Genomic DNA, 56,155 nt, shown 5'->3' with positions numbered 1-56,155 from the left:
GATTGAGCCGCAGAAATTCTACCACCAGTAAAAACTGGCCAAATGGCACGAATAGACGAAGAGAAAATATCGCGCTCGGTTATGGTCGAAGTGGTATTAGCTAAGGCACCAAAAATAGGCTGAAAAGCAGGAGGTACGTTAATGTGTGCTCCTGTGCTGTCTAGGATCTGTTTTCCCGACAGCGTGATATCGGTATCTAAACGCGTGTAATTCGCGCCAATAGTAACCTGAGGTAAGTTGAGATTGCTGGTGGCACTCTCTTGGTATTGGTAGTTCTCGACGTTTGAGCGTTGAGCTTTAAGAGAATAGTTGTTTTCTAGCAATAGCTGCCATGCGGTATCAAAAGTGATCGGTGCCGCATGACAGGCAAGGGAAATCGAGCTGCTAAGTAAGCCCAGTATCCAAACCTTTCCTGTTTTTTTCATAATGGCTGCTTTGTCGTAGAGTATTAGCTCTAATATAAAGGATTCGTAACTGCGTGTTAAGTAGGAGGGAAAATTGGGCAGTAGTATGCGCCCAGTTATATTTGTGCTGGGCGCGGGAGATGTTACAAATTTATTTCGTATATGGACAGTGAAACTCCGCTCTCCACTCGAGCTGACGAGAACCTCGCATCGTATTCAATAGATCTTTTCCACTCATTTGAGGGAACGATAACAGGACTTTTAGATCAGAAGTACCGCCTCCGTTTTTTTCATAAGCCCTGACGTGTGTAAATGTTGAATACATATTCTCTGACAGCATCGCCTTATTCAGGCATATTCCAAAGGTATCGCGTTCCATGTTTGGTGTTCCTTCTAACTATAAATGCACCTCTGTTTATAGTTTTCCAGTTTTCAGATGGTGTCTAAGTGTTTGTCATATAGTCAGTATTTGTGTTTTGTTTTATTTGTGTCCAAATCACTGACATCAATGTTGAGCTTTTAATAGACTTCCAGCTTCACTGCTTTCAAACCGAAACTCTCATTGGTTTCGTTGATTAAAAATTATACGTTGTAAAGTCTAAAAACGCCTCAAAAACCGCTAAAATCGATGTGATCGCGATCATGATTTTAAGGGCAATTTATGTATGGAATTGAGTATCAGAGAGGAATGCTAAATTTGGTGAATGGTTGTAATTTTATGTTTCAGCTCGTCGATTAATTAACCGTAAACTCTGCGGTTTGTTTGCCTTCCTCACAGATTTATCACCGCGACAACGTCATGCTGTTAACTGAGTGTTAACGTTACGCTCAAGAGTGAATCACAAGGATGTATCAATGAGTTGGAAAACCATCAGCTTTCGTAAGCGGATGCTCATTATCATGACGCTATCGGGGTTGATAGAGCTGTTATTGCTTGTCGCCGCGGGGTTCACTTATCTCAAAATCAATCAAGAGCAAGAAATGGGAGAAAAAGCACTGGGTGTTGCCCGTTTTTTAGCGGACTCAGCGGTTGTTCGTGAAATGATCGAAACCCAAAACCCCCAGCCATACCAACTTCGCTTTAGAGAATTAACCGAAGCCATAGGTGCTGCATTCATCGTTATTGGCGACCATAAGGGAGTACGCTTAATCCACCCTGTTGATGAGCGGTTGGGCAAGCCAATGAGAGGTGGCGACAATCGTCGAGCGCTAGAACAGGGGTTGTCTTATGTTTCGACGGCACAGGGCTCGTTAGGTTATTCAGTTCGTGGTAAAGCTGCGATTTTTGACGAGCAAGGGAACATTATTGGTGTGGTTTCAGTTGGCTATTTGCTCGACCGACTGCAAGACCGCATCGAACCATTTTTGGCCTTTTTGATTTTAATGGTCATCGTAGTTGTCGTCGCTAATGCCATTGTATCCAATTATGCGTCGAGAAAGTTTCAGCGCGCCATTTTAGGCTTTGAGCCTGAAGAGATAGGGCGGTTGTACGGCGAATTAGAAGTGACGATGAGCACCATCAAAGAGGGCGTGTTAAGCATTGATGCCCAAGGGATACTTCGCTCGATAAATCGTAGTGCCTGCCAGATTCTCGGTATTGATAGAGAATCAGCGCTTAATAAACCTTTGACTGATACGCTGCGTGATAGCGATCTATATACAGTGTTAGAAAGCGGGCAGGAAGATCATGATATTGAAATATTCCTTAATCATAAGCGCCTGATTGCAAATCGCTCTCCAATTTATGTTGATGGAAAAATCGTGGGGGCGGTATCGAGTTTCCGTTTAAGGGATGAAATTAATGATCTAACCGAGCAGCTATCACAAACCAAGGAATATGCAGATTTGTTACGTTCGCAAACCCATGAGCATCGAAATAAGCTCAACACCATTAGTGGGCTAGTACAAATGGGTGAACTTGATGCGGTGCAAAAGTTAATTGGACAAGAAACCGCACACTATCAAGCAATGATTGAGTTTTTAAGAGATACCGTTAAGGACCCGCTAATTGCAGGTATGTTGCTTGGAAAAACTGAACGTGCGCGCGAGTTAGGCTTACAACTGATGGTTGAGGAAGGTAGTCGTCTGGAGCCCCTGCCTGAGTGGCTAAATTCGGAAGATCTTGTCACAATTTTGGGTAATTTGATTGATAACGCTTTCGATGCCACGTTAACTTCAATTCGCGATGAATCAAATGTTGCGTCAGAACGCAGAAACATTGATGTGTCCGTTAGCGATTACGGAAATGAAGTGATACTTGAGGTGATAGATCATGGCTGTGGCCTCCCAAAAACAATGGATCCACAAACATTATTTACAAAAGGCGTTTCAACGAAATCTCGTCAAAATCGAGGTGTTGGTTTGCACCTTGTCAATCAGCTTGCTACTCGATATCACGGCCATGTTGAGATGATACCCAATACAAATTATGGGACAAGAATAACGGTGTATTTACCCAAGGAAGAACAATTATGAGTATGGCGACTCGCGTAATGATCATTGAAGATGATCTGGCTATTGCTGAGCTTCACCACAAATACTTAAGCCAACTGACAGGTTTGGAAGTGGTCGGAATTGCGACCACGAGAATGGAAGCGGAAATGCAACTCGACATTCTTAAGCCAGATTTGCTATTGATGGATGTCTATCTTCCCGATGGCACAGGGCTTGAGATACTAAATACACTGCGTGCAAGTAACCAAACGTGTGATGTCATTTTGATTACAGCCGCAAGGGATGTCGATACATTACAACAGGCGATGAGGGGTGGCGTTGTCGATTACCTGTTAAAACCAGTTATGTTTCCACGCTTAGATGCCGCACTGAAAAAGTATGTGTGCCAACGCCAACAACTAGACATCGTAGAGAGTTTGGATCAGAACCTCGTTGATAAAATGCTGCAGTCTCACGCCAATCAAGACAACTTGCCGAACCGATTACCGAAAGGGATTGATGGTGTAACGCTAGACAAGATCAGAGAGTTGTTCCCAAATGGCAGTGTACTGACCGCTGATGAGGCAGGCGAAAAGATCGGCGCGAGCCGAACAACGGCGAGGCGCTATTTGGAGTATCTTATCACTACTGGTGAACTAGAGGCTGATTTAAACTATGGGTCGGTAGGTAGGCCGGAAAGGTGCTATAAAAAAGTGACAAGGTAGCGTTTATATTGATGCTCTATGCAAAATAAAAAGCGATGGCTTGTTGTAGAAACCATCGCTTTACAAATTACTGCTGTTCCGCTCTAAGAGGTTAGAAGTTGTATTCTAACTTCGCTTCGATAGAGCGCTCAGCGCCAAACCAACAGTTATTTTTGTCGTAACAAGAATAGTATTCTTTATCGAATAGATTGCTTGCAGAAAGCGTGACGCTAGCCCCTTTCATTGATTCAGATACCGTTGAGAAATCGTAACTTGCTGCTAAATCAAACAAGGTGTAGTCCGGTACTTTTTGACTATTCTGTGCATCAATTTGTGCTTCTCCGACATAGCGAACGCCAGCACTGGTACGAAGGCCTGAAAGATTTCCTTCAAAGAAGTAATTTGCCCATAGAGAGGCCGTTTGCTCAGGTACCCAAACCGGCGTTTTACCTTCTTGGTTGTAATAACTGTCCTCGGTAATCTCCATATCGGTATATGTATAGCCTAGAGTGAAATCAGCTTGTGCTGTGGCTTGCCATTTTGCCTCAAGTTCAATACCTTGTGATACCACTTCGCCCGCTTGATAGTTCGGTGCATAAGGATTATTCGGATCGGTCAAGATCGCGTTTTTCTTCGTGATATGGAAGAGTGCTAAGTTACCTGAGATATCACCAGATAATGGTGCGTATTTAAAGCCTAACTCCCATTGATGACCGGTTGATGGCTCAAATGCTTTACCAGAAGAGTCGGCACCCGCAATTGGCTCGAAACTTTCCGAGTAAGTAAGGTATGGCGAGAGACCAAAGTCTAGCTCATACAAACCACCGACTCGGAAAGATATGTTGGTATCGTCTAACTCTTCCTTGCTCTTGGATACTGTTCCTAGATAATCGCTAACGGCGTCTGTATTTGAATCGTATTTATCCCAACGAAGACCTGCAATCATTACAAGTTGGTCATAACGAACTTGATCTTGGAAATAAACGCCAATCTGCTTCGTTTTGATATCCAAGTTTTGTTTGTATTGGAAATTCAGTGCATTACGATCAATGCTGTTGTGGTCAGGATTAAAAATGTCCTGAGTTAGCGAATACCCAAGCGTGTCTTTGTATTTTACATCTGAGTCTAGATACTGATAATCAAGCCCGAACAATAAGTTATGTTCAAAATTTCCTGTTTTAATGTAGCCAGATAGTTGGTTGTCAATCACAAAGGATTTGGACTTTTCATCGGTTAAATAGGCATTTCGACCAACGGTACGGTTATCCGCTTCAAGTGCACCGTTATATGTGTTTTCCTGATAGGCATCGGCGGTCATGTAGCGGGCATTCTGTAGAAATTGCCAATTGTTGTTAAAGTCGTGTTGGACTTTGTAACCCATCATCAGAACTTCGCGTTCGTAAGTGTTCCAGTCCTCATCCCCCAAATAGGTGCTTGGTGACATCGAGCCAAGTGGGTTTTTAATCACTGAGCCAGACGCAGGCACAGTCGTGTAGATACCTGCTGATGGATCATTTTGATAGTAAACATTCACGTTCACTAATGTGCTTTCTGTCGCTTGCCAATTGAAAGATGGGGCGAGTACATAACGTTCATCTTCAGACGTATCGGCTTGACCATCTCGCTGTTTTGCCAGGCCGACGATACGGTAATCCACATTAGAATCACCAATTTGTCCTGTGGTGTCGAACGTTAGTTCTTTTAGGCTGTTAGTCCCAGTACTAATCGAGACAGAGTGCGAGGGTGTTGACTGAGGCGCCTTGGCGATAATGTTGACCATACCTCCTGGTGGAATATTGCCGTAAAGAACAGACGTTGGCCCTTTAAAAACCTCGATTTGCTCAAGAGCAACGGAATCGACCTGCGGTTGAAGGTTCCAACCGTTGTACAGCAAAGGAAGACCATCATAAAAGTTGGTGTAGTTAATAAAACCACGAATATTGAATAGGTCAAGTCGGGAAACGGCACCGCCACGCAATTCTGTATTTACGCCAGGCGCATAACGCAATGCTTCGCTCACCGAGTTTACGCCGCGTAGGTCCATGTCATCTTTAGTGATTACCGTGATCGCTTGCGGTGTTTCCTCCGGTTCTAAAACGGTTTTAGTTGCGGTGTTTCGGTATGTTTCTCCTAGCACCGTAATCGTTTCGTGTTGGGATACGCTCTCAGTCGCATTGGCGTGGCCAGCGAGCAATGCGGATACGACGATAGCAACCGCTGAACGATGAAATCGAATTGGACTTTCCATATTTATAAATTCCACTACTTTTTCTATTTATTGATAATGATTGTTATTTGTATTCTATATTCAAAGAAATAGGAAAAGTTAACAATTTGGTGCAAAACACTAATCTTTGGAACTTATTCTTCTGTTCTTAGGTTTTAAAGATAGCGAGTCGTTTGGCTCGACAGGAATCCAATACTGCATTTGTGCTTGTTCGCTATCAACATCATAACCTTCTGGATAAAGCTCTAACTCATAACCATCGATAGCATGATAATTAGAGTAGGGTAGCCAATGTAAAATAAACCATTCCAGCGTTGAGGCGAGCTCTGATGCTTTGCCTATGTGTGTAATGACGGCGTAGGTTTGCTCAGGAACAGCCAAGAGGTCTAACCCCGAGTTGGAAGAGTTCGTTGATCTTGATGCGTTTGCTGTTGGACCACACTCATAACCTGCCCAGTACTCAAGTTGTTGGTTGTTTGAATACGCTTGCGTCACATCAATCACGCCAAAGTAACTACTTTCCGAATTATTAAGGTTTTCAGATGAATAAAGACGTGACCAAAGTGACGGTACTTTGGATTGGAAATCGGGCGTAGCGGAAAACAATCCGTGAATAGGTTCATGATAACCAGCAAGTTCAAAAGCCGATTTTGTTTCTATTCGAACTTCAATAAAGCGCTGATGTTTTTTCTCTTCCTCTGGTGTCTTACGCAGCGTTAAAGGTTGTCTCAACCCGGAGAGTTGTTGCGTTTTGCGATATTCGCGGGGGCTTTTTGAAAACATATTCCTGAACGCTCGGCTAAATGCGTGTTCAGATGTAAATCCCATTTCTATCGCTATATCTAACGAGCGGTCAGAAGTATGGATTAAGCGCTCAGCCGCAAGGCTAAGTTTAAGCTCTCTGATGTAGTGAGCGACGGATATGCCAGTGTGTTGTTGAAATACGCGTTGCAGTTGCCAGCGAGACCAACAACTTGCTTTCGATATTTCATCTACGCTCAGAGTGCTGTCTAAGTTGGTGTGAATGTAGTCAAGCACCGATTGTATTCGGTTTATGGGATGTGGGTTAATGGCGCTTGATTTCATGGCGTTCTACTTTCACATTAATAGTGATTTCATTATCTTTAATTGAGTATCATTATCAATAGGATGATGAAATAAAAAGTAAGTAACACAGATCACGATAAAACTGTAATGGATTGCAAGTATGAGTGATTTTTACCCATATTAGAGTTTTTGCTTAAATTTTGTAGCGTTCAGATGAAACTTTTTTTATCAATAAAATACAATCGCTTATGACGTTTTGTGCAACTTATTTAAACGTTTGCACTGGCAAGTGTTGATGTAAATCAAATAGTCGTAGACAATATTGCCCCGTGTCGGACTCTCCTCCAGCGAGTACAGTGTGTACTTTTGAGACATAAGTGACTTAAATGACCTCAATACGTCGTGTTTCCAAGAATCGGAAATGCAACTTCTTAAGGTTCTTTGGGCCCATAGACTTTACCTATCAACGTAATAGGTAAGACCAATTTTCTATTTTGAGGTGCCATTGATAGGGTTGGCTCATTCTCTAGCCGTATCCGGGCACACAATAAGTACCTCGTTTTTAAGGGAAAGATGATGGTAATACCAGAAAACAGCAGCATCGTTATTTTTGGTGCTTCAGGTGACCTTACGTACCGTAAGCTCATTCCTGCTTTATACCACCTCTACGCGAACAAGCAGCTTCCAGAGAATTTTGCCATTCTGGGTGTAAGTCGCACTGAATACAGTGATGAGTCTTACCGCGCGAAGCTGAAAAAATCGCTTCAGGAAATGGAAAAGACTGAGCCAGAAACGCTTGATGCATTTATTAACCATCTGCACTACCAAGCAATTAATACTTCTGACACACAAGATTACGGTAAGCTATCTTCTCGCTTAGACCAACTTGCGGACGAATATCAATTCGAGCAACGCAATACGCTTTTTTACTTAGCAACCCCACCAAGTTTATACAGTGTGATCCCTGCAAGTCTTGCAGCACATGGTCTTAACAGTGAAGAGGATGGCTGGAAACGCCTGATCATTGAGAAACCATTCGGCTATGATCTTGAATCGGCGCGTATTCTGGACAAAGAAATTCACGAGCACTTCCAAGAGCATCAAATCTACCGAATTGACCATTACTTAGGTAAAGAAACGGTACAAAACCTACTTGTGCTTCGTTTCTCTAATGCGATGTTTGAGCCGCTTTGGAACCGTAACTTCATTGATTACGTTGAAATCACAGGCGCAGAATTCCTTGGCGTAGAGGAGCGTGGTGGTTACTACGACAACTCTGGCGCTGTGCGCGACATGTTCCAAAACCACTTGCTACAAGTATTAGCAATGGTAGGTATGGAACCACCAGCGCAAATCAATGCAGACTCGATGCGTGATGAAGTGGTAAAAGTGCTTCAATGCTTAAAGCCATTAGACGAAAACGCTCTGCGCAATGACCTAGTATTAGGCCAATACACGGCGTCTGAAGTTCGTGGGCAAAGCCTACGCGGCTACCGTGAAGAGCCGGGAGTTGCAGACGATTCTCGTACAGAGACTTACATCGGTTTGAAAGCGTACATCAACAACTGGCGTTGGAATGGCGTGCCATTTTACGTGCGTACTGGTAAGCGTCTTCCAACACGCGTTACTGAGGTGGTTATCCACTTTAAACAAACACCGCATCCTGTGTTTGGTCAAAACGCACCAGAAAACAAGCTGATCATTCGTATTCAACCAGACGAAGGCATTCAAATGAGCTTTGGCTTGAAAGAGCCAGGCGCAGGCTTCGAAGCGAAGGAAGTGAAAATGAACTTCCATTACGCTGACCTGCAAGAAACGCAAATGCTAACGGCATACGAGCGTCTTCTACTTGATGCTTTGAATGGTGATGCTACGCTATTTGCACGTAGTGATGCGGTGGAAGCGTGCTGGCAATACGTACAGCCAATCTTAGATTTTAAGCAAGATCCACAATCCCTCTTCGGGTACGCATGCGGCACTTGGGGACCTAAAGAGTCAGATGACTTGTTACAGCGTGATGGCCGTGCTTGGCGTTTCCCATGTAAAAACTTAACAGATACGGATTACTGTGAACTATGATCAACCATAAGATCTACCAAACAGCAGAACAGGTAGTTGAAAGCCTAGCTAACGATATGAAAGCGTTTAGCGAAATGGGCAGACCTGTTCACATCTCTCTTTCTGGCGGCAGCACTCCTAAAATGCTGTTTAAACTACTGGCTTCAGAGGCTTACGCAACCTCCATTCAATGGGAAAACCTCCACTTTTGGTGGGGTGACGAACGTTGTGTTGCCCCTGACGATGCAGAAAGCAACTACGGTGAAGCGAACACGTTGTTGTTTAGCCAAGTAAATATTCCTGCAGAAAACATTCACCGCATCCGTGGCGAAGATGAGCCTAAAGCAGAAGCCGAGCGCTTTGCAAAAGAGATGGCAGAGGTGATCCCGAGTGAAAACGGCACACCTGTGTTTGACTGGATCTTATTAGGCGTTGGTGCAGATGGTCATACAGCTTCTCTGTTCCCTGGCCAAACGAATTATGATGATGCGAACCTATCTCTTGTGGCGTCGCATCCTGAATCGGGCCAACTTCGTGTGTCGAAAACCGCACGCGTATTAGAAGCAGCGAAACGCATTAGTTACTTAGTGCTTGGTGCAGGAAAAGCGGACATTGTTGAAGAAATTAACAGTTCACCAGCACACGCACTGCCATACCCAGCGGCTAAGATTCAAGCGAAATCGGGCCTAACGGAATGGTATTTAGATTTAGATGCGGCAGCAAAAATTGCTTAAGACGCTGCTCGTCGATGAAATAAAATTGGAGAGAAACAATGAAAGGTGATATCGGTGTAATTGGCCTAGCAGTAATGGGTCAAAACCTTATCCTAAACATGAACGATCACGGCTTTAAAGTGGTTGCTCACAACCGTACTGCTGCTAAAGTAGACGAGTTCCTGGAAGGTCCAGCAAAAGGCACGAACATCATCGGTGCATACTCTCTAGAAGAACTAGTAGAGAAGCTAGAAACGCCGCGTAAAGTAATGTTGATGGTTCGCGCTGGTGACGTTGTAGACAAGTTCATCGAAGCGCTAGTACCTCTGCTAGACAAAGGCGACATCATTATTGACGGTGGTAACACTAACTACCCAGATACAAACCGTCGTGTTGCTGCACTACGTGAAAAAGGTATCCACTTCATCGGTACTGGTGTATCTGGTGGTGAAGAAGGTGCGCGCTTCGGTCCATCTATCATGCCTGGCGGTGCTGCTGAAGCATGGGAAGCGGTTAAGCCTATCTTCCAAGGTATCGCTGCGAAAACTGACGCTGGTGAGCCATGTTGTGACTGGGTTGGTAACGACGGTGCTGGTCACTTCGTTAAGATGGTACACAACGGTATCGAATACGGTGACATGCAGCTTATCACAGAAGCTTACCAGTTCATGAAAGACGGTCTTGGTATGTCTGCAGACGAGATGCAAGCAGTATTCGCTGATTGGAACAAGACTGAACTAGACAGCTACCTTGTTGAAATCACGGCTGACATCCTTGGCTACAAAGATGAAGACGGTGAGCCTCTCGTTGAGAAGATCCTAGACACAGCAGGCCAAAAAGGTACTGGTAAATGGACTGGTATTAACGCACTAGACCTAGGTATTCCACTAACACTTATCTCTGAGTCTGTATTCTCTCGTTGTCTATCTGCACTGAAAGACCAACGTGTTGAAGCTGAATCTCTATTCGGTAAGACAATCACTCCTGTTGAAGGCGACAAGCAAGAGTGGGTTGATGCACTACGTCAAGCGCTACTAGCTTCTAAGATCATCTCTTACGCTCAAGGCTTCATGCTAATGCGCGAAGCATCGAACGAGAACGGTTGGGACCTAAACTACGGTAACGTAGCCCTAATGTGGCGTGGTGGTTGTATCATCCGCTCTGCGTTCCTAGGCAACATCCGTGATGCGTACGAAGCGAACCCAGACATCGCATTCCTAGGTTCTGATGAGTACTTCAAAAACATCCTACAAGGCAGCCTAGCAGCATGGCGTAAAGTAGCAGCGAAGTCTCTAGAGTCTGGTATCCCAATGCCATGTACGATTTCTGCGCTATCTTTCCTAGACGGTTACACAACAGCTCGTCTACCAGCGAACCTGCTTCAAGCTCAACGTGACTACTTCGGTGCTCACACTTATGAGCGTATTGACCGTCCACGTGGTGAATTCTTCCACACTAACTGGACTGGTACAGGCGGCGACACAGCGTCTACAACTTACGACGTGTAATCGTTTTAAGTAAACCGACTAAATATAAAGATATAAAGGGATGCCCAAGTGGCATCCTTTTTTGTGTCTGTAAGATATTGGTAGATTTAAAAGTTACATTAAACGTTGATTCGTCACGCACTTCTCAGAAATGGGAGAGCAGGTTTTTTTCTTCCGATTAGAATATGCCGAGTTAAAAAGTCTAAGGAATAGTGGAGATGACCACCGATAAGTTTCAGTGTTTGAGTAAAAGAAATAAAGTTAAAAGAAATGGTTGCTTAAAGAAAATTGAAGAAAATGAAGTAGATATATATGTATTAGATAGCAGAGGCCTCGTTGATCTTTGGATATTTGAAAAAAGATTCAAAGGATTAAGTGAAGAACAAGTTAAGGATCTTGCAGCATCTATGAAAGTTGCTGAGTTTGTTAGCTCGAGGGGAAGTTTATTACATGATATTGCCGCATTCTATATACTCGCAGAAGACCTTCATAAAGGAGGGACGATAATCGGGAAATATGAGATAACTAGGAATGGTTCTAAAAGTTACATCACCTTTAAAGGCAACCACAGACTCAGAAGTATAGTAAAAGGCACACGTTACCTTTTGAACAATGCCAACATTTTGGCTTTAGGAATAGGACAAGCTGGTCTGAAAGTGAGTGCTAAAGGTGGAGTGTTTCTCACAATTATTTATTCAGTCCCCTATCGAACTCTAGAGCTTGCATTTAAAAAAGATTATTTGTTCAGTAATTGGGTTGTCAATGTGAGTTCTGACGTTATAAAAGCTTCAATTTCAGCGACAATTGGATACTTAGCAGGAGCTTATTTTATAGGTGCTACAGGAGTCGTATTATTACCTATTGGAGTTGGTATTGTTGCTGCTTTATTAGTTGGAGAGGTGCTAAATTCTTTGGAAGGAAAGCTCGAATTGAAAGAAAAAGTTATTGCGGCTATCGATGAGCACTTTGAGAAGAGGGCTATACAAGCAATTGACGAAATCAATGAAGACATTGTGAGACGCAAATCTATAAGTCAACTTAAGCGTGCTACCACCAAGGCTATTTTCTTATGATAGAACAGAAGCACCCGGCGCATTCAGCTTTCGTTTTGGTAATATGTATTACCTTGAGTGCGTACTCAAGTTATCGGTTGTATGAGTATTTAACATTAGAGTCTCTCCAACATCAAATAAATAGTAACTTTTTAGTCATATATTTAAGTACGTCTCATGTGATTAGTGTTAGTGGCCTGATTCTAGCTCCGACTTTAAGTGTATTTATAGCTTCTCGTGTTATTTTTAAATCTTCAAGTGTATCGATCAAATGGATGGGTTTTGCAACTGTACTTGCTTTGCTAGTTGCTATTCCTGGAAGACTTTGGGAGTTCGGACGACTGCAAAATATTGCCGAAACCAACGGTTACTTGACATGTCCACCTTTCACAATTGCATCAAGCGGAATGTTTGTAGAAGCTATGGTAAAAGAAGAAAAATACTGTATAGAACCAGAAATTAATCGTATTGGTATGTATGGCTATTTTCACGAACTCGAACGGATTGATAACTATATCAAGTCACACAGAAATGACATTCAATAGAAAAGAGCGCCTAGGCGCTCTTTTCAGTGGTCGTTTTCTTGTTTTGATAAAACCTGTCTTTTAGGTAGAGAATTGCACTGACCACAAGAGCCACTAAAGAAACAGTGAATAGGGCGTACATGCTGAGAATCCATGCGAATGTGGCCGTCAAGAATGCAATGAAGGAAAACATTCTGCTGAAAGACATCACATGGCCAAGTTTGTTACTTTTCATAAACGCCTCCCGAAGCTAAGTGGGGATAGACAATTGTGGTCATATGCCACACTTTTAATTGTCTGCTCTTTTGGGACGTTTCACACAAAAAAGTGGCTAAAGATTTCTCAAAAAAGGTGAAATATTGAACTGGTAGACAAATCGTTAAACTGAGTTGCACAGATATGACTTCGGTTGTCTATCACTTCAAAGTTTTTAACTACACAGATTAAGGGCATGTAGCGCTATTATTATCGTATTCGAACTCTACGATACACAATTGCAAGTGAACCTACACTCGTAAGCTCATCCCTGTCGTCAGTTACAGTAAAAGCTTTTTTCTCTGTTTAACAATACCTTAGTAACGACGGGCAATTAAACCCGTTTTTCGATCGAAACTCAGATTGCACAAAAGGTGAAAAAGAGTGCTAGGTAAGCCTTTAAACTACGCCTATAATTAGCGCCCACATGGAGGATGTTTATTATATGAACATCCTTTATTTTTTGAAACTAGCAACAAGGATCCAGTAAAACATGTTTTTCTGGTTTTGTTTACGTCGACCAAGAAGGTAATTAACACAGCAAATTGAGGTTCTAAGATGACTCTTAACAAGTACTTTGTTTTCATTCCAGCAGAATTGGAACAGGAAATGCACAAGGACAATCAAGTGATCTCTGAGAAGGAAACTCAACGTCAGGCATTAGTAAAACAGGCACAACAACAAGGCGGCCTGTAAGCTAGGTTTCAAAGAGAAAGAGCACCGCAACGGTGCTCTTTTTGTATCTGAGGTCGTAGAATTAACTTAATATGCCAAGGCTTTTCAACTTTCTGTAAATGGTATTTCGGCTCACACCAAGCATACGAGACGTTTTGCTAATGTTCCCCTGGTTGGCTTGATATGTTTTGAGCAACTTATCTTCGACGGTTGCACGCAGTTCTGAAGTTGGTTCAGCGGATGCTGCTCCTTCTTGAGCTTGGCTGAGTTTCTTACTTAGGTGGGCTGGGACGTGTGTGAGTTCCAATATTTCTTCAACTTGCGCCATTAAGGCGGATACTTTGATTAAACTATCGAGTTCACGCAAATTTCCTGGCCATGAGTAAGACAGCATCAGAGAAAGTAGGTGAGGGCAAAGCTGTTGTTCAGATTCGGCGTGACGCCGATGAATGTTCTCAATCAGTTGTCGTTTATCTTCACGCTCCTCAAAGCGAGGTAGCTCAATGATCAAGCCATTAAGGCGATAATACAAATCTTGGCGGAACAATCCTTCGCTGACCAAATGTTCCAGATCTTTATGCGTGGCTGCAATGATTTGCGTATCGACTTGAATGCTTTGGTTGGAACCCACGGGAAGCACGGTTTTATCTTGCAATACATGGAGCAAGCGGCTTTGAGCTTCCAAGGGTAAATCTGCGATTTCATCCAGAAACAAAATCCCTTTGTGCGCTTGGCGAATTTTTCCCTGATAGCCTTTGCTGTTTGCGCCAGTAAAGGCACCGGCTACGTAGCCAAACAATTCAGATTCAAGCAGATCTTTTGGTAGCGCTCCGCAGTTGACGGAAACTAACGGTCCCGTTTTTCTCTGGCTGTTTTTATGGAGTGCTTTTACAAACTCGTTTTTGCCAACACCAGTCTCTCCGATAATCAACAAACTGATGTCTTTATCGATGACGCGATTGGCTTGCTGCCAACAGTGCTCAACAGCGGAGTCGCCATAATGAAGATCATTGGACGCCGCTACAGCACGAGACTTGACCTTGCTATCTTTATCGGTAAGCGGTTTTGTTTTGAAAACGAAAGGGTGCTCATTTCCCCGAGTGGATAGAATGTCGTCTAAGGATTGCCCAATGATATTTTTTTGCGCAAAAAGTTGAGAGGCTACTTGATTGTGAGCCAAAACTTGTCCGTCTTCATTTGCAATGATAATTCCTTGCCAACCACTATTCAGTAAACCTTTTTCGCACGCTAAATCCACACGAATATGCCCTTGTGGAATCAAGTTAAGTAGTTGATTCTCCACTTGCTGGACCATGTTTTGTACTAGTACTTGCGTTGAGAAGTCATGTCTCTTTTGCTCGCTCGTAATATCTAATACGCCAATGAGGTTACCAAGATGATCGAAAATAGGATTAGCCGAACAGCTAATAAAACGATGGTGTTGGATAAAGTGCTGATCACCAATAACAGAAACGGGCTTTGCTTCAACCAAGGCTGTACCAATCGCGTTGGTGCCTTTGACCTTTTCTTGCCAGCATGCTCCAGAGCTTAGCGAGATTTCCGTCAACTTCTCACGAAATCTAGGCTGTCCCCAACTGCCGATGATGACACCATCTGAATCCGTCAAAATTAAGCGACTGTCGCTATGAGCAAATAGCTGATTAAACAAAGGGAGCGCAAATTGAGTGACTGCCTCTAGCAAAAAGTTGAGTTGGTGACGCCTATCTTGGAGCGTTGCTGGCGTTACTCGAATATCTTCAGGGCGTCGACGCTGTTTTAAACCCGCTTGTTCACTTCTGACCCATGAAGTTGAAAGCCAATTGTTATCGCTAATGTGTTGAAGTTCCATGACTGTACCATTTTGTCACAGTGAGGGTGTGCCATTTTGGAACACTTGAACATTGGTGTTCACACCATACATCCGCTCAAACGTCGCTCACTTGGTTTGTTATCGCTTGGTAATCATAGTTTTACATTTAATTAACAACAAGTGTGGTGTAGTTGGCGTGTGACTTGCGTAATGCTCTTTGTGAACAGTGCGATACGACACTGCAATAACACATTGAACGAGAAACAAAAGGAAGAGTTATGATCTATGCACAGCCAGGTAGTGAAAATGCCATTGTTAACTTTAAATCGCATTACGATAACTTTATCGGTGGGGAATGGGTAAAACCAACGGGTGGTGAGTACTTTGACAATATCTCACCAATCAACGGACAAGCGTATTGTAAAGTTGCTCGCTCTGGCGAGGAAGATATTAATTTAGCACTGGATGCCGCGCACAACATCAGAGCAAAATGGGCCAAAACCAGCGTGACAGAACGTTCGAACATCTTGCTGAAAATTGCTGACCGTATTGAGCAGCATCTAGAAGAGCTTGCTGTTGCAGAAACTTGGGAAAACGGCAAACCAGTTCGCGAAACCTTGGCGGCAGATTTACCTTTAGTAGTGGATCACTTCCGTTACTTCGCTGGCTGTATTCGCGCACAAGAAGGCAGTGCGGCAGAACTGGATGAGCACACCGCAAGCTACCACTTCCCAGAACCGATTGGTGTGGTTGGTCAAATTATTCCGTGGAACTTCCCAATGTTGATGGCGGCTTGGAAACTAGCACCGGCACTAGCGGCGGGCTGCTGTGTGGTATTGAAGCCAGCAGAGCAAACCCCAACATCCATTCTGGTTCTGATGGAAAAAATCGGTGACCTTCTTCCTCCTGGTGTCATCAACGTTGTAAACGGATATGGTTCTGAAGCGGGTCAAGCATTAGCAACCAGCAACCGCATTGCGAAACTCGCTTTTACCGGGTCTACGCAAGTTGGCAACCACATTCTGAAATGTGCAGCAGACAACTTGATCCCATCGACAGTTGAGTTAGGTGGTAAATCTCCAAACATCTACTTCTCAGATATCTTCGATTACGAAGATGAGTATCTTGATAAGTGTATCGAAGGTACGTTACTTGGTTTCTTCAACCAAGGTGAAGTTTGTACTTGTCCATCTCGCGTACTGGTTCATGAAGCGATTTATGACAAGTTTGTAGAGAAACTGACGGAACGTGCACAGCTGATTAAACAAGGTAATCCGCTCGATACCGATACTCAAGTTGGTGCTCAGGCTTCTCAAGAACAGTTTGATAAGATTTTAAGTTACCTGGAAATCGGCCGTGAAGAAGGCGCAAAAGTGGTCTTTGGTGGTGGAGTGTCAGAACAGCCAGAGTCTATCAACCAGGGGTACTACATTCAGCCAACCATGTTGGAAGGCCACAACAAGATGCGAATCTTCCAAGAAGAAATCTTTGGCCCAGTGATCGCTATCACCAAATTCAAAGATGAGGCTGAAGCGTTGGAAATCGCAAACGACACTGAATATGGCTTAGGCGCAGGTGTTTGGACACGTGATGCGAACGTTGCATATCGTATGGGCCGTAATATTGAAGCTGGCCGGATCTGGATTAACTGTTACCACGCTTACCCTGCACACGCAGCGTTCGGTGGTTACAAAAAATCGGGTATCGGGCGCGAAACGCACAAGATGATGCTGGATCACTACCAGAATACTAAGAACTTGCTGATTAGCTACAGCATCGACCCGTTAGGCTTCTTCTAGTGAAACTAAGTAATTAATAAAGAAAAAGCAGTATGAATCAAAACCCCGAATCTTCGGGGTTTTTTATTAGCGTGAGCTTGTCGGCTGAAGGTTAACTTAGATGTTTAACCTACTTATATTGTGATATCAGGAACGTTGAATTATCGCCACTTTTCGTTCCATAAGCTTTTCTACGGCGGCGTTTTGCTTGTCAATATTGAGTTGCGGATCAAAGTCCAAAACGCGATTGCAAGATTCGAGACTGGCAAATTGATTTAAACATTCACCAAGCTCTCTTTTAGAGCTTGTTCGCGTCATACTGCTTTCTGATGAGGAGAGTAGGGTGACTTTACGGCCATGAAACGTTCCTTGCGGCACTGCATCACTTTGCTGCGCTTGTTGAACGTCATGAACCGATGAATTGGTGTATGTGGATTGGATGTCATTGGACATAAAGACACCTAAACTCTCAAGTCTAAAGTTTGTGGCATCGGTGGTGCCTCATCAATGGTTACATGAGAAGACAATAACGCTTCCCACGACTCGCTGTGCGTCAGCAATTCTGCTAAAGCTGTTTCAAAATATTCGTAATCCAGTCGCCTAATGTTAATGAGTCGGTTTAAACATAGGACATGTCGGTGGTTATCCAAACTAAAAAATAACTGGTGCTCAGGCCAGTGATAATTAAAGGCCAAGAAAGAGCGATAGAGATCGGAATTTACAATTTGAAGGCCAACAATCTCAGCTTCGAGCTGCAGAGTTGTCGATTCAGGATGAAAGATGATATGCACCCTTAGATTATCATCAAAGGCTAAGCTTACTTCATTTTCCGTTAGATGCAGTGCAGGCAAGCCTATTTGATGAGCAAACTTTAGCAAAATCTCATCGATAGTTTGGCGTGCTGACATAGGAATAGTCCCTTTTGAAATTTTATCAAGGAAAATATTAGATGTATCTCTTCATGTTTATCAATATTAGTCGGTTGTTATTATATTTTGGCTTTTAAATGTGTTGAGAGAAATAGAAAGGCAAAATTAAATGTGTTCAGATGCATATCTCGATGGCAGTGAGATATATGAATATCATTTTTCTCTAATAAACTTCAATTAAGGAAGGAATGAAAGTGAGCAGAAACTGCTTTTGAAATTACAGTCCATGTTAACTACGTGTTGTTGAAAAATGCGATTTATTGTCCGCTTGTAGTATAAATATAAGTTGATCTTTTATATTTTTACATAAAGAATTGTGTGAATTTCAAATGAGCTAGATTATATAAAATACGTTTATGGGGTCATAATGAACAATTCTATATGGGCTGGTTTTATTGGGTTATTCATACTGAGTGGGTGCAGTCAGACTGTGTCCGTCAATGGGGTGGATGGCTTTGATACACAGAGTCAGGCATCAGTCTATGGTTGGGTTTCTGTCGACGGCTACTTTCCACCTTCGATTACTTCTCTTGAAGTGGAAATATGTAAAGTTATTGATAATCAATGTCTTAAGTCGGTATCTCAGAGCTACCAAGGTGTTCAGTTGCCTGTGCAGTATTCGTTTTTAATTGCACCAATTCAAGCTGGTGAAGGAAAAATGAAGATTATTGGAAAGCTTTATTCAAACGGTGAGCTCGTTGCGGAAAAAGAAAAGAACTATTTATTTTTAGAGGGAAATAAACAAGAAAACTTGATTCTTGTTCCAAAAATAAACAGATAAAATTTTAAGTACTACATTTTTATTAGAATTTTCTAATTTATAAAAATAAAGATCATATCTTTCCTTTTGTGAAAGATTTGTTGTCTTTTATAAACATTAATTACATGACTTTGAAGTCATCGGGTCAGTTGTTTTTTAGACTCATACTTGTTGCAAAAACAGTATTTTTTATGATTATATCTCGCTCCTTGAACACGTTGGCTTGGCGTTTTAGGCTATAAAACATACATTTTTATGATTTTGGAAATTTAATTTTGTTCTCGAAACGATGCCGAAATCTATTTAATTGTATTCTAATGTATAACAAAACAACCAAACTTAAATAACGAAATGATATTTAAGTTTTGGCTAATGATAAACGCTATCTGATAAAAATAATAAAGACGGACAGCAGAAATTTACTAAGTCAAACTTTTACCTTTAGGTAAAGGTAATGCATGGGTTATTCGCTAATTATTCGGGGGGTATGGTAAGTGATAGAACTTCTATGCTCTTTTCTTTGCTTCTTTAATTCATACAGCAGTACTTAGAAATAACAACAATCAAAGTAGTGCTTTGAAAGTTTCTCAACATTTGCACTGAGAAACTCAAAATAATGAAGGGTAGAAAATGGATGTGTCAGGCCAACTAAACTCAGAAAGGGTCGACTCGAGTTCACGAAAAATTCGTAGTTTTTCCTGCTATGAAAAATCTGACGAAGTATTTCACTCAGACCAGTCTCACATTGTTGTCGTTCACAATGGTCAGCTTCGAGTGCAAACAGGTGATTGCACAATCGATGTTGCTGCAGAAAATGGGGTATTTCTATCTCAAGGGGATTACTTGTTAGAGTACTCTCCGCTAGATGGGGCATACAAAGCGTCGATTATTGCTTACGACAATGAACTCGTTAGTCAGTTGCTGCAAAAACACAGTGATCTCTTGATGATGCTGCCTAAGGTAGACAAAGTTTGTTCTGGTTTGTTTACTTTTGGTTTGAACATACTCGTTGAACAAGTGCTTTCTAGCATGCAGACGCTTGAGCAACAAGCGTACCCTGATGCCATTATGTGCCTAAAATACGAAGAACTACTCATTCTCTTGCTACACAGCAAAGGAGGAGAATCACTGTATGCGTTGCTGTCACAACAAACAAACCGTACGTCGGAACGGTTACGTCGATTTATGGAACAGCATTACTTAAAAGAATGGAAGTTGACAGACTACGCGCAGGAGTTTGGTGCCAGCTTAACCACTTTTAAAGAGCTTTTTAATGAGCACTATGGCATTTCTCCAAGAGCCTGGATCAGTGAGCGTCGACTACTGCATGCTCATAAACTGCTGTTGACGAGCAAGATGAGCATCGTAGATGTGGCGATGGAGGCAGGGTTTTCCAGCCAGTCTTACTTTACGCAGAGTTACCGTCGTCGTTTTGGAACGACCCCAAGCCGCGTACGTTCGGGAGACGATCAAGTGGCTATCGCGAAATGAAATGACTTGGGACTAAAATTTTCTGACTAATTTTGAAAGTCACTCACCAGTGTAAATTCTATTATGTATCGTGTAACAACGAACGATTAAAAATTATTACATCTCTTTCTTTCTGGATTGTTCGAAAGGGGTGCGGAGACGAACATAAATGAAAAAGCAGCATTGGCGACGCCGTTCGCTTTTTCCAGACAGCATAGTGACACAGCGGAAAGTGACTGTTTTACAAAGAGGAGCTCGTTATGAAAGCGCCTCGAAACCTACGCAGGATCTCAATGTTGTGCACGTCAATCACCGACAATTGTTGAGTGAAGGCGTCATAAATTATGAGCAGTTATCTTTACTTCAACGCTTGTTGGATAGAAATGTCGTCGATAGCCTATGCGCTAGCCAGTTAGTTAAAACGTATCAAAAACTTGGTGCTTCGATAGACCGGTTTGCCATGCGTTTATTTTTGGAAATTGGATCGCAGCTCAGTGATAGCAGCACAATCACAACGTTCGAACAAAGGCTGGACTACATCAACTCTCGTCTGGGCTTTCGCTTTAATTTGGCTGTCCCAAAAACGTTGATGCTTTGTTTCCATTTATCACTCAACGAGTGGATTAACCGACAAGTCGATCAAAGTGCTCTTCATGCTTCGATTAAAGTTGAACAACTTATCAATCAACTCGATATTCAGAAGGAATATTGGTCGAAGCTATCAGGGGAAGACACCAGTGCCGTCTTTGTTCAACAGCAACTCGATCTTATTAAGAGCCAGCAGCATCAACTTAAAAAGCAACTTGGGACGTTAAGCGAACAACAGTTGCAAGTGATTGAATGTCATCGTTTGTTAATTGAGAAGTGGCAACCGTCTTTAGACGAGTTGAAAGGGTTCGCGGAGTACACCTCTACAACCGAACAATTTATTTCTGAGTGGAAAAATTGGTGTTCGGAAGTGCGACTTGAAGCCCCTGAGCTGAACGAAGTTTGGGATGCATGCGATGTGGTTTACAACGACCAAAATGCGGTTGCGAAAGTATGGCAATGGTTCAAGAACATGCAAACTGTTGGTGATATCGATCACTACTATTTTGATACTCAAAGTGGTCAGTGCGGCCAGGCTTGCAATCACCTCAGCCAGATCTAAATAGGGCGTTAAATGTTAGATAAGATGATGAAATCTTTAGCGGAAGCGCTAAAGGTAGGGGATTTTATTGCCTCAGAAAATGGTTCTTACAACATCGAGGTTGACCAGTTATCACTGACCATCAAGCAACATGCGTCATGGATTTTATGGGAAGCGACGTTACCCTTCCAGTTTAAAGAGCATCTAGATTATCAACAAGAACAAGCGTTACAACGTTGCATGCAGCTCTCATTAAAAACCATTCGTGAGGATGGCGGCGTACTGACAACCAATGATGATCAGCAATTGATTTTGCAAAGTAAAGTACGGGTTGAGGACTGTTCGGTGGAACGGTTCTCTGCTTTGCTTTCTAAGCACGTCAATCTCTGTGAGCGTTACATTGCATTATTGGAACAAGAACGTGTGAACCACACAATCAACCATACAGTGTGGTTACCATGATGCTAAAAATCTTTCCCAACATTAGACGTGCTGCAACAAAGGCATTGTTATGCGCAGTGAGTGTTGTTCCTTTGGGATATGCGCAAGCAACAGACTTACACTGGCCCGAACAACCGTTCCGCTACTATGCAGATAACGACTCATTAAAAGAGTTGTTGAATAACTTCGGTGCAAATTATCGTGTCTCGGTTTCTGTTAGTGACAAAGTCAACGATCGAGTGAATGGGCGTTTTACCCCTGAAGATCCGGCGGAATTCCTCGATTACTTATCGCAAGTGTACAACTTGATGTGGTATTTCGATGGTGCCGTCTTACATGTCTATAAGGCGACAGAAACTCGCTCACGTTTACTTCAATTGGAATTACTTACGGCTAGAGAGCTACGCAGTACGTTAATTTCCACCGGCGTTTGGGATTCTCGTTATGGTTGGAGAGCTGCTGAGAGCAAAGGGTTAGTCTATCTTGCGGGTCCTCCACGTTATGTCGACTTAGTGGTACAAACGGCGGAGGCATTGGAAACGCGCTTGCTGCAGAAATCGAATTCAACCGACGAATTATTCGTTGAGATAATTCCTTTGAAGTACGCTTCTGCAACGGATAGAGAAATTGCATATCGCGATCAGACAATTACGGTCCCTGGCATCGCATCGGTGTTAAAACGGGTCGTGTCTGGTGTTCAAACTCAAGTGACAAGTGCGTCTAGCAAAGAAGTTACCAGTTCAGATAAGCCTGTAAAAAGTAATAAAACCGCCTCAGTTCATGGTGGCGCAACAGTTGAAGCAGAGCCGGGCCTTAATGCGATTATCGTTCGTGATACTCAAGCACGATTACCGCTCTATCGTAAACTGGTCGCGCAATTAGACCAGCCGCAATCAAGAATTGAAGTCGCGCTATCGATTGTCGATATCAGTGCCAACGATTTAAGTCAGTTAGGCGTGGATTGGCGAGCGGGAGTGTCTGTCGGAAACAACCGCATTGTCGATATCAAAACAACAGGTGATGTGAATTCGGGGGATGTGACGCTCGGCAGTGGACAGAACTTTAAGTCCTTGCTTGATTCAACCAACCTAAATTACTTGCTGGCTCAAATTCGTTTATTGGAATCCAAAGGCAGTGCTCAAGTGGTTTCAAGACCAACATTGTTAACTCAGGAAAATGTCGAAGCGGTACTGAACAACAGCAGCACGTTTTACGTCAAGCTGGTTGGTAAAGAAATCGCAGCGCTGGAAGAGGTCACGTATGGCACGTTACTGAGAATTGTCCCACGTATCGTTGGTGATAGATTTGCTGCACGACCTGAAATTAACCTGAGCCTTCATCTCGAAGACGGTGCAAAGATCGCTGATGGTGGCGTCGATGACCTTCCTTCCGTTCGTAAAACTGAAATCAGCACCTTAGCGACGGTTAAACAAGGGCAAAGCTTACTTATCGGTGGTGTGTACCGAGATGAAGTGAGCCATCAGTTACGTAAAGTGCCATTGCTAGGAGACATCCCATATTTAGGCGCGCTGTTTAGAAGTAATACCAATACTAAGCGCCGCACAGTACGAATGTTTATTTTAGAACCTCGAATTGTTGTGGATGGTATTGGCGATAGTGTGTTGATTGGCAACGAATATGACTTGCGACCAAGTATCGGCAAGCTTAACAACATCTCCAACAATAGCGCTGAATTTAAATCGGTAGTGGAAGTATATAGCTGCACATCGAGGGTTCAAGCCGAGCGCTATCAACAAGACTTATTGTCACAGCAAAAGTCGTCTCAATTAACGCAGTGCCGATTACCAACAGGGCAAAAGGGTTGGCGGGTGAAAGTATTGGAATGTGATGACTCACAAAGTGAGTGTGTGCGCCCTTCAGAGGAGTCTTAACCGCGATGCAGCAATGGAAAATTCGTATTTTATCAGGCGTGCATACCGGAGTAGAAGTCACCTTACCTGAAGGTGCTCTCGTGCTTGGCAGTGACGACTTTATTGCTGATCTTGTACTGTCTGATGCTGGGGTCGAAGCGAACCATTTCACCCTCGTTTGCCAGCAAGACTCGGTCATTTTACGAGGCTGCGAAGAGGCAAATATTAACAGTGAAGACATCGCTGTTGCAGGTGATGGTATCGAGTTGTCACGCCATGCTGTTGTCTCGGTCGGCGTTGTGAAGTTCGCTCTGGGATACGCGGAAGATGCGTTAATTGTGAGTAACGTCAGCGACGAATCTAGCCAACAGAATACACCTGTGGTTGCTGTGCAACGCTCTAGCTGGAAAAAAACAACGCTCATCGCTTTGCTTTGTAGTTTTGTCCCGAGTGTCATTTTTGCCGGTATGTGGTACAGCCAAGCTAACGGAAACAACAATGAAATTGTTACAGAAGCAGAACCCATTGTTTTGGTACGTAACATCTTAGGCGAGCTCAAACTTAGCGACGTTCGCGTGGAATGGAATGCCGCCGCACGCCAAGCAGTCTTAGAGGGCTATGTTGAAGACCGAACACAGAAACTCGATCTGCTTGGTCGAATTGATGTATTGGGCATCAATTACAAAAGTGACTTAAGAACGATGGAAGAAATCCGTCGCGGGGTTCGATTTATTTTGCGCAACCTCGGCTATCACCAAGTGAAAGTCGAAAATGGCGATGAGACCGGCACACTGCTGCTGACGGGCTATATCGATGATGCCAGCCGCTGGAACCAAGTTGAACAAATTTTGGAGCGAGACGTGCCGGGTCTTATTGCGTGGAAGGTTGAACTGCAGCGAGCTGGTGCCTACATGGATACGCTAAAAGCGTTATTGACGGATGCGGAGCTACTGAAAAAAGTCCAGTTGGTCACCAGCGGTGATCGCATTGAAGTTCGTGGTGAGCTTGATGATATCGAAACGACTCGATTTTACGGTGTGACCCGAGACTTCCGGGAACAATATGGTGAGAAACCGTACTTAGTTTTGAAATCCATACCTAAGGTGAGTAAAGGCACCAACATCGATTTCCCGTTTCGTAGCGTTAACTTTGGCCAGGTTCCATATGTGATTCTAACCGATAACGTTCGCTATATGGTCGGTGCAAGAACGCCTCAGGGCTACCGAATATCCAGTGTTACACCTGCTGGTATTGAGTTGGTTAAAGGCGGGCGGGTGATAACAATAGAACTTGGATATGAAGGCGAGACGAACAATGACAAATCTTGAACAAATTTTAAATAACGACACAAACGGTGCGGAAGTGCACAAGATTAAGAGCAAGCTCTTAGAAGCACAAGCGGTGGTGAAACGTCAGTTGGATTTAGGGTGCTCACCACAGCAGTACCAATTGCTACTCAAACAGTATGAAGCTTACACCGCCGCCCATGCGGTCGTTGAATCATACGAAGCTAACTAAAAAATACGAGGAAGTCTTATGTCATTTTACGATGCTAGTAACAGTGTAAACCTTGATGATGTTAAAGCTAAGTTAGAACAACAAGCGAAAGATGCCAACACAGAAGTGACGGCAGCCATCAAGAATCTAGAAACCAATGCCGATGATCCATCAAAGCTTGCCGAGCTTCAGCACGCGATCAACAAATGGTCTGTTGTTTACAATATCAATGCGACCACTACTCGTGCGATTAAAGATGTGATGCAGTCGATTCTCCAGAAGGTGTAAAGCATGGAACGAGAAACGCGCCAACTGCTGGCTGAAATCGCGCTGATGGCAACAGGTATGCATCGTCATCAAGAAGCCAACACGATTGCAGATGGCCTTGAAGCAAGCTCAGGTTCTGAAGAGACCGTTGCGATGATTCGTGCAATGAGCCTCATGAATAAAGGCTTGTATGAAGAGGCTCATCAATTACTCGAACCACTTTGTAACGCCTATCCAGATCTGATCAGCTTAGCGGCTCTTGCTTCTGCCAAAGCCGGTTTACTGAGCAAAGCGGAAAGCTGGGTAGAACTTGCGTCACAAGGAAGCGAAGAAAGCCAAGCATTTGCTGCGAGCTTTTCTCAGGACATTAGGAATCTTGGATGATCATTGATTCAAGTAACCTAAGTCTTCAACACCAATCTTTGCGTCAGTCGGAGTCGCGCCATTATGAGCGGAGCGATGAAGACAAGATGAAAGCACTCATGGAGCGAAGTGACAAGCAAGAGCAAGTTTCACATGTTTCTCCAAAAGAGACGCTAGAGAAAACAGAAGCGAAACTGGCGGAGATTAAAGCGTGGTACGAATCATTAAAAGACGCAGAGGTTGTCAGTAAACAAAGTGTCTTATCATCGTTAAATGAAGCGTTTTCCGACCCTCAAGTTAAACGAGAGGCAATGTGGTACGCCTTTCATGAGGCGAAGAGTGCAAAAGGCAACGAGCAGCCACAATCTGATTTGTTAAAGGTGTTGAAGCAGGAGTTACTAGGGAATTTTTCGGGACAGCTTATTGCCGAACCACCTGCTGATAAAACAGCACTAAAAGCAATGCTAGCGCAGCATTTTCCACTGGGTGCCCAGAAAGAACAAGCCTTATGGCATTGCTGGGCAGAGTTGAAGTCGTTACCTGATATGGCATCAACACTGGACATGGTTCGTGATGAACTTAGCTTCATGATCCAAAAAAATGCGATGGTGAAAAACATCATGACTCACAGTCACAAGTTAGATTTATCTTAGGAGTACATATGATAAACACGCAGTACACCGAGGTGATGCAAACCAACATTGATAAGTTACAGGATGCGCAAGTCGAAGACGGTTTAAGCGAACGTTTTGAGCAAGCCATGTCGGTTCCCGAGGCAAGTAATGGCCTGGAGGGAGGTTTGCTAGAAAACATCAGCGAGTTGAAAAACACTATCGATAACGCGAAAAGTAACCTGCAAGACAACATGAAGATGGTGGGTGATGATCCGGCGCAATTACTGCAAATGCAGTGGGCGCTGACACGCATTACTTTTCAAGAAGAGCTGATCGCGAAAACCGTGGGTAAAACCACACAAAACGTAGAAACCTTATTGAAGGCACAATAGTGATGATGAATAAAATGAGAGCAGTTTTCATCATGCTCACGTTGTTTCTGGTAGGTTGTCAGACCGAGTTATACACCAACGTTACTCAGAAAGAGGGTAATGAGATGTTGTCGATCTTACTATCCGAAGGTGTCGTTGCAACAAAAGAGCCTGACAAAGACAACACCGTCAAGTTAATGGTAGACAGTTCCCAAATCGCCTTCGCGGTAGACGCGCTAAAGCGAAAAGGTTATCCAAGAGAGCAGTTTTCCACACTGAAAGAAGTGTTTCCCAAAGACGATTTGATCTCGTCACCATTAGCAGAACGAGCACGTTTGGTATACGCGAAATCTCAAGAGCTCTCCTCAACCTTATCTCAGATTGATGGCGTGCTAGTGGCACGTGTTCATGTTGTTTTGGAAGATCAAGATCTGCGTCCAGGAGAGCGTCCAACTCCAGCTTCTGCCTCCGTATTTATTAAACACGCGGCAGATATTGCGCTTGATTCATATGTTCCGCAGATCAAATTATTAGTGAACAACAGTATTGAGGGGTTGAACTACGATCGAATCAGCGTAGTGATGGTACCCTCATCAGAGGTTCGAGTTGCTACTCAAAACAATCAATTTAAAAGCATTTTGTCGGTTCAGGTCACCAAAGAGACGGCGAATAATCTTATCGCCATTTTGGTGTTCTTGGTAGCGGCACTCATCGGCTCGAATATCGCTACTTTTACATGGTGTCGTAGGAACACGAAGCGTGGTTAAACCAGAAACACCACTCGCGCAGGTACAACACCAGTTTAACTATGCGCCTTGCCAGTACATCCATAGAAGTTGGATAGAGCAAAAGCAGCCTTGGTTACTAAATATCGAAGGCTGGAGAGATAACCCCATGTTCAACCAATGGTGTATCAATGAGTGGGCGTTACCTCCCGTTCCTGAGATGGCTTTTAACAGACCTTGTCATAGTTTGGCATTGCTCCCGACAGACGCGTTGAATCAACTCGTATTGATGGTGGGTGGAGCTTTGCATTGCGTTGCGATGCGAAGCGTTGTCTTAAAACATCCTAAACAGGTTCTGAACAACGTATTTGGTTTGGAAGGCGCTCGGTTCTTAATTCAAAACGGGCCGATGCTGTTATCCAGCTGGCCGCAAGGCTGGCAGCGTTCGTTACCAGAACTATTGGATGAAAGGTCTGTTGAAGCAAGCATGAGGGCGCTGGGATATTTTTGGATGAGGTTTATTTTGATTAACTCACCAGAAGATGTTGTTCTTCGTTGGCAATTCAAATTAGAAAAGCAACTTAGCGAAAACGCGGAAACAGCTAACTGGTTGGAAGCGGATCAACGAGATCTGGCGTATCGACTCACAAAAAAAATCGCAAAACAGGTTATTCCTCAATGGTTTCATTTGTTGAAATAAAAACAGACAATTTGCAGCTGGCACCTGGCTTAAAGGTGCTGAAAGCGAAAGATTATGCCAGTTATCTGGATTCGCAACACTTAGTTGAAGCCGCGAACTCCAAAGCTGAAAGCATCATTGCTAATGCCCAACAAGCCTACGAAACCGAAAAACAACGTGGTTATCAAGATGGCCTTGCACAAGCCAAGATTGAAAATGCGCAAACGATGGTTGAAACCTTAGCACGTTGTAATGACTACTATCAGCAAGTCGAAGAAAAAATGACAGGTGTGGTGTTAGAAGCAGTACGTAAGATCATCGATACCTTCGATGATGTCGATACCACGGTGAGTGTAGTTCGAGAAGCGTTGCAACTGGTGAGTAACCAAAAGCAGGTCATTTTACATGTCCACCCAGAGCAGGTTGTTGAGGTGAGAGAAAAGGTGGCTGGTGTATTAAGTGATTTCCCTGAAGTCGGTTATGTTGACGTGGTAGCAGATGCGCGCTTGAAAAATGGAGGCTGCATTTTGGAAACAGAAGTTGGGATCATCGACGCCAGTATTGATGGACAGCTGCATGCATTAAAGCAAGCCATGGTGAAGCAGCTCAGCGAGCGTAAAATTACGATTCATGAATAAACCTCAAAAACTCAGCACTTGCTGAGTTTTTTCATTTTAATGCCTTTAAACAAAAAAAATCCGACCATTTCTAAAATATTCACTGCCATAAATCCTTAAGAATACACCTAAGAAAGCTGCTTAGTTGATAAGTGTTGCAACTAAGCAGCGCCTCTAAAACAACAAAAATAGGATTATTTAGTCGAATGGCTAATGGATTTATAACTTCTTTACTGACAGATTTTGCCAGCCGCTGCCAATTGGAGCCGTTGGTTTTTGATGAGGATGATTGTTGCCATCTACTCGTTGAGCAAAACACAGCAATCACAATTCGTGCACAAGAAGATCGTGTGACGCTTATCGGGCTGATTTCAGGTGATAAACCGAGTGCTGATATTTTGCATCAACATATGAAAGATGCCTTAACGCAAGGCTCTCCAGCGGTATGCTGGGAGGAAGAGACCGGATATATCGGTTTCATACACCTGCCTCAGCAACTGCTAACTGTATCTTTTTTCGATGAGTCATTTGCGAATTTCATCGAGTGGTTAAAAAGTGCGAATACACAAGAAGTAACCAATAAAACAACCGAAGTACCGGAAACGAATACCACTCATTTTTCCACATTAAGGGTTTAAAACATGATCAGTTTTGGAAGTGTTAGCGCGTTGCAGGCCGCCATGCCGCAAGCTCGTAACGAGATACTTAACGAAGGTAAGCTGAGTATTGGTGGCAAAGAATACCAAATCAACGCAGCGACCCAAGAATTTACTCGCGCCAATCCTACGAATGGTGCAGTAGCGCGATTTTTTGAAGCGACAGGAAAACTGTTTCGCGAAGGTAGCCCACAATCGGTAGCGAAAGCCCTTACAAAAGCCGTATTTGATAATGAGCAAGGACAAGCTCAGCGTTTACAAGCTGCTTCTTCTGTTGAGCATGGACAAATGTTCTTCAAGGATGGAAGCATAAAAACCGCATCAGATGTCTTAAATGCCTTTGCGAAGTTAGACAGTAAATCAGTTCAGTCGAACTCTGCTGAGCTAAACCAGTTAGCAGAGCGAGCGATGACAGAGGCAATGTTAGAAACCGATTCTGGTAAAAACCTCACATCACTGATTGGCGAAAGTGCAGCGAAGTCGCTTGCTGGACGTGTAGTAAAAGACTACGGCGGTGGTGTATCTGCAGCGCAGAAAAACCCGGCAGGTAGCATTAATCAAATGCAAGCGGTGTTTGATATGGAGGTGATGCATCTTAAATCGGCGCAACGTCATATCGAAGGTCTAGCAAGCACCGATCTAAGCCAAGGTGTATACGCTGAAGGACTGGCGGAGGATGCGTTTAACAAAAGTGGCGTAACCAATAATGTTGAAAGAGCTGCGGCGTGGATCATTAATGCTTCTAACTCTAAAGGAAACGATGCCGAAAATATTACGTCTTTACTGAAAGAATACGCGTCTAATGGTAAAGACTTATTGAATATGGAAAACCTAAAAGAGCTACACGCTCGATTGGTGCCTAATGTTGAGCGTGATTACCGAGGGCCAAATATTTCGGGTGGCACTTTGCCGTCAAGTATTGGCGGTGAGGGCATGTTAAAGCAGCACATTGAAGGCTTTTTGAAAGAGAACCCTGTAGAAGATAAAGACTTAGGTAAACATTTGTTCGCCGGAGTTATCGGGTACCATGGCTTTACCGATGGAAATGGTCGCATGGGGCGCATGCTATACGCGATAGCAGAACTTCGTAACGACTCGTTCAATCCTTTAGTTATGGATGCAGAAAATAGCCTTCACGGTATTAAGTGATTTTCTACTTCTATTTAATTTTTGGAGCGGCGATTGCCGCTCTTTTATTTTCCAGCTTAACCTTAATTTTTCTTCTCAATAAAACGGCTAATAGCAATAAAAATGAGACGTTGAAATAAAGTGTCGGTTTCTATCTCGCCATAAAATCTCTTTTATCCTTATTCGCTTATTTAAATGAGCCGTTATACCCAAGTGGCTTCGCTGAAATAAATATATCGATGTCACTTAGTTATAATAAATTAGACAGGACACAACATGGATACAGGAAAGATTAATATGCTTCTCTCTGAGCTAGGAGAAGTGCTGAACCTTGAGCGCGTGACAGCGTATGACGATCAAATGTGGTCACTGCATTTTGCTGAAAACAACAGTGTCGATGTTCTGCTCGTAGAGGAAAAAGGCGAGTTATTGATTTCCAAAAACCTGCTTATAGAACAAGATGATATTACGCTAGATAAACTTCAAGTTTTACTTGAATACAACTTTTTGTATCGAGAAACAGGTGGTGTGCAGTTTTGTGTGAATCCAACACGCAAAGACGTTGTTCTTCAAGTTGCTATCGCGACTGGAAGTGAACTCACCAACATTGCTAACTTAATCATTCAGTTGAACGAATTAGTTGATACTTGGGGACAGTTATTTCAAAACAACACGGTTGTAGATTTTAGCCAAACAGACGTACACGCATTTATTCAAGTTTAAGGCATCACACATGGTCAATATTAATACATCGCAAATGCACTCGTTGAGTCAGTTAACGTCACATTTGGCGACACAAAATCAAGCTGACGACAAAGAGGTTCGAGCACACAACGGTAAAGATATTTTTGTTAAAGAGGGCGCACCAAAAAATAAAAGTATCAGCGCGCGTATTAGCCACCAGAATAAAGCGAAAGATATTGTAGTGAACCTGCTTACTAAGCAGGGTATTCCTAAAGATGTTGCGAAGCTCATGCTGAAAAATGTGTTGAACGGTGAAAACAAGTTAACGCTTGGGAGCCTGAAAAATCTTGAGAGATTGTCGTCTGGTCCTAGCTCAAATTGGCCCACTGCACAAACGGCAGCCTCATCTTCCAAAACCAATAAAGCTTCATCGAGTGCCGCGCTTATCAACGAACATAAAGCCAACCTTCAAAAGCTTGGTGATTTTGCCTGTACGGACTTAAATACGTTCGGTGTTAAGGGGTCACAGTTTTATGAAACAAAAGGAAAGCCACGACTAAAAGAGCTTCACGCGGATCAAGCGCGAATCATGCAAGATCACAGAGCGACGATGTCCGCAAACGGAGTTCAAGCTGCAGCACAAAGAGGAACCGCACCGCAATTAAGCACTCTACAGAACATTGCTAAGGCAGTACAAACCGCGAAAGCCGGCTGCTGTACTACATTTGCCTTTGCTGCCGCCGCTGAGATGATTCAAGGCATGTCAGGAACACCTGAAAGTGAACCCAAAGTAGAAGTGGTTGCGTTTAAAAAGGGTCATTCAGGTACACACCTTTATGTATTGGTTGGTCGACAAGAGGGGAGCGACATAAAAGATCCATCAACGTGGAGTAAGGATGTGAAAATTGTTGACCCGTGGGCGACATCTGCATTCGGTGCACCAATGTTTGGAGATGCACAACGACCACCTGTTTCGAATATGTTCCCGCCAACAGAAGTCATTTTTGATAGCCATAAACTGGGTTAGTCAATCTGCAAAAGAAGTGAGCAAATACACCATGCTAAGCATCTAACCTTTATTGAAAGAGCAGCTCTGAGCTGCTCTTTTTTATTACTCTGGCAACTCGATTTTAGAGCGAGATTTCTGCGGAAAACCTCACAATGAAGGCGAAAAAGTGACAAAAATAAAGCCATTACCGACATCGCTCAATCTGCAATCGTTGTTCAATAGAGTTATTGAAACAAAAGGAAAAAGTTATGAACACGATTCAACAACTGCTCTTGGAGTTTTGCCAACTCAATGAGTTGCCCGAACTGAATTTTGAAGAAAATGAACGTTGTCAGCTACTGGTCGATGATCGCTACATGTTGTATTTCATCGCGACAGATACGGATGATTTGATGTTGTCTGTAACGTTCGGAGGGTTAGAAAAATCCGGTGAACAACGACTAAAAGGTTTAGAGCTTCTTGCTCATGCTAACTATCAAGGAATTGGTAGTGGCAACCTCGCACTTGCTTTAGCTCCAAATGGTCGACAGCTTGTCTTAGCAGGACGTAAACCCGTTGAGCATCTAAATACGACGAACCTTACCGCTTGGTTTCACGAAGTTATTGAACAGGCCGAGCTGTGGCAAGCGCGTTTCGCAATGTTGGATCAAGCGATTCCAACCACCTCTAATCATGAACAAGCTCATGTTCAATCACTTCGTGTGTAGGAGAGAAAAATGGTTAATACAACACAAAAAATCAGCCAAAGCCCAGTACCTGATCTAGAACAGTTTCGTGCAGTTGCTGCGCAAAAAGATGACCGAGTGATCAGCAAAAGAGGTGAAGTAAAAGAGCCTTCCACATTCCACAAAGGTCACAAGTTTGCTTCTATTCACGAAGGCGTATTGAGAAGCAAATACACTAAGTTTTTCCAAGAAAACATCAAAACTCACCTTGATTTAAAGCAGGCGCTACTTAAGCAAGAAAAACCTGAGGTTGCGCTGTTGGCTTACTCCCTAGTGAGTCCTTCAGGCTATCGCGGTGAGCCACTTACTGAGCGTAAAATCTTAGAAGTTGTCAGCCTATTGGATGAAATAAAAGTGAGCAGCGATACGTACCAGCAGCTTAAAAATACGTTTGATGCGATCAGCAAAGATCCGCGTATGCAGGTGAGTTTAGAAGCCCAGTATCCAGGAAAAATGGATGGCTTCGCTGCTGAACTGCTGCAGATGGGCAAAGAAAAGCTAAAAGGTTCTGGTGTGAACGCCGTTATTAACTTGGCATTACCTGGCGTTGGCTTATTGATTTCTACAGGTAGAGAGTTGCACAAAGCGGCCGTAAATGGTGATGCTGAGGCTTACCATCATCAGTTAGAACAAATTTCACAGCTGCCAGGGCGAGATCAACGTCTTTCTATGCCGATGCAGCAAACCTTGGCTCAAGGTCATGCGATACTGTCGGCTGAAGGTGGCATTGGAGCTACGTTAGGTATGGCGACGGGGAGCCTGGGCACGTTCGGTGTTAGCTCTGTAGCAACGGTGGGCGTCACACCGATAGCAAAAGAGGCAATCGGTTCTGCGGCAACGACTGCTATCATGAGCGGCGGTGGTTTTGTGGCGAACCAAGCTGGAGCATACGGACTAAATACAGAAGTCAAAGAACAACTCATGCAAGGTGAGATGTCTGGTGTTTTACCAAGGCTTGAAGTTTCTAATGCCAAAGGAGACTTTACCTTCAGTATGCAAGATCCGGCTTCTGTCCGCGCATTAATGGCGTACCTTGGTCCTAAGGAGAATACTGCAATGACTTCTCCTCAAGCGCCTAAAGAGGCACAAGAGATGGAAACCGCTCGATTAACACTGAAAAAGATGTTGGGTTCAGAGCCAAGTGAGCACTTGGTTCCTGACGTAGACTCTATCTTGAAGCTAAGCCCAGAGGATGCACCAAGTAAAACCGAGTCTATTGCTAACGGGGCGTTTAAAAAACTGTTAGGAGAAGATTGGGATTGGCTCATGCCAGCTGTTCGAGCGATTGATAAAGGGGAAGCAAGTAAAATAAACGAAAAGCTCACCTACAAGCTCCCCCTAGATGCAGCAAACGGACGAGTTTATCTTGATAAATGCCCAAACCTGAGTGACGTCCAATTAGATGCGCTAGAAAAACTAGGCTCACCAAGTCAATTGCGATTGATGTACTTGGCAGAAGGCTGGGTGTAATTTCAAATGGTAAAGTAGGGAGTAGGTGCTGCTCCTTACTTTATCTACCGTCAGCGTTCCTTTTTGGGGCTGGCTAATATCGGTTTAATTTAACTTTTCGACTGAAGAAACAAACACACAAGTGTCAACGTTATACCAACCCAACCAATGAAAGAAATTTCTTCCCCAACAATCGCAACTGCTAGTGCTGCTGCGATAACAGGTTCAAATAGCGTGAGTATGCTAGCTCCACTGGCTGTAACAAACCGTAGCCCAAACCCAAAAGCGACGTAACCTAACCCCATTGGAATCAAGGCCATGTAGAGCATGACCGCCGTATTAGTTGACGATGCAAATAGATTATCACCCGTGATGAAAAGTGTTGGTAGAAGCAAAACTCCACCAATACCAAAAACACTTCCCATGGCCGTTTGCGATTCAATGCCGTGGTCAATCATAGCCTTTACTCCCCATGAGTAAATGGCGTACGTCAAACCTGCCAATAGGCCAAGTAATACACCCCAATGCTTCATATCCTGATCAAATAAGCTATTTGCGGATGACTCAGAAGCCAGCAACAAGGTAATGCCAATGACCCCGATTGCGAAACTCATCATCCAGCGCTTGGTTATGGTCTGATTTCGGCTAAAGAGACACTCTAACAAAGCAGAAAAGAAAGGAGCAGTGGAGATAGAAATAACCGTACCAATAGCCACACCAGCGAATCGCATTGATGAATAAAAAGCCAGTGGGTAGGTGGCTAAGGCGATAATACTAATCAGTAACGTTTTCTTCTTATGTACGACTTTTCGAAAATCTCTCTTCAGTGACTTCGCAGATAGACATGCTTGCATAAACCCACCAATACCCATAGAAAATGCGCCAATGGCGAGAGCACTGACATCCGGTGCCAAGCTGGCAGCGGTGCCCGTCGTTCCCCACAGGGTTGAAGCAAAAAGTATGGATAAAGTTCCTAATTGATAGTCGGTGAAATGTTTTTTTAACACTGTAATTTCTACCTAGTGAATGGCTGTTTTAGGGTAGAAAGAATAAAAGAAAGCGATAGAGATTTTTGTGCTGAAAAGACGGAATACTTGTTCCAGAAGACTATTTTAGTGACTATCGGGAAAACTCTCTAGGAGACATACCAAAATGCATTGAAAACCGTCGACTAAACGCGGAAAGGTCACTATAACCAACTCGTTCAGCTATCAACTGAACTGGAAGGTCTGTATGAGTCAGTAGTGCTTTGGCTTTTTCCATACGTTGTAGTGTAATGTACTTATGGACGCTCACTTTTAGCTGCTCTTTAAAAAGCTTTTTAAACTGCGTCGGACTCAAGCAAGCGGCATTCGCTAATGAGGCAATGGTGAGTGGCTGATCAAGCTGCTCCGCGATCACAACCTGTACATCTCGAATACGCAAATCCACGGAGCGAGACCGCTTTTGCTGCTCCAGCAACAGATAGAAGGTTGCAACCATTGAGTTTTCAATTTCATCATTAACCTGATACTCAAGTTGCTTTTCGACAAACTGGATAAAGCTCAGTAGAGGCGGGCTAATCGAAAACACAGCCACACTATTATCCATCAAATGAGTGGGCAAAGTGGTCATATCCGCAACAATAAAGCGTGATGACTCTTCGGCATTAAACCCGTGAGCACAACTTTTGGGGATGACTATGCAGTCGCCAACCGCCACCTTTCCGACATAGCTATCCATATCAATATGTATGTTGCCCTGGAGAGGAAGCACCAGTTGATGATAATCACTATGAGTATGTCGGCTCATACGTTTCGTGTAGGAGCGAATGCTTAAGCTAGATTTCATAAAAACAACATACAGTTAAAGGATACCGCATTATAGCGTTGAAAGTATCGAGGTTGAAAGCTGGGCAGTTGTAAGCCCAGATCTTGAATGGGATGTGGTTTGTTAGTCCGCCTCGGACTCTAACGAAGCCAACCAACGAAGCACTTCCGCAGTTGCCTCAATAAGATCGCTTGGGATGTACTGGTCGACGTTACCGTCGGCGTATAGTGCACGAGCAAGAGGGACTTTTTGCATCACAGGCACGCCTTCCTCTTTAGCGATTGCGACCATACGTTTGGCTACCGCATCGGTTTCCATCAAAGTGATGACGGGCAGGGGCGTTTCGCCTTTCTTGTAATAAAGGCCAACCGCGATATGTGTTGGGTTTGTAACTAATACATTAGAACGTTTAACGTTTTCACGTTGATTAGAGGCTTGTAGCTCTTGGTGTAACTGACGACGTTTGCTTTTTATTTCTGGACTGCCTTCCATCTCTTTGTATTCGCGCTTCACTTCGTCCTTGCTCATTTTGAGCTTTTTCGTGTGATCAAACTTCTGGTACGCAAAATCTGCGGCAGCGATGACGATGAAGCCTACCGAAGAGATAATCATTAATTGTTTAATCATGACGCCAGTAATGGTCGGGACACATTCTAGCCCACAAGTTGGAATTTGCATTAAAGTGTTGATGTTACCGCGTAATGTCACCCAGATAATGCAGGAAAGAAGAGAGACTTTAAGGATCGACTTGATAAACTCAATCACACTCTTGAGGGAAAAAATGCGTTTGGCACCTTCGACGGGATTGATCTTTTTGATGTCGGGTTTAACGGATTCACCACTAAATAGGAACCCGAACTGCCCCATATTGGAAAAGATGGCGACGAGTGCAGCAACCAGAATAATCGGAGCGAGTAGATAGGCAATTTCTTTTGCGATGGCGATAGCGACATCGACTAGCGCATCTTGGAAACCCTGATAAGCAAGCTTACTTGGTAGGAGAATAAGCGCTGAGATGTGCGACATGTAATAATCGGCGAACGCAAACAGTACAATTATGAGCGCCAAAATTAATGCAGACGATACGATTTCTTGGCTTTTGGCAACCTGACCTTTCTGTCGAGCATCGCGTAACTTTTTTGCGGTGGGTTGCTCAGTTTTTTCTGCACTCATAAAGAATCCTAAGCGTTATTGCCAAATGGTATTGAGTTGTTCTGCGAATCGGGTAATGCCGTAAAACTGTACTTCAAAGTGATCCATCATTATTCCGAGATACACGATCAGTAAAACACTCGCGATGGCACTTTTTATTGGCATGGCAAGGAAAAAAACATTCAATTGCGGTGCAAAACGACTGATAAGCGCCAGACCAAACTCAGCAAGAAACATTGCCAACACTAGTGGAGCGGACATCAACACACCAAGCCACATAAGCTGTTCAAATTGCGCGTAGAAGAAGCTAACCCATGCGTCGCTAACGGTTGGGAAAAAGTCCACGATCGGCCAAGATGTATAGCTTTTGAATAACGCATAGATAAAAGTGACAAAGCCCCCGCCAGAGAAGAACAGGGTAATCAACGTTTGGGTCAGCAACACGGCTGTTGGTGTGGATTGTGAGCCTAGCGTTGGGTTAAACATACTTGCCATGGCAGCACCACGTTGGTTGTCGACCAGAAAACCGGCCGCTTCTATCGCCCAAAAGGGGATAGCAGCAACAAACCCTATCAATAGCCCAATTAATACCTCCTTACCCAAAATCACTATCAGCCAAATGCCGTCGGTTTCTGCGGGCAAGCTTTGCTGATTAATCATCGGAAATATAAACAGCGCGAGTGAGCAAAGCACACCATTTCTCACCATGGTGCCGCCTAGCATTTGCTTGCTCAAAATAGGCAAAAAGATGAAGCATGCCATTAACCGAGGTAACGTCAGACTGTACAAAAATAAAACCTGGTGTAAGTCGTGATAACTCATCGTATTTGAGGAATTTTATCCATAGCAAGCGAGGCGAAGGCGTGGAGCTCTGCCCCTAGCCATTGCGTTGTGACGAACAGCGTAATAATGACCGCGATAAGCTTGACCACAAAGCCTAACGTTTGTTCTTGGACCTGAGTTAACGCCTGAATAAGCGACACCAATGTACCAACCAATGCTGCGACTAAAATCGGCGGTAATGACAAGTACAACACTAGGGTTAATGCTTGAGTCGTGAAATGAATGATTTCAGCAGAATGCATACTTTCTCCGTGATTAACCGTAACTCAACACTAAGCCGTGGGTGAGCTTTGTCCAGCCGTCAAGCAAGACAAAAAGCAACAATTTGAAGGGGAGGGAAATCGTCATTGGCGATACCATCATCATCCCCATCGCGAGTAGGATATTCGACACAATTAGGTCAATAGCGATGAACGGTAAGTACAACAGAAAGCCAATTTCAAAAGCGCGAGTAAGCTCGCTGACGGTAAATGCGGGCAGTAAGAGCAATAAGCTGTCCGACTCTAAACGGTCTACGTACTTCTGTGGCCACAATGTGCGTGCAGCATCAGTGAAGAATATGGCTTCGGTTTCCCGAATATGCTTTTTCAAAAATTCTCGATAAGGCTGTAAACCGCTTTCAATGAGGCCTTCTACACTTGCAGAATCTTCAAGGGAGATATCATGCTGCTTTACGTAGTCGTAGGTTTCAAACCCGACGGGAGCCATGATGAAAATTGACAGAATGATAGCCAATCCGTAAAGCGCCATATTCGGCGGAATTTGCTGTACACCGAGAGCGTTACGCAGCAGTGAGAATACAACGGCGAGTTTCACAAATGACGTCGCCATCATGGCGATAAATGGGATCAGTGCCAGCAGTGCTAAGCTGACAATGAGATTGAGCTCGTCGGGTAACTGGATCATGCTGGCTCCTGCGTGCCACCGAACAGCTCCAGTACGCGCACACCTAAATGTTCGTTAACATTAACCAGTTCACACTCACCAATGATTTTGCCGTTGGCACGCAATGTTACCGGCTTAGATACAGGCTGGTTTAGCTCGAATACGTACCCTGGCTGAAGCTGGTTAAGCTGCTCTAGCGTGATGGTTTGATGGCCGATATCAAACGTGAGTTCCACAGGCAGTTGCTGGTGGTCGGTTAACATTTCTGAAGTGTTTACGTCATTCATATTGGTTTCTTTTTCCATAATGTGAAGAGTTTGGTCATCCAGTTGGCAGCGCCAGAGATTCTGGTTAGATACTTGAAAAATGGCTTGTTGCTTGGCGATGTAACCATCGTCAAAAAAGATGACATCTCCCAGCTCGAGCGAATTAAATTCGCTTAACGTCAAATGGGTCCTTCCAAGACTTAACCACACAGGTAAAGCGAGGTGTCGAGCTTGTAGAGCAGCGCTGTTTGGTAGCGCATCCAACAACACGTCTGATCCTTCGCTAACCCACAAACAAAGAGAGCCGTTAGGCTTATTGAGGGTTAACATTAAAGTATGCTCTTGGGCCTGGCTCGCCTCTAACGGCTGTAGTTGACTAAGAATGGGTAACTGACCAAATAGCGCTTTGATTGCCTCACTATGCGGTTCTATCTGTGAGCTCAAAAGTGCTAACTGGAGGGAGTTAGGCAGGGACTCAAACGCAGTAGCATTTAAGGTCGATTTCAGCCAATGTTGGAGCTGCGCACGAGAAAAGTCTACTTGTAGGGTTTGCCCTCCAATCAACGTGGTTAAACGGAACCCTTCAAATGAAGGGATTTGAGCAACAGTAATCGATACGCTCTGACCATCAGTCCCTTGGAAGTGGCACTGTTTTGCACAAAGTTGATTGCTGAGCGCGATACTTTCTGCATCCACTTTGGGGATTATTAACGGCGTCATAGGTCATTCTCCGCTTGCCATTCTTCATACACGCTGCGTTGTTGGCGTGAGTGTTGTTGTTCATGTTGTTGTTGATCGAGCTGTTGAGTTTGTTCGCTGATCGCTAAGCGAAGTGGCTGCTCACCGCCGAATCGGTTTAGCCGTTCAGCAAGATCTTGTCTAGCTTGCTGGCTAATAATGGAAAGGGCATGCTCTTGTCGAATCGTCACGCTATACCCTTGAGCGTCCAACTTGATGTGGATTTCACCACCTTTTAATTGCCCTTCACTTAGAAACAGCCGAACCTCTTTGTTGTCCGATGCGGTTGGCAGAGCAACATAGATTTTGTCCACCAATTGCTGGAGTAATTGGTTTACGTCTCGCGTTGGGCTTGGTTGAGACTGCGAAGCAACACTTTTTAGGATGACATCGCCTTGTGTTACCGCACTTGCAAAGGGCTGAGAGGGCACTTTTTCTTCATCCGTTTTAACGGCGAATAGTGCGCTTTTCGTCTCGATTTTTTCAAGAGGCTTGGTTTCAGGCAGGCCACCAGTTTGGTCTGGTCGTTTGCCTGTATTCTGTAGCGACGGAGTTGCACGCTTATTGTGCGTTTTTTCAGTTTGCTTTTTCGTTAAGCCAACAATGTTAATCCCATATTGAGCGAGCTCTGTCTCTGTCGCACTTTGGGGAAGCAAGCCAGATTCAAGCGTAGAGAGACAATCCGGCGAGGTATGTTTATCCATCGGCGTCGGTTTATCATCTTTCAAATGAGCTTGAGCTTGAAAGTGAGGATCAACACGCTCGGTAGAAGGGGAGCTTAGAACTGTGTCGCCATCGCTTTTTCCATCATTTTTAAGCAATTTATTGTTTTCGCTAATTATTTCTTCGCTATTTGCTGCGTCGTCTTGCGGTTTCTCTATATCTCTCTTAGTGACGACGTCACTTTTACCTTTTAAAGTGGAGGTGTTTTTGTCAGCGTTGGCTTCTTGGTTCGATAGGTTAAGTTTCTTATCTAGACCTTGAGATGTCTTATGCCTTAGCGGTATGTCTTCTTCGCCAGTATGATTTTTTTGGGGATTCGCAACGATAGACTCCTTTCCCTTGCTAGGCTTCTTCGTCATTGCATGCTCGAATTGTGATTGAAGCTCGGCCTCCTTCTCGAGAGGCACTTGTTCCGGCGTTGATTTGTGCAGCGTATTCGATGTTTCAGTTGTTGGGGTAATGCGCATAGTGAACCTTTAGATAATGTCGACAGTGCGAAACTCTTCCTGTTCGAGTTCTTCTTGGTATTGCCTTTCTCGCGATTTTTCCGCGACTTCTTGTTGCTGCAACTGAACGAATTTTTCTTTGGTTTTATGGGCTTGTCGCGCCTCTTTTTGCTTTTCTTTAAGTGCCGAGCGTTCGATTTCAAGCGCTTTTTTTGACTCGGCCACACGTTGTTTAAGTTCGGCTTCTCTCTCTCTTAACAACGCGATTTCTTGTCTTAATGTTTCCAGCTCTTTAAGAACGAGCGTTTGTTGTTTTGCTTTAGCAAAACGTCGCTCTTCTTCTTCCTGGCGCCAAACGTGATAGTCCGCGACAGAACGTTCGGCCTTTTGAACCTGTGCTGCGGCGTTTGACACTCGGTATTCTTGACGCTTGACGGCTTTATCCGCACGGTCAGCGCGAATTTTTTTGATTTCTAATAAGCGTTCTATCATTGTTTCGCCATCCCTTTAAGTTGAGCGATAGCGCCATCAAGATCGCTTGGTTCATGAGTGCCTTGGCGTAAAAAGGCGCGTATATCATCACTTTGTGCAATGGCCATATCCGCTCGGCTATCTGCGCCATGTTGGTATTCGCCAATTTTGATTAGCAGTTCAACTTCTTCATACTTAGCTAACATTTCGCGAATATGAGCAGCAGACACCTGATGATCGGATTCAACGATTTGATTCATCACTCGGCTTGCTGACCGAAGTACATCAATGGCGGGGTAATGGTTCATTGCCGCAAGTTTGCGCGAGAGAATGATGTGCCCGTCTAAAATTGAGCGAGTTTCATCCGCGACAGGCTCCGTCATGTCGTCACCTTCCACCAACACGGTGTACAGTGCTGTAATTGATCCTTTGTCTGATTGTCCAGCTCGTTCCATCAGCTTTGGCAAAGCGGCAAAAACAGAAGGTGGATAGCCACGTCGTGTTGGTGGCTCGCCTGCGGCTAGTCCAATCTCCCTCTGTGCGCGGGCGAAACGCGTCACCGAATCCATCAGCAGTAGCACGCGTTTACCTTGGTCACGAAAATATTCTGCGATAGAAGTGGCAACAAAGGCGGCTTTGGCGCGCTCCATTGCTGGGCGATCAGAGGTAGCGACCACTAAAACCGATTTGGCCATACCTTCTTCGCCTAGGTCATGCTCAATAAACTCGCGCACTTCGCGTCCACGTTCACCAATCAAAGCGAGAACGGTCACGTCAACTTCTGCGGAGCGAATCAGTTTTGCCAGTAGGGTACTTTTACCCCCGCCAGCCGCTGCAAAAATACCCATGCGCTGACCTTCACCACAGGTCAGTAGCCCATCAATGGATCGAACGCCAAGAGAGATTGGCTTTTCAATCAGTTTACGTTGCATTGGTGGTGGCGCATCGCGATAAACAGGATACCAAGCACTTGGTTCCTGACTTTGCGTACCATCGAAAGGACGCCCAAGCCCGTCAAGCGTTGTACCTAACAGGTGGTCGCCAACACCCACTTCGTGCATTTTGCCCATTGGGCTTACTTCTGTATTTGAGGAAATCCCAAACATATTTCCTAACGGGGTGAGCAGAGCGTGATGCTGCTGGAAGCCAACCACTTCCGCTAACAAAGACAGAGTTTGATCGGGATTACGCAACTCACACAGTTCACCTACACGAACGCCAGGGACGACAGCTTTGATAATGGTGCCGGTGACTTGTGTAACGCGCCCGCGAATTTGGATCAAACGCGTGTGTTTAATCGCAGATTGTTGGATATCAGTGATGTATGAGAAATCGTTCAAGGTAAAAATATGCGCAATGATTGATGCTGAGAGGATAGAAAGTATAAGAATCAATTTATAGTGAATATCAGTCGGGAGTTTTTAGAAAACTGAAAGCGCACTAAAAAAACACGTCTGATTTTGACAGCTTCAAAAAAGCGCACTTCCTATAATTCGCCTGTATTGTGCGGAAGGAGTGCAAGTGAATGAGTATTATCAACAATCATATCGCAACAAATCCAAAGTTTGATGCGTCTATCCAAAACGGGTTGGAATCGTCTCGCCCCGACGTTTCACAAAAAGGCAATTATCGCGGTGAAACCGTCCGTGTTCACAATGCCACACAATCACTTTTTGATGCGATGGAAGAACTCACTTCACTCGGTTCCGAAAAAGCAGAGAAAGATCTGACCAAGCGCAAAGTGAAAGACAGTGGTGTTCGAGTTAATGAAGCACATGAACTCGTTTCGGACTATTTAAGAAAAGTCCCTGATCTTGAAAAGAATCAAAAGATCAAAGATTTGGCTACAAAAATGGCGGGAGGAAATATCTCGACCATCGCGCAATTACAAGCCTACTTGAATGGGTTTTCCGAGGAGAAAAGCCATCAATACCTCGCCCTAAAAGCCGTTAAAAAGTTTTTGAGTGCGAGTCCAGAAAGTAAACACCTACTAGCGCTGATTGACCAAGCACTTCTAAGAATCGAGCAAAACCCAGATACATGGTCTCAAATTGATACGGAAATCCGTGTCTCAAATTTTGCTGATGAATACAGCCAAGAGCAAGAGTTTAGCTCTTTGCATCAGCTGCGCGGCTTCTACCGCGATACCGTTCATAGTTATCAAGGGCTCGGCGCGGCTTATCAAGATGTAGTGGCGCGCTTTGGTGAGCAGGAGGTATCGACTGCTGTTGACTTTATGCTGCAAGGCATGAGTGCAGATCTTAGTGTTCAAGGTAGCAGTATCGATTCGGTTAAGTTGCAGTGGTTGATGTCCGATATGCAAAAACTCAAAACTCTAAATACGTTGCAAGATCGTGTGAGTCAGCTGTTCCAAATGTTTAAACCGGAAAGGACGAATTATGGCTTATCAAGTTTCTAATTTGATGGCTGATGTGATTGCGTTGGTAGAGCAGCGATGGGTAAGCAGTGATGAGATATGGAAAGTCGCCAACGCAATGGAATTGACGGCGGTAGAACAAAAAATCGATTTTTTTCGAGAGTTCCATAAGTTAGTTCGCGCAATCCCAATTGACGTATTCGCCGATGAAGAACAACGACAGAATTTAATCCAAGCGGTACAAAAGGCGCTAGACGAAGCCATTGATATAGAAGAAGAGGAAGCGTGGGAAGATGAGTTGGATTGATGCATCCGTCGATGAATTTTGCCGAGGAATGGGGCTCGATGCCGTCGATTTCTCATCAGCTGGACGGGTGCAGCTGGATTTTGAGCAAAGTGGTACGCTGCATATTGAGCGACAGGGTGAGCAGTTATTCTTGATGTTGTCTCGAGCGTTATCTTGGCATCAAACCAGTGACATGATTCAAAGTGCACTGTGTTTGTGTCATGCCGATCAAGGCTGGCCTTTCGAAATTAAAACCGGCTTGTTAGATGAGCAAACTCTGGTTTTTTCAGCAAGGCTAAAAGGAGAAGAAGTAACACTTCCGACCTTAGAGCAAGCGTTTACGCTTTTGGCTCGTCTGCATAACGATGTGGCAGGCTCATGACTCGAGTTAGCACTTTAAACGTAGGCATAGAAGCCTTCACGCATGTTACTCATAGTGAGGTTAAGGCCGATTTCCCTGAACGGTTTCAATTACTTCCGGATGGACAGGCGGTCGCTACGCATTTAGAGAAGCTCTATGACCTCAGGCCTTCAGACCAATACCTAATCGCGTTAACCAAGCCAAAATTGTTGCACTCAGAGTTGTTGCGTCCAGAAAAGTACCGCCAACAGTTCGATGAAACGTTGGCTCAGCTGCAAGTTCTTGCACAGGACTCAGGCTCCGTTTCTTTTATCAAAGCATCCGAAACGCTACAAAGTACACAACTTGATCAGCGTTACCTCACTATGGCGCTCAATCTCCTTATTCAGGTCTAACCAACATGTTGAGATCCAAAGACATTGAACTCTTACTTGTTCACGCTGCGCTACAAGTTCAATACCAAAAGCCAGAGCATGCCATTTCTATTCTCGATGCGGTTCTAGAAATAGAACCGCATCACAAAGAGGCGATGCAAACACTTGCTGTGGCGTGTTTACAAAGTGGTCGATATACCCGGACGATTGAGGTGTGTGAGCACTTATTAAAATCCGACCTTCATCCTGACTCGGCAGGACTCTGGTTTTGTTTAAGCCAAGCGCGTTGGAAACAAAATGACGTCGATGGGGCACGCCAAGCGCACCGACGCTATCTGCAATCTTTAAATAGTGAATCACATGAATAAGTTGATCGATATTCTAAACAAAGTAGGGCAACGCAAAGACATCATGCTTGCGGTGATGTTACTCGCGATCGTCTTTATGATGATATTGCCACTTCCTACCGCACTGGTGGATGTGCTGATTGGCACCAACATGAGCATTGCGGTGGTGCTGCTTATGTTAGCGATTTACATCACCACGCCACTTGAGTTCTCTGCATTTCCTGCGGTGCTATTGATCACGACATTGTTTCGTCTGTCTTTATCTATCACGACAACCCGCTTGATCTTGCTACAAGGCGATGCTGGTCAAATCGTTTATACATTCGGTAACTTCGTTGTGGGCGGTAACTTAGTGGTCGGTATTGTTGTGTTCCTGATCATTACCATTGTTCAGTTTATGGTGATCACCAAAGGCTCAGAAAGGGTAGCAGAAGTTAGTGCGCGCTTCTCACTCGATGCGATGCCTGGTAAGCAGATGAGTATTGACGGTGACATGCGTGCTGGAGTAATTGACGTACACGAAGCTAGGCACCGACGATCACTGATTGAAAAAGAAAGCCAAATGTATGGCTCGATGGATGGCGCGATGAAGTTCGTTAAAGGCGACTCCATTGCGGGTCTGGTCATCATTGTGGTCAACATCTTAGGTGGCGTCACGATCGGGGTAACGCAAAAAGGCATGAGTGCTTCTGAAGCACTTGAGTTATTTGCGATTTTGACCGTTGGCGATGGTTTGGTGTCGCAGATCCCGGCACTCTTTATCGCGATTACCGCCGGTATTATCGTGACGCGTGTTTCTCATGAAGACTCTTCTGATCTTGGGTCGGACATTGGTGGGCAGGTGATTGCTCAGCCACGTGCGCTTCTTATTGGTGGTGTGCTTTTGGTGCTGTTCGCACTCATCCCTGGGTTTCCAAAAATCACTTTTCTTGTCTTGGCCGCCGTGGTTGGTGGTGGTGGTTTCTTCCTTTTCTATCAACAGAAAAAACAAGCTGAATCAGATAGCACCGACTTATCAAGCTTTGTTTCGCAAGGGGCCGGTTCGCCAGCAGCGAAGCCAAGCAAACCCACTCCATCTAGAAACAGTAAAGGCAAATTAGGTGAGCAAGAAGAGTTTGCCATGACGGTCCCACTCTTGATCGATCTTGACGCGAGCCTTCAGGAAAGCTTGGAAGCGGTCGCATTAAATGAAGAGCTAGCAAGGGTTAGACGCGCACTATATCTCGACCTAGGCGTGCCTTTCCCAGGCATCCACCTGCGCTTTAACGAGGGGATGCAAAATGGCGAGTACTTAATTCAGTTACAAGAAGTCCCGGTTGCACGAGGACGAATTGTTAAAGATCAACTCTTGGTGACAGAAGGGAATGAACAGATCGATTTATTAGGCGTGCCTTATGAGCAAGATGAAGATTTTCTACCTGGTATTTCTAGCATTTGGGTGGCACAGAGTTATGAGCAAAAACTCGTAGCCAGTCATGTAGGTTTTCTCACACCCGACAGAATTTTAACGTACCACTTGTCTCATGTTCTCAAGGAGTACGCACAAGACTTTATTGGTATTCAGGAGACGCGTTATCTGTTGGAGCAGATGGAAGGCAGTTATTCGGAGCTAGTCAAAGAAGCCCAGCGTATTGTTCCGTTGCAAAAAATGACGGAAATCTTGCAACGCTTGGTTTCTGAAGACATTTCTATCCGAAACCTTCGCGTGATCTTGGAAGCGATGGTTGAGTGGGGCCAAAAAGAGAAAGATGTTGTACAGCTGACGGAGTACATTCGTTCCAGCTTAAAACGTTACATTTGCTACAAATACGCGAGCGGACAAAACATGTTGCCCGCTTACTTATTGGATCAAAATCTCGAAGACACAATACGCAGCGGTATTCGTCAAACCTCAGCAGGGAGTTACTTGGCGTTAGATCCGTCAGTAACGCAACAATTTGTCAGTGATGTGAAACAGACCATTGGTGACTTAAGCCGCATGCCGAATAAACCTGTGCTAGTTGTGTCTATGGATGTACGCCGATATGTGCGAAAGCTTATTGAATCGGAATACTACGATCTGCCCGTTTTGTCATTTCAAGAACTAACCCAGCAAATCAATATTCAGCCACTTGGAAGGGTGGGGATGTAATGAAAACAAAACTAATACTCTCGCTGGCGCAAGCGGGGATCGAAGTGACGCCATACTTTTGGCAACAAAGTGAAATTCAACTTGGTTATCGAATTGAAGTTGAAGGCTTAGAGCTCGTTTTTCGGGTGGAGGACGGTGAAATCATCATCGTTCTTCTGAAACGCGTTCGTCCCAAATTGGGGTTGAGTAACCCCTTTGCCGGCTTATTTCTTTTGGCTGAACATGCCATTCAACTTTATCCCTCCGATTGGGTCATTCGCGGCAACGTCGATGTGTTACGTGGTAGCAACATGAGCAGCCAGCGATTGGCACAATTCTATCTAAAAGCATGCGGTGCAAGCCATGATGAGCTAGACGACTGGTACTGTTTACGCCTAGCAGATTATAGACCTTTGAAAAAGTTGAAAAAGTAAAAACTCACGACTGTTACTGACAGCACCGATGAGATGACCCGCTTTAAGATAGGAATCAAGATGAAGCAACCGTTTACCGATGCGATTGAGAACGCTGAGCTTGCCATTAGAAAAGCTGAAGACAGAACCGATATTTTTAACGAGCTATTGGAAGGCTTAGGTGTTGGTCCTGTTGCGGGTGATGTTTTACTTGGCGGCATAAAAGCACCAGTAGATACCATGAAACGTGCAGAGCAAGAGCTAATAGACGAAGTCCAGCGCCGCCGGCAACAACAAACTCAGCTACAAGGTACGTCAGGTAAACGCAGAAAGCGTCCCACAGTGATGCGCGGCATGATGATTTAGAGGTTTGGAAATGACGAATATGAAAACGACTGGCTCTACGATAGGAGCAACAGACACAGCTGCGAGTAGTGCACCATTACCCACTTTCCAACAAAACTTGATAGAGGCATTTACCCCTGTACTGGGTGAAGCAGAGACTCAGCAACTTGCCTCTCTAATCTCTTCATTGCCAACTATCTCGGGACAAACGGAATCACAAAGCATCGCGCTTTATGTTGATACACTTGAAAACCTAAAAGCGAAAAATAACGCGTTTGCTGATATATCATTGACCGACACCGCATCTGTTTGGATAAAGTCGCTACAAAGTGCTAACTCAGATGGCGAATTAACCGCAGCCGAGTTTAATGCTCAAACAAACCAAACGCTATCAAATCAGTTTCAGGCCTGGTTTAGTAAGTTACTGACGGAAAACGTAGATAGCTCGTTGTCTACTGAGTTTGTTAGTCAATTTAATCTGGGCACTCAGAGTAACCAAGCGGAGCAGATCGCCAACCTCTCCGAGACAGGTCTGGCTAATGCCACCAAAGAAATTTCTCTTTTTGTTGCAGAGCTTGCTAATCAAATGGGCTCCCGTGAAGTGAGAGATGCTTCTATTTCTTTTCTTCGCAATGCCTTTAGTAGCTTAGGTTCCGTTAATCTCGCGCAACTGAAGAGCTCGGACTTTCTGTTGACTAAAGAGAGTTTCGCCCTTCAAGTCTCAGCTCAATTAAAAAGTAGTTTTCAAGGCATCGGTATTACTTTAAGCACCGATGACGCAAGTGCGCTAGCTAGCAGAATTACCTGGACTCCTGGTATTTCTAAGCAGCAGCTTAAAGAAGCGTTAGATGAAATGGCCGCTCAAGTGAAAGGCCAATATAGCGCAGCTTATGGTGAGGCGAGTGGAACGAACAATCTAAAAGCAGCACTTAATACTGTCATTGGTGGAACTGAGCCTTTGACCCTTTCTAGTCTGTTCGCCAACTTCGCGGTGAGTTTAACAAATATAGAAATCGACGACTTTTACCAGGACAGCGCGATAGCCGATGTCCAAAAGACACAAATAACGGCAGCTCAAGTTAATTTGATCAAAGAAAACACCGAACGAGATATCCGATTACAGTTTGAAAAAATAGTAAAAGGTGAATCTACCGGGGCTTCATTTACTGAGCGATACGAGGCATTGCGCAAAAACTTAGGGGCATTGAAAGAGCGTCTACTCAATATCACCGACAAAGAGAAAGCGGATCGCGAGGTGAGAGCAGAGCACTCTCTAACGGCTCGTGATTTGTTGGCCGTTGTTGAGTCCAGCATTGGAGACCGTTTTGATGAGCAAGTGCTGCTTGCACTAAATGAGCGTCGTGTTAACCGTTTAGAGAAACGTAATGACCAGAAAGAGGCATTAGAGGATCTCACAATACAGCTTAAAGTTTTTGGTGTTGTGCAATCAAAAATTCACTCTACGCAAAGTGTTGATGGGGTTTATAAGCCGGGATATCCAGAAAGTAACTTCAAAGCGAGTGACTTTAACTACAGCAATCAAACGGATTTTGAAGCTTCACCTGAGTACAAGTATTTGACGGATAATAAGATAACAAACCATCGAGACTTCCTTCAAACACAAGGTATTACTATCGGTGATGGTGCTTCGTACCAAGACGAAGAGAAGTCGAAAAAGCTGTCTAATTTTTCTAGTTCTGTCAGTGCTAAATCCAAGTTGCTTAACGATGAAGTGCAAATCAAAACCACTGAGCTGAACGACACCAGTTCTCAATACAACTCGACCGTTGAAGCGATGAACAAGTTTGTTCAGAAGTACCACAGTATTTTACAAGAAATCCTACGAGCCATTTAAGGATAACCAACCATGACTAAAACAAACGCGACCGATCCATCTCAAATGCAAGCAGAAGAACTGCTGTCTTTTTTGGAAGAGGGAGGCACGCTAAAAATGTTGCACGATGTGTCTCAGGACACCATCGAACACATTTATGCCGTAGGTTACAACTTTTTCCAATCGGGAAAGATTGAGCAAGCAGCGAAAGTATTTCAATTACTCAGCATGCTTGATCATTATCAGGCGCGATTTTTCATTGGCCTTGGCGCGGCTCGTCAGGAGTTGGGTGAGTATCTGCAGGCAATAGACGCCTACAGCTACGCAGCGCTAGTGGACGTAAATGATCCACGCCCACCTTTTCACTCTGCTGAATGTCACCTTAAACTGGAACAACTGACAGAAGCAGAGAGTGGGTTTTACAGCGCGAAGGAGATGTCTGCCGGAAAATCACAATATGCAGATTTGCATGAGCGTGCAGGCATCATGTTAGAAGCGGTGAGAAATAAAAAGGAGTAATTAGACTATGAGTTCTATTGCACTTGACCGCATCCAGACACAGGTTTATAGCCCTGAATCTGGCCAAGCCACGTTAGATAACGTGCAGAAAACGGCGTCTACAGCGACGCCTTCTGTGACGGTAGAAAACGTGAAGAGTAAAGATGCAGATGTACTGAACACCGGAAAAGTAAAAGTTCAGTTAGATGCACCTAACGCAGCTGTTAGTGACAAAGTGAATGATTTGACGCTAAAAGCCATGGCACAGCTGCAAAAGATCGTCGATACCATTGCAAAATCTCTCCATGCAGTTGCAGACCAAACAGGTTCGATTGCCGTCAAAATCATCGCAGGATCTGCTGATGATTTTGAAGTAGAGCTTGCTGCTATCACGGATAAACTGAAAAGTGCTCAAAACGAGCTGAAAATTCAGGAAGTGAAGGTCGCAAAAGCTAAGCACGAAAAAGAGATGGTGGAAAACCAAGACAAAATCAAAGAATCGGAAGCCGCTGCAAAAGAAGCCCAAAAATCAGGCTTAGCAGCGAAGATCTTTGGTTGGATCAGTGCGGTGGTTTCTATTGTTGTTGGTGCCGTAATGGTGGCAACGGGTGTTGGTGCAGCAGCCGGTGCACTTATGATCGCTGGTGGCGTCATGGGAGCAGTGAGCATGGCGTTGCAAGAGCCAGCCGTTCAAGATGCGCTAAAAGAAGCGGGCGTAAATGTCGATGTGCTAAACAAAGTCGTAATGGCATTAGAAATCGCCGTCGCGGTTATCGGAGCTGTTGTGACGTTTGGTGGTGCAGCTGCTGGCGGTATCGCGAAACTTGCAGCAAAAGGTGCTGGTAAGGTAGCTCAAAAGGTCACGGAAATCGCTACGAAAGCCGCTGCAAACATGGCGAAAGTGGCGGATATGGGCACAAAAGCTGCGACAACAACAGCGAAAGCGATTCGTTATGGCGCAGAAACCGTCGATCTTGCCGTCAACGTGGGTAAAGGCGCAACGGACAGTGTCCATGCTGCTAACAATGCTCACGTAACAGAGATTCAGGCTGATATCACAGACCTTCGAGCCAAAATGACGTTAAGCCAGGCTGTCATTGATAAGCTCAAAGAAGAGATTGGTAAGTTGATGGAAGACTTCCAAGAGCTGATGAGCCTCATCATGCAAATGATTCAAGCGAAAAGTGAAACTATGCAAACGGTGTTAAGCCGTCCTGCAACGGTATAAGGAGTTTATTATGCTAGATAAAGTAGGCGGAACGGGTCGTGGTGAACTATACGGTTTAGGCGATACCATTAAAACCAACAAAGCAGAAAAAGCGCCGGAAACAAAGCTTGAAGCGGGTGCCGTTAAAAGCCAAAGTGAGTCAGGTGTTTCTGGTGCAGCACGCTACCAGTTAGAGACACCTAAAGCTCCCACAGTGAGTAACCAAGCTCAAGTTGTTGCAAACTTAATGAGTGCTCTTGCGCCGACGGTGAGCTCATTAATGAGCACAACGATGAAAGCGCTTAACGGTGAGGAGGTGATCAAGTCACCATCAGATGCGGTATCACAATCGTTGACGCTATTAACATTGTTGTATCAAGTATCAAAGCTGAGCCGTGAGCAGCAAGTGCTACAACGTGAAATTGCTGTTGAAGCAAACGTCGCGAGTTTAGAAAGCCAAGCGGCAGAACTAAACAACTCGGCAAGCGCAATGATCGCGATGGCAGTCGTTTCGGGTGTATTAGCGGGTGCTACCGCAATTATTGGTGCCCTTGGTTCTTTCAAAGCAGGGAAAGAAATCAAGAATGAAATGGCGAGCAATAATGTACTGAAAACGCAAAAAGCTGGCTTCGATCAAGCAGAAGAGTTATTAAATAACAATAGCTTGTCTAAAACGCAGCAAGATCAGGTTAAGCGTGCGCACTCACTAGCGAAAGACAATATCGCAGACACGACAGCGCAGCTGACAAGTGGTGGCCGTAAGTTCGATAAGTTGATGAGCTCAAACCAAGCGAAGAACGCGATTCTTCAAGCTTTGGGCCAGATGGCAAACTCAGCATCGAATGTAGAGCAAACCAAAGCGCAAGCGCGCAGCAAAGATGATGAAGTACAAGCGACTCGCGCACAAGCAGCCAAACAGAAAGCCGATGAAAACATTGGTTTCCAAGAAGGTTTATTGAAAGAGCTACGTGACTTGTTCCGATCTATCTCAGATAGCCAGAACCAAGCGTGGCGAGCATCAGTCCCAACGGTGTAACCATCCGTTTCACTAACTACAAAGCGTTGTTTATACAACGCTTTTTTTATGGGATTCAAGTCTAAATGCTATTTATCAGTAGGTTAAGTTGATAAAAAAGTATATATCTATAAATCAACCTCCAAGGATGAGAACTTAAACGTTATCAAATTGTTAACGATTGCTATACTTAAACGGTCATCAACACAAGTAAAAGGGATGTTCAATGTTTAAGTTTAAGCAAATCGCACTTGCGGCTTCTTTGGCTGCACTCACAACAGGCTTTTCTGCGTCTGCGGAGGAAACGTTTGTCACGATTGGTACCGGTGGAGTAACAGGGGTTTATTATCCGACTGGTGGCGCTATTTGTCGCTTGGTTAACAAATCGCGAGAAGATCACGGTATCCGTTGTTCGGTAGAAAGTACTGGGGGATCGATTTATAACATCAACACTATTCGTGCTGGTGAATTGGACCTCGGTATCGCGCAATCAGACTGGCAGTATCATGCTTACAAAGGAACCAGTAAGTTTGAAGAAAGCGGGCCTTTTAAAGAGCTACGCGCCGTATTCTCCGTTCATCCAGAACCGTTTACTGTCGTTGCACGTAAAGACGCGAACATCAAAACTTTTGATGATTTGAAAGGTAAGCGCGTTAACATTGGTAATCCTGGTTCTGGTCAGCGAGGTACTATGGAAGTGCTAATGAACCAGTATGGTTGGAGTAACGACGACTTTAAGCTTGTCTCTGAGTTAAAAGCAGCAGAGCAATCAAAAGCACTTTGTGATAACAAAATTGATGCGATGATTTATACCGTTGGTCACCCAAGTGGAGCGATTAAAGAAGCCACTACGTCGTGTGATAGTAATATCGTAACGGTAGCTGGACCTAATGTAGAAAAACTGGTTGCAGACAACAGCTTCTATCGTGTCGCAAATGTCCCGGGTGGTATGTATCGTGGCACAGATAGTGATGTTCAAACCTTTGGTGTGGGCGCGACGTTTGTTTCTTCTACTGCGGTACCAGAAGATGTGGTTTATAACGTGGTTAAAGCGGTATTTGAAAACTTCGATGATTTCCGCCGTCTCCACCCAGCGTTTGCAAACTTGAAGAAAGAGGAAATGGTAAAAGACGGTTTATCTGCGCCTCTTCACCCAGGAGCGCTCAAATACTACAAAGAAGTAGGGCTGATTAAGTAAGCGTTACTTTCTCTTATTATTGATGTAAAACGCCATCTTTCTCGATCAATGCCACTCGTTTAACCGCGAGTGGCATATTTCTATTTCTCGTCATCCTGTACAGCGACGAAGGAGCGTGATACAGGATCTTCTATCCGAGCACTTTGTGATCAAAATTGTTTCATTAGCCGCTTAGTGTAGTGTTATTAGATTCCTAACCTCGCTGGAGTGACACAAAAAATCGTTAAGCTATCTGCATTAATCTTTCGCGCTAGCGTTTTTTGTAGGAGTGTTATCCACTTGTACAAGTTTTGCTTAAACATAAACATCAATGAAAAAGTAGATAGTGATGAGAATAGAAGAAAGAGCAACAAACCCTTTAACATGATTGGGATTCAGTTGACGAGAGACACGAGCTGCAAGATACCCACCTACCAACGTACCGACCAAAACAACACTACCTGTCTGCCAGTCAATGGAACCATTGGCAACAAAAATCACGATAGCAATGAGTGAAACACACGTAGATACGAGCAATTTCAAACCGTTCATTAAATTAATGTCTTGGTGACCAGCTACTACCAGATAACTCAGAACAATAACCCCTAAACCTGCGTTGAAAAAACCACCGTAAGCAGAGACACCAACAAGTAGTAAACCCAACGCAATTGCTCCGAGTATGCCAGCATGTTTGTGCTCTTTCGCGACAGTTTTTATTAGCATTGTTAAACGAGAACCGGTGAGAAAAAGCACGGTGGCAAATAAGAGTAACCAAGGGATGGCTTCCATAAATAGCGATTCTGGCGTGTTGAGCAACAGATATGCTCCGACAGCGCCGCCGACTAAACTGAATGAGACTGTGAACAGCAGTTCATGCTTGTTCTTCATGATCTCTTCTCTGAACCCGACGGCTCCGCTAATGTAACCCGCACATGAAGCATACGTGTTTGTTGCGTTAGCCATAATAGGAGGAACACCAACTGCCAATAGAGCCGGAAAAGTAATAAAGCTTCCGCCTCCTGCTATGGAGTTAATGATCCCACCAATTACGCCAGCAACGAATAAAAGTGCGAGTTCTAAAAGCATAAACAATCCTTGTTATGTTCTTTTTCATTGTTAGAGCTTCAGATGATCCAACCTACATGCTCTAATGTTCTGATATGAGGTTTACTTTACCCGCTCCAAAACAAAATTGTTCAGTTCTGTAACGTTTTTGATGACATGAACGGCTTTAGTTTGAGAGTACCCCTCGAGGCGAGACATAAAGTCATCATTCCAGAATGCAGGGCATTGCTGAAGAACTTTGTAGCTTTGTAACGTTCCTTTCAGTACCGAACTACCATCAGGCCAACCTTCAGGTTTAATGAAAAGTCCTTTAAGGAGACGTTTCGTCACAAACCAATAGCTTACTGAGTATGGTAGATCAATATAAATGAGAGTATCGGCTGCATCTAAACGAGCGTTAAAAGAGCTGATCGGTCCAAGGCCATCTATAATCCAACGATCTGAGCTTAGTATATTGCTATGGGCTTCATCAAAAACGTTACGCTCAACGGGATCACCGTTTGGTTTATAGACTATTGAATCTAATTGATGAAGAGGAAGACCGGTAGCCGACGCGATTACTTTACTTACCGTCGATTTTCCACTGCCGGGTTTACCAAAAACTGCTATTTTTTGCATTGTGACCGCCTCCAAGAGAGCTTTTCCCATACGGTAGAGACAGAAAACCCACCGTTATGGGTGGGTTCGATAAATACTGAGCGCATCAAAAAATCCCACCATTCCTATGGAATGATGATAATTCGTTGGTTAAGTTGCGCTAAGTGTGTGTTCATACAATCACCTTCATATAACGACAGTGATTTGTCAATACCATCTGCACAATAAGCGAACGATTTGGAGGGCGGAAGATAAAGCCATCACG

General features: G+C 44.2%; 62 protein-coding genes (1 of these 62 running past the window's edge). 42 read left to right on the top strand and 20 right to left on the bottom strand.

Annotated features, from left to right (window positions below):
• Together R7Z41_RS03400 and R7Z41_RS03395 are read right to left on the bottom strand one after the other, a co-directional pair.
• Positions 1–425 carry the beginning of a TolC family protein gene (locus R7Z41_RS03400; RefSeq protein WP_065274586.1) on the bottom strand. The gene continues 991 nt to the left of window position 1, outside the view, so 425 of the gene's 1,416 nt are visible here — the first part of the coding sequence; it begins with the start codon at positions 423–425; the stop codon falls past the left edge of the window.
• Positions 426–555: 130 nt separating this feature from the next.
• The gene (locus tag R7Z41_RS03395) at positions 556–783 is read right to left on the bottom strand and encodes a hypothetical protein (protein WP_005377125.1); all 228 of its coding nucleotides are present in this window, start codon (positions 781–783) and stop codon (positions 556–558) included.
• A gap of 476 nt (positions 784–1,259) precedes the next feature.
• On the opposite strand from R7Z41_RS03395, the gene R7Z41_RS03390 reads away from it, so the two are divergent.
• On the top strand, positions 1,260–2,879 hold the full coding sequence (locus R7Z41_RS03390) for a sensor histidine kinase (protein WP_065274585.1): 1,620 nt from the start codon (positions 1,260–1,262) through the stop codon (positions 2,877–2,879).
• On the top strand, positions 2,876–3,562 hold the full coding sequence (locus tag R7Z41_RS03385) for a response regulator (RefSeq protein WP_206970894.1): 687 nt from the start codon (positions 2,876–2,878) through the stop codon (positions 3,560–3,562). Before R7Z41_RS03390 ends, R7Z41_RS03385 begins: the two co-directional genes overlap by 4 nt.
• Before the next feature lie 91 nt (positions 3,563–3,653).
• Here the strand turns inward: R7Z41_RS03385 and R7Z41_RS03380 are convergent, their stop codons facing one another.
• Together R7Z41_RS03380 and R7Z41_RS03375 are read right to left on the bottom strand one after the other, a co-directional pair.
• A complete protein-coding gene (locus tag R7Z41_RS03380; RefSeq protein ID WP_206970893.1) occupies positions 3,654–5,789 on the bottom strand; it encodes a TonB-dependent siderophore receptor in 2,136 nt (711 codons plus the stop codon).
• Between the two features lie 99 nt (positions 5,790–5,888).
• Positions 5,889–6,854: a helix-turn-helix domain-containing protein gene (locus tag R7Z41_RS03375; RefSeq protein ID WP_065274583.1), complete on the bottom strand. Its 966-nt coding sequence runs from the start codon at positions 6,852–6,854 to the stop codon at positions 5,889–5,891.
• 537 nt (positions 6,855–7,391) lie between these two features.
• Here R7Z41_RS03375 and zwf point away from each other — a divergent pair.
• The 5 genes from zwf (at position 7,392) to R7Z41_RS03350 (ending at position 12,670) form a co-directional block, all read left to right on the top strand.
• Positions 7,392–8,894 carry a glucose-6-phosphate dehydrogenase gene (zwf, locus tag R7Z41_RS03370; RefSeq protein ID WP_017634563.1) on the top strand — a complete coding sequence of 501 codons (1,503 nt, stop codon included), beginning with the start codon at positions 7,392–7,394 and terminating at the stop codon, positions 8,892–8,894.
• On the top strand, positions 8,891–9,607 hold the full coding sequence (pgl, locus tag R7Z41_RS03365) for a 6-phosphogluconolactonase (RefSeq protein WP_017634562.1): 717 nt from the start codon (positions 8,891–8,893) through the stop codon (positions 9,605–9,607). Before zwf ends, pgl begins: the two co-directional genes overlap by 4 nt.
• 38 nt (positions 9,608–9,645) lie before the next feature.
• The gene (gnd, locus tag R7Z41_RS03360) at positions 9,646–11,094 is read left to right on the top strand and encodes a decarboxylating NADP(+)-dependent phosphogluconate dehydrogenase (RefSeq protein ID WP_005377160.1); all 1,449 of its coding nucleotides are present in this window, start codon (positions 9,646–9,648) and stop codon (positions 11,092–11,094) included.
• A 197-nt stretch (positions 11,095–11,291) separates the two neighbouring features.
• A complete protein-coding gene (locus tag R7Z41_RS03355; RefSeq protein ID WP_053350327.1) occupies positions 11,292–12,146 on the top strand; it encodes a hypothetical protein in 855 nt (284 codons plus the stop codon).
• Positions 12,143–12,670: a hypothetical protein gene (locus tag R7Z41_RS03350; RefSeq protein ID WP_053350328.1), complete on the top strand. Its 528-nt coding sequence runs from the start codon at positions 12,143–12,145 to the stop codon at positions 12,668–12,670. Before R7Z41_RS03355 ends, R7Z41_RS03350 begins: the two co-directional genes overlap by 4 nt.
• 10 nt (positions 12,671–12,680) lie before the next feature.
• Here the strand turns inward: R7Z41_RS03350 and R7Z41_RS03345 are convergent, their stop codons facing one another.
• Positions 12,681–12,884 (bottom strand): hypothetical protein, encoded by a 204-nt coding sequence (locus R7Z41_RS03345; protein ID WP_005377162.1) that lies wholly within the window; start codon positions 12,882–12,884, stop codon positions 12,681–12,683.
• Between the two features lie 578 nt (positions 12,885–13,462).
• Here R7Z41_RS03345 and R7Z41_RS03340 point away from each other — a divergent pair.
• Entirely contained in the window at positions 13,463–13,600 is a 138-nt protein-coding gene (locus R7Z41_RS03340) for a hypothetical protein (protein ID WP_005377165.1), read from the top strand.
• A gap of 61 nt (positions 13,601–13,661) precedes the next feature.
• Here the strand turns inward: R7Z41_RS03340 and R7Z41_RS03335 are convergent, their stop codons facing one another.
• Complete coding sequence (locus tag R7Z41_RS03335; protein ID WP_206970892.1) at positions 13,662–15,428, bottom strand: sigma-54-dependent Fis family transcriptional regulator; 1,767 nt, start codon at positions 15,426–15,428, stop codon at positions 13,662–13,664.
• 239 nt (positions 15,429–15,667) lie between these two features.
• Between R7Z41_RS03335 and R7Z41_RS03330 the strand changes: the two genes are divergently transcribed.
• Positions 15,668–17,188, top strand: coding sequence for an aldehyde dehydrogenase family protein (locus R7Z41_RS03330; RefSeq protein WP_005377169.1), 1,521 nt, complete (start codon positions 15,668–15,670; stop codon positions 17,186–17,188).
• A 126-nt stretch (positions 17,189–17,314) separates the two neighbouring features.
• Here R7Z41_RS03330 and exsE2 read toward each other — a convergent pair whose 3' ends face one another.
• Both exsE2 and exsC read right to left on the bottom strand, forming a co-directional pair.
• Entirely contained in the window at positions 17,315–17,620 is a 306-nt protein-coding gene (gene exsE2 / locus R7Z41_RS03325) for a T3SS regulon translocated regulator ExsE2 (protein WP_005377171.1), read from the bottom strand.
• Positions 17,621–17,628: 8 nt separating this feature from the next.
• Positions 17,629–18,075, bottom strand: a complete 447-nt coding sequence (gene exsC, locus R7Z41_RS03320; protein ID WP_005377174.1) for a type III secretion system regulatory chaperone ExsC — start codon at positions 18,073–18,075, stop codon at positions 17,629–17,631.
• A 388-nt stretch (positions 18,076–18,463) separates the two neighbouring features.
• Between exsC and R7Z41_RS03315 the strand changes: the two genes are divergently transcribed.
• From R7Z41_RS03315 to R7Z41_RS03220, 20 genes are all read left to right on the top strand, one after another.
• On the top strand, positions 18,464–18,877 hold the full coding sequence (locus R7Z41_RS03315) for a YscW family type III secretion system pilotin (RefSeq protein WP_053350332.1): 414 nt from the start codon (positions 18,464–18,466) through the stop codon (positions 18,875–18,877).
• Between the two features lie 609 nt (positions 18,878–19,486).
• Entirely contained in the window at positions 19,487–20,347 is an 861-nt protein-coding gene (locus R7Z41_RS03310) for an AraC family transcriptional regulator (RefSeq protein ID WP_005377191.1), read from the top strand.
• Positions 20,348–20,495: 148 nt separating this feature from the next.
• Entirely contained in the window at positions 20,496–21,476 is a 981-nt protein-coding gene (locus R7Z41_RS03305) for a T3SS regulon anti-activator ExsD domain-containing protein (protein ID WP_005377193.1), read from the top strand.
• A 12-nt stretch (positions 21,477–21,488) separates the two neighbouring features.
• On the top strand, positions 21,489–21,917 hold the full coding sequence (locus R7Z41_RS03300) for a YscB family type III secretion system chaperone (RefSeq protein WP_005377195.1): 429 nt from the start codon (positions 21,489–21,491) through the stop codon (positions 21,915–21,917).
• The gene (gene sctC, locus R7Z41_RS03295) at positions 21,914–23,788 is read left to right on the top strand and encodes a type III secretion system outer membrane ring subunit SctC (RefSeq protein ID WP_411913009.1); all 1,875 of its coding nucleotides are present in this window, start codon (positions 21,914–21,916) and stop codon (positions 23,786–23,788) included. Before R7Z41_RS03300 ends, sctC begins: the two co-directional genes overlap by 4 nt.
• Positions 23,789–23,793: 5 nt before the next feature.
• Positions 23,794–25,095 (top strand): type III secretion system inner membrane ring subunit SctD, encoded by a 1,302-nt coding sequence (gene sctD, locus R7Z41_RS03290; protein WP_005377197.1) that lies wholly within the window; start codon positions 23,794–23,796, stop codon positions 25,093–25,095.
• Complete coding sequence (locus R7Z41_RS03285; protein ID WP_005377198.1) at positions 25,082–25,285, top strand: EscE/YscE/SsaE family type III secretion system needle protein co-chaperone; 204 nt, start codon at positions 25,082–25,084, stop codon at positions 25,283–25,285. Before sctD ends, R7Z41_RS03285 begins: the two co-directional genes overlap by 14 nt.
• 18 nt (positions 25,286–25,303) lie before the next feature.
• On the top strand, positions 25,304–25,552 hold the full coding sequence (gene sctF / locus R7Z41_RS03280; RefSeq protein WP_005377199.1) for a type III secretion system needle filament subunit SctF: 249 nt from the start codon (positions 25,304–25,306) through the stop codon (positions 25,550–25,552).
• 3 nt (positions 25,553–25,555) lie between these two features.
• Entirely contained in the window at positions 25,556–25,915 is a 360-nt protein-coding gene (locus R7Z41_RS03275; RefSeq protein WP_005377200.1) for a YscG family type III secretion system chaperone, read from the top strand.
• Positions 25,912–26,547, top strand: coding sequence for a YopR family T3SS polymerization control protein (locus R7Z41_RS03270; RefSeq protein WP_025768115.1), 636 nt, complete (start codon positions 25,912–25,914; stop codon positions 26,545–26,547). The genes R7Z41_RS03275 and R7Z41_RS03270 overlap by 4 nt, the downstream gene beginning before the upstream one ends.
• 8 nt (positions 26,548–26,555) lie before the next feature.
• Positions 26,556–26,900 (top strand): type III secretion system inner rod subunit SctI, encoded by a 345-nt coding sequence (sctI, locus tag R7Z41_RS03265; RefSeq protein ID WP_005387149.1) that lies wholly within the window; start codon positions 26,556–26,558, stop codon positions 26,898–26,900.
• Positions 26,900–27,646 carry a type III secretion system inner membrane ring lipoprotein SctJ gene (sctJ, locus tag R7Z41_RS03260; RefSeq protein ID WP_086012989.1) on the top strand — a complete coding sequence of 249 codons (747 nt, stop codon included), beginning with the start codon at positions 26,900–26,902 and terminating at the stop codon, positions 27,644–27,646. Before sctI ends, sctJ begins: the two co-directional genes overlap by 1 nt.
• A complete protein-coding gene (gene vscK, locus R7Z41_RS03255; RefSeq protein WP_225477596.1) occupies positions 27,639–28,304 on the top strand; it encodes a SctK family type III secretion system sorting platform protein VscK in 666 nt (221 codons plus the stop codon). Before sctJ ends, vscK begins: the two co-directional genes overlap by 8 nt.
• A complete protein-coding gene (locus R7Z41_RS03250; protein ID WP_005387146.1) occupies positions 28,283–28,921 on the top strand; it encodes an HrpE/YscL family type III secretion apparatus protein in 639 nt (212 codons plus the stop codon). Before vscK ends, R7Z41_RS03250 begins: the two co-directional genes overlap by 22 nt.
• Before the next feature lie 185 nt (positions 28,922–29,106).
• The gene (locus tag R7Z41_RS03245; protein ID WP_206970891.1) at positions 29,107–29,538 is read left to right on the top strand and encodes a type III secretion system chaperone; all 432 of its coding nucleotides are present in this window, start codon (positions 29,107–29,109) and stop codon (positions 29,536–29,538) included.
• Between the two features lie 3 nt (positions 29,539–29,541).
• Positions 29,542–30,705, top strand: coding sequence for a VopS family T3SS effector adenosine monophosphate-protein transferase (locus tag R7Z41_RS03240; protein ID WP_206970890.1), 1,164 nt, complete (start codon positions 29,542–29,544; stop codon positions 30,703–30,705).
• Between the two features lie 255 nt (positions 30,706–30,960).
• Positions 30,961–31,407, top strand: coding sequence for a type III secretion system chaperone (locus R7Z41_RS03235; protein WP_025768119.1), 447 nt, complete (start codon positions 30,961–30,963; stop codon positions 31,405–31,407).
• A gap of 10 nt (positions 31,408–31,417) precedes the next feature.
• Positions 31,418–32,395: a type III secretion system effector VopR gene (vopR, locus tag R7Z41_RS03230; RefSeq protein ID WP_206958220.1), complete on the top strand. Its 978-nt coding sequence runs from the start codon at positions 31,418–31,420 to the stop codon at positions 32,393–32,395.
• 230 nt (positions 32,396–32,625) lie between these two features.
• On the top strand, positions 32,626–33,084 hold the full coding sequence (locus tag R7Z41_RS03225; protein ID WP_005377211.1) for a CesT family type III secretion system chaperone: 459 nt from the start codon (positions 32,626–32,628) through the stop codon (positions 33,082–33,084).
• Between the two features lie 9 nt (positions 33,085–33,093).
• Entirely contained in the window at positions 33,094–34,572 is a 1,479-nt protein-coding gene (locus tag R7Z41_RS03220) for a hypothetical protein (RefSeq protein ID WP_025768120.1), read from the top strand.
• A gap of 89 nt (positions 34,573–34,661) precedes the next feature.
• On the opposite strand, the gene R7Z41_RS03215 is transcribed toward R7Z41_RS03220, so the two are convergent.
• The 10 genes from R7Z41_RS03215 to vscN all read right to left on the bottom strand — a co-directional run bounded on the left by R7Z41_RS03215 (position 34,662) and on the right by vscN (position 43,224).
• The gene (locus tag R7Z41_RS03215; RefSeq protein ID WP_373417447.1) at positions 34,662–35,564 is read right to left on the bottom strand and encodes a DMT family transporter; all 903 of its coding nucleotides are present in this window, start codon (positions 35,562–35,564) and stop codon (positions 34,662–34,664) included.
• Between the two features lie 106 nt (positions 35,565–35,670).
• On the bottom strand, positions 35,671–36,381 hold the full coding sequence (locus R7Z41_RS03210) for a helix-turn-helix domain-containing protein (protein WP_021707757.1): 711 nt from the start codon (positions 36,379–36,381) through the stop codon (positions 35,671–35,673).
• A 102-nt stretch (positions 36,382–36,483) separates the two neighbouring features.
• Complete coding sequence (vscU, locus tag R7Z41_RS03205; RefSeq protein WP_151514828.1) at positions 36,484–37,533, bottom strand: SctU family type III secretion system export apparatus subunit VscU; 1,050 nt, start codon at positions 37,531–37,533, stop codon at positions 36,484–36,486.
• Positions 37,534–37,548: 15 nt separating this feature from the next.
• Complete coding sequence (gene sctT, locus R7Z41_RS03200) at positions 37,549–38,334, bottom strand: type III secretion system export apparatus subunit SctT (protein ID WP_017634548.1); 786 nt, start codon at positions 38,332–38,334, stop codon at positions 37,549–37,551.
• Positions 38,331–38,597, bottom strand: a complete 267-nt coding sequence (gene vscS, locus R7Z41_RS03195; protein ID WP_005377227.1) for a SctS family type III secretion system export apparatus subunit VscS — start codon at positions 38,595–38,597, stop codon at positions 38,331–38,333. The genes sctT and vscS overlap by 4 nt, the downstream gene beginning before the upstream one ends.
• A 13-nt stretch (positions 38,598–38,610) precedes the next feature.
• Positions 38,611–39,261 (bottom strand): SctR family type III secretion system export apparatus subunit VscR, encoded by a 651-nt coding sequence (gene vscR / locus R7Z41_RS03190; protein WP_005377232.1) that lies wholly within the window; start codon positions 39,259–39,261, stop codon positions 38,611–38,613.
• Positions 39,258–40,226: a SctQ family type III secretion system cytoplasmic ring protein VscQ gene (gene vscQ, locus R7Z41_RS03185; RefSeq protein WP_017634547.1), complete on the bottom strand. Its 969-nt coding sequence runs from the start codon at positions 40,224–40,226 to the stop codon at positions 39,258–39,260. Before vscQ ends, vscR begins: the two co-directional genes overlap by 4 nt.
• Entirely contained in the window at positions 40,223–41,434 is a 1,212-nt protein-coding gene (locus tag R7Z41_RS03180; protein ID WP_318136300.1) for a type III secretion system needle length determinant, read from the bottom strand. The genes vscQ and R7Z41_RS03180 overlap by 4 nt, the downstream gene beginning before the upstream one ends.
• Positions 41,435–41,443: 9 nt before the next feature.
• A complete protein-coding gene (locus R7Z41_RS03175) occupies positions 41,444–41,905 on the bottom strand; it encodes a type III secretion protein (protein ID WP_005377236.1) in 462 nt (153 codons plus the stop codon).
• Positions 41,902–43,224 (bottom strand): SctN family type III secretion system ATPase VscN, encoded by a 1,323-nt coding sequence (vscN, locus tag R7Z41_RS03170; protein ID WP_130546116.1) that lies wholly within the window; start codon positions 43,222–43,224, stop codon positions 41,902–41,904. Before vscN ends, R7Z41_RS03175 begins: the two co-directional genes overlap by 4 nt.
• A 185-nt stretch (positions 43,225–43,409) precedes the next feature.
• Here vscN and sctW point away from each other — a divergent pair, with 185 nt between their 5' ends.
• From sctW to R7Z41_RS03105, 13 genes are all read left to right on the top strand, one after another.
• Positions 43,410–44,303, top strand: coding sequence for a type III secretion system gatekeeper subunit SctW (sctW, locus tag R7Z41_RS03165; protein WP_017821331.1), 894 nt, complete (start codon positions 43,410–43,412; stop codon positions 44,301–44,303).
• Positions 44,284–44,568: a TyeA family type III secretion system gatekeeper subunit gene (locus R7Z41_RS03160; protein ID WP_005377239.1), complete on the top strand. Its 285-nt coding sequence runs from the start codon at positions 44,284–44,286 to the stop codon at positions 44,566–44,568. Before sctW ends, R7Z41_RS03160 begins: the two co-directional genes overlap by 20 nt.
• Positions 44,555–44,929: a type III secretion chaperone SycN gene (gene sycN / locus R7Z41_RS03155; RefSeq protein WP_005388159.1), complete on the top strand. Its 375-nt coding sequence runs from the start codon at positions 44,555–44,557 to the stop codon at positions 44,927–44,929. The genes R7Z41_RS03160 and sycN overlap by 14 nt, the downstream gene beginning before the upstream one ends.
• Positions 44,926–45,303 carry a type III secretion system protein VscX gene (gene vscX / locus R7Z41_RS03150; RefSeq protein WP_064368455.1) on the top strand — a complete coding sequence of 126 codons (378 nt, stop codon included), beginning with the start codon at positions 44,926–44,928 and terminating at the stop codon, positions 45,301–45,303. Before sycN ends, vscX begins: the two co-directional genes overlap by 4 nt.
• A 5-nt stretch (positions 45,304–45,308) precedes the next feature.
• Positions 45,309–45,650 (top strand): type III secretion system chaperone VscY, encoded by a 342-nt coding sequence (gene vscY / locus R7Z41_RS03145; RefSeq protein WP_158156522.1) that lies wholly within the window; start codon positions 45,309–45,311, stop codon positions 45,648–45,650.
• The gene (vcrD, locus tag R7Z41_RS03140; RefSeq protein ID WP_086013006.1) at positions 45,634–47,760 is read left to right on the top strand and encodes a SctV family type III secretion system export apparatus subunit VcrD; all 2,127 of its coding nucleotides are present in this window, start codon (positions 45,634–45,636) and stop codon (positions 47,758–47,760) included. Before vscY ends, vcrD begins: the two co-directional genes overlap by 17 nt.
• A complete protein-coding gene (locus R7Z41_RS03135) occupies positions 47,760–48,173 on the top strand; it encodes an LcrR family type III secretion system chaperone (protein WP_053304394.1) in 414 nt (137 codons plus the stop codon). Before vcrD ends, R7Z41_RS03135 begins: the two co-directional genes overlap by 1 nt.
• Positions 48,174–48,233: 60 nt before the next feature.
• Entirely contained in the window at positions 48,234–48,518 is a 285-nt protein-coding gene (locus tag R7Z41_RS03130; RefSeq protein WP_005377254.1) for an LcrG family type III secretion system chaperone, read from the top strand.
• Positions 48,519–48,528: 10 nt separating this feature from the next.
• Positions 48,529–50,352: a virulence-associated V antigen gene (locus R7Z41_RS03125; RefSeq protein WP_277987948.1), complete on the top strand. Its 1,824-nt coding sequence runs from the start codon at positions 48,529–48,531 to the stop codon at positions 50,350–50,352.
• Positions 50,353–50,364: 12 nt separating this feature from the next.
• Positions 50,365–50,850 carry a SycD/LcrH family type III secretion system chaperone VcrH gene (gene vcrH / locus R7Z41_RS03120; RefSeq protein WP_005377258.1) on the top strand — a complete coding sequence of 162 codons (486 nt, stop codon included), beginning with the start codon at positions 50,365–50,367 and terminating at the stop codon, positions 50,848–50,850.
• Positions 50,851–50,857: 7 nt separating this feature from the next.
• Positions 50,858–52,057: a type III secretion system translocon subunit VopB gene (gene vopB, locus R7Z41_RS03115; RefSeq protein ID WP_005377260.1), complete on the top strand. Its 1,200-nt coding sequence runs from the start codon at positions 50,858–50,860 to the stop codon at positions 52,055–52,057.
• 10 nt (positions 52,058–52,067) lie between these two features.
• Positions 52,068–53,072, top strand: a complete 1,005-nt coding sequence (vopD, locus tag R7Z41_RS03110; RefSeq protein ID WP_005377262.1) for a type III secretion system translocon subunit VopD — start codon at positions 52,068–52,070, stop codon at positions 53,070–53,072.
• A gap of 205 nt (positions 53,073–53,277) precedes the next feature.
• Positions 53,278–54,249, top strand: coding sequence for a TAXI family TRAP transporter solute-binding subunit (locus R7Z41_RS03105; RefSeq protein ID WP_005388171.1), 972 nt, complete (start codon positions 53,278–53,280; stop codon positions 54,247–54,249).
• Positions 54,250–54,543: 294 nt separating this feature from the next.
• On the opposite strand, the gene R7Z41_RS03100 is transcribed toward R7Z41_RS03105, so the two are convergent.
• On the bottom strand, positions 54,544–55,314 hold the full coding sequence (locus R7Z41_RS03100) for a sulfite exporter TauE/SafE family protein (RefSeq protein WP_054728528.1): 771 nt from the start codon (positions 55,312–55,314) through the stop codon (positions 54,544–54,546).
• A gap of 81 nt (positions 55,315–55,395) precedes the next feature.
• Complete coding sequence (locus R7Z41_RS03095; RefSeq protein ID WP_053307019.1) at positions 55,396–55,911, bottom strand: adenylate kinase; 516 nt, start codon at positions 55,909–55,911, stop codon at positions 55,396–55,398.
• Positions 55,912–56,155: the final 244 nt, after the last annotated feature.

It is taken from the genome of Vibrio sp. 1457, assembly GCF_033340195.1.
GTDB lineage: Bacteria > Pseudomonadota > Gammaproteobacteria > Enterobacterales > Vibrionaceae > Vibrio > Vibrio alginolyticus.
The sequence above is the reverse complement of the archived record's forward strand: the minus strand, read 5'-3'. Positions and strand labels throughout refer to the sequence as shown.

What these genes read in the sequence shown, in the direction of transcription:
- R7Z41_RS03335 (WP_206970892.1), bottom strand. Translation starts at nt 15,428, where the DNA reads ATGGAACTTCAACACATTAGCGATAACAATTGGCTTTCAACTTCATGG.
- sycN (WP_005388159.1), top strand. Translation starts at nt 44,555, where the DNA reads ATGAGTTGGATTGATGCATCCGTCGATGAATTTTGCCGAGGAATGGGG.
- vscY (WP_158156522.1), top strand. Translation starts at nt 45,309, where the DNA reads ATGTTGAGATCCAAAGACATTGAACTCTTACTTGTTCACGCTGCGCTA.
- R7Z41_RS03285 (WP_005377198.1), top strand. Translation starts at nt 25,082, where the DNA reads ATGACAAATCTTGAACAAATTTTAAATAACGACACAAACGGTGCGGAA.
- R7Z41_RS03300 (WP_005377195.1), top strand. Translation starts at nt 21,489, where the DNA reads ATGTTAGATAAGATGATGAAATCTTTAGCGGAAGCGCTAAAGGTAGGG.
- R7Z41_RS03310 (WP_005377191.1), top strand. Translation starts at nt 19,487, where the DNA reads ATGGATGTGTCAGGCCAACTAAACTCAGAAAGGGTCGACTCGAGTTCA.
- vcrH (WP_005377258.1), top strand. Translation starts at nt 50,365, where the DNA reads ATGACTAAAACAAACGCGACCGATCCATCTCAAATGCAAGCAGAAGAA.
- vopR (WP_206958220.1), top strand. Translation starts at nt 31,418, where the DNA reads ATGGTCAATATTAATACATCGCAAATGCACTCGTTGAGTCAGTTAACG.
- sctC (WP_411913009.1), top strand. Translation starts at nt 21,914, where the DNA reads ATGATGCTAAAAATCTTTCCCAACATTAGACGTGCTGCAACAAAGGCA.
- vopB (WP_005377260.1), top strand. Translation starts at nt 50,858, where the DNA reads ATGAGTTCTATTGCACTTGACCGCATCCAGACACAGGTTTATAGCCCT.
- R7Z41_RS03305 (WP_005377193.1), top strand. Translation starts at nt 20,496, where the DNA reads ATGAAAAAGCAGCATTGGCGACGCCGTTCGCTTTTTCCAGACAGCATA.
- R7Z41_RS03180 (WP_318136300.1), bottom strand. Translation starts at nt 41,434, where the DNA reads ATGCGCATTACCCCAACAACTGAAACATCGAATACGCTGCACAAATCA.
- R7Z41_RS03095 (WP_053307019.1), bottom strand. Translation starts at nt 55,911, where the DNA reads ATGCAAAAAATAGCAGTTTTTGGTAAACCCGGCAGTGGAAAATCGACG.
- sctF (WP_005377199.1), top strand. Translation starts at nt 25,304, where the DNA reads ATGTCATTTTACGATGCTAGTAACAGTGTAAACCTTGATGATGTTAAA.
- R7Z41_RS03380 (WP_206970893.1), bottom strand. Translation starts at nt 5,789, where the DNA reads ATGGAAAGTCCAATTCGATTTCATCGTTCAGCGGTTGCTATCGTCGTA.
- gnd (WP_005377160.1), top strand. Translation starts at nt 9,646, where the DNA reads ATGAAAGGTGATATCGGTGTAATTGGCCTAGCAGTAATGGGTCAAAAC.
- R7Z41_RS03100 (WP_054728528.1), bottom strand. Translation starts at nt 55,314, where the DNA reads ATGCTTTTAGAACTCGCACTTTTATTCGTTGCTGGCGTAATTGGTGGG.
- vopD (WP_005377262.1), top strand. Translation starts at nt 52,068, where the DNA reads ATGCTAGATAAAGTAGGCGGAACGGGTCGTGGTGAACTATACGGTTTA.
- R7Z41_RS03135 (WP_053304394.1), top strand. Translation starts at nt 47,760, where the DNA reads ATGAAAACAAAACTAATACTCTCGCTGGCGCAAGCGGGGATCGAAGTG.
- R7Z41_RS03105 (WP_005388171.1), top strand. Translation starts at nt 53,278, where the DNA reads ATGTTTAAGTTTAAGCAAATCGCACTTGCGGCTTCTTTGGCTGCACTC.
- R7Z41_RS03245 (WP_206970891.1), top strand. Translation starts at nt 29,107, where the DNA reads ATGGCTAATGGATTTATAACTTCTTTACTGACAGATTTTGCCAGCCGC.
- sctT (WP_017634548.1), bottom strand. Translation starts at nt 38,334, where the DNA reads ATGAGTTATCACGACTTACACCAGGTTTTATTTTTGTACAGTCTGACG.
- sctW (WP_017821331.1), top strand. Translation starts at nt 43,410, where the DNA reads ATGAGTATTATCAACAATCATATCGCAACAAATCCAAAGTTTGATGCG.
- R7Z41_RS03225 (WP_005377211.1), top strand. Translation starts at nt 32,626, where the DNA reads ATGAACACGATTCAACAACTGCTCTTGGAGTTTTGCCAACTCAATGAG.
- pgl (WP_017634562.1), top strand. Translation starts at nt 8,891, where the DNA reads ATGATCAACCATAAGATCTACCAAACAGCAGAACAGGTAGTTGAAAGC.
- R7Z41_RS03235 (WP_025768119.1), top strand. Translation starts at nt 30,961, where the DNA reads ATGGATACAGGAAAGATTAATATGCTTCTCTCTGAGCTAGGAGAAGTG.
- R7Z41_RS03355 (WP_053350327.1), top strand. Translation starts at nt 11,292, where the DNA reads ATGACCACCGATAAGTTTCAGTGTTTGAGTAAAAGAAATAAAGTTAAA.
- R7Z41_RS03240 (WP_206970890.1), top strand. Translation starts at nt 29,542, where the DNA reads ATGATCAGTTTTGGAAGTGTTAGCGCGTTGCAGGCCGCCATGCCGCAA.
- R7Z41_RS03130 (WP_005377254.1), top strand. Translation starts at nt 48,234, where the DNA reads ATGAAGCAACCGTTTACCGATGCGATTGAGAACGCTGAGCTTGCCATT.
- R7Z41_RS03210 (WP_021707757.1), bottom strand. Translation starts at nt 36,381, where the DNA reads ATGAAATCTAGCTTAAGCATTCGCTCCTACACGAAACGTATGAGCCGA.
- R7Z41_RS03350 (WP_053350328.1), top strand. Translation starts at nt 12,143, where the DNA reads ATGATAGAACAGAAGCACCCGGCGCATTCAGCTTTCGTTTTGGTAATA.
- sctD (WP_005377197.1), top strand. Translation starts at nt 23,794, where the DNA reads ATGCAGCAATGGAAAATTCGTATTTTATCAGGCGTGCATACCGGAGTA.
- vscQ (WP_017634547.1), bottom strand. Translation starts at nt 40,226, where the DNA reads ATGACGCCGTTAATAATCCCCAAAGTGGATGCAGAAAGTATCGCGCTC.
- vscU (WP_151514828.1), bottom strand. Translation starts at nt 37,533, where the DNA reads ATGAGTGCAGAAAAAACTGAGCAACCCACCGCAAAAAAGTTACGCGAT.
- R7Z41_RS03175 (WP_005377236.1), bottom strand. Translation starts at nt 41,905, where the DNA reads ATGATAGAACGCTTATTAGAAATCAAAAAAATTCGCGCTGACCGTGCG.
- R7Z41_RS03375 (WP_065274583.1), bottom strand. Translation starts at nt 6,854, where the DNA reads ATGAAATCAAGCGCCATTAACCCACATCCCATAAACCGAATACAATCG.
- R7Z41_RS03390 (WP_065274585.1), top strand. Translation starts at nt 1,260, where the DNA reads ATGAGTTGGAAAACCATCAGCTTTCGTAAGCGGATGCTCATTATCATG.
- R7Z41_RS03345 (WP_005377162.1), bottom strand. Translation starts at nt 12,884, where the DNA reads ATGAAAAGTAACAAACTTGGCCATGTGATGTCTTTCAGCAGAATGTTT.
- R7Z41_RS03250 (WP_005387146.1), top strand. Translation starts at nt 28,283, where the DNA reads ATGGTTTCATTTGTTGAAATAAAAACAGACAATTTGCAGCTGGCACCT.
- R7Z41_RS03385 (WP_206970894.1), top strand. Translation starts at nt 2,876, where the DNA reads ATGAGTATGGCGACTCGCGTAATGATCATTGAAGATGATCTGGCTATT.
- vscX (WP_064368455.1), top strand. Translation starts at nt 44,926, where the DNA reads ATGACTCGAGTTAGCACTTTAAACGTAGGCATAGAAGCCTTCACGCAT.
- R7Z41_RS03160 (WP_005377239.1), top strand. Translation starts at nt 44,284, where the DNA reads ATGGCTTATCAAGTTTCTAATTTGATGGCTGATGTGATTGCGTTGGTA.
- R7Z41_RS03125 (WP_277987948.1), top strand. Translation starts at nt 48,529, where the DNA reads ATGACGAATATGAAAACGACTGGCTCTACGATAGGAGCAACAGACACA.
- vscS (WP_005377227.1), bottom strand. Translation starts at nt 38,597, where the DNA reads ATGCATTCTGCTGAAATCATTCATTTCACGACTCAAGCATTAACCCTA.
- vscR (WP_005377232.1), bottom strand. Translation starts at nt 39,261, where the DNA reads ATGATCCAGTTACCCGACGAGCTCAATCTCATTGTCAGCTTAGCACTG.
- R7Z41_RS03340 (WP_005377165.1), top strand. Translation starts at nt 13,463, where the DNA reads ATGACTCTTAACAAGTACTTTGTTTTCATTCCAGCAGAATTGGAACAG.
- R7Z41_RS03275 (WP_005377200.1), top strand. Translation starts at nt 25,556, where the DNA reads ATGGAACGAGAAACGCGCCAACTGCTGGCTGAAATCGCGCTGATGGCA.
- sctI (WP_005387149.1), top strand. Translation starts at nt 26,556, where the DNA reads ATGATAAACACGCAGTACACCGAGGTGATGCAAACCAACATTGATAAG.
- exsC (WP_005377174.1), bottom strand. Translation starts at nt 18,075, where the DNA reads ATGTCAGCACGCCAAACTATCGATGAGATTTTGCTAAAGTTTGCTCAT.
- R7Z41_RS03330 (WP_005377169.1), top strand. Translation starts at nt 15,668, where the DNA reads ATGATCTATGCACAGCCAGGTAGTGAAAATGCCATTGTTAACTTTAAA.
- exsE2 (WP_005377171.1), bottom strand. Translation starts at nt 17,620, where the DNA reads ATGTCCAATGACATCCAATCCACATACACCAATTCATCGGTTCATGAC.
- R7Z41_RS03395 (WP_005377125.1), bottom strand. Translation starts at nt 783, where the DNA reads ATGGAACGCGATACCTTTGGAATATGCCTGAATAAGGCGATGCTGTCA.
- R7Z41_RS03315 (WP_053350332.1), top strand. Translation starts at nt 18,464, where the DNA reads ATGAACAATTCTATATGGGCTGGTTTTATTGGGTTATTCATACTGAGT.
- R7Z41_RS03270 (WP_025768115.1), top strand. Translation starts at nt 25,912, where the DNA reads ATGATCATTGATTCAAGTAACCTAAGTCTTCAACACCAATCTTTGCGT.
- zwf (WP_017634563.1), top strand. Translation starts at nt 7,392, where the DNA reads ATGGTAATACCAGAAAACAGCAGCATCGTTATTTTTGGTGCTTCAGGT.
- R7Z41_RS03220 (WP_025768120.1), top strand. Translation starts at nt 33,094, where the DNA reads ATGGTTAATACAACACAAAAAATCAGCCAAAGCCCAGTACCTGATCTA.